Origin of the sequence: Sporosarcina sp. FSL K6-6792 (genome assembly GCF_038004885.1) — a bacterium.
Lineage (GTDB): Bacteria > Bacillota > Bacilli > Bacillales_A > Planococcaceae > Sporosarcina > Sporosarcina psychrophila.
In genome coordinates this window covers 922,744-980,414 of the sequence record NZ_JBBOSA010000001.1, presented here as the reverse complement: position 1 = coordinate 980,414, position 57,671 = coordinate 922,744, and the positions used below count along the sequence as shown (strand labels likewise).

Genomic DNA, 57,671 nt, shown 5'->3' with positions numbered 1-57,671 from the left:
AAAGAAGAAAAAACTAAAGGCGTTTTTCGTTTTAGACGCATGGTGAAGCAATATGAAAACAATTCATTACTCACGGGCGATTTATATGTATTATCGTCATTACTTGGGGAGCCTCAACGTATTCAAGTAAAACAAACGGCTCAAACTGTGATTCCAGTACATACGATTATTTTGATGGATTTTGGTGGAGGAACAATGGCGCATATTGAATATACAGTGACTAATCAGGAGCGAATAGAGCTTGAATGGAGCGGAATTAAAACGATCTTAGAATTTGATAGTGATCAGATGAGACCGATTCTGCAAGGAAGTAAGGCGTCTCTACCATTAGCCTATTCGGTCGATGCCATTTTAGCAACAGCTCAGAAAGTAGATCAGGTGCTCGTTAATCGATTGAATTATTTTAGTAAACTATTCAATGGAGGTGCTCATACATGAAGGTTGGCATGATGAGTTTTGCACATATGCATGCATACAGTTATGCGAATGGCGTAAAGAGATTACCGAACGTTGAGTTAGTGGGCATCTTTGATGAAGATATTGAAAGGGGCCAAGAAGTCGCCAAAACATATAATACGGACCACTACAGTGACCAAGCAGAATTTTTAGCATTGGAAATGGATGCTGTCATTATTTGCAGTGAAAACAATCGTCACAAAGAAATGGTTGTAAATGCCGCGAAAGCAAAGAAACATATCCTCTGTGAAAAACCAATTGCAACGAATCTTAGAGATGCTAAGGAAATGATTCAGGTATGTAAAGATCATGCTGTTATTTTGCAAATTGCTTACCCTGTACGCTTTAGCTCACCGATTCAACAAGTAAAAGAAATGATTGATAACGGAGAACTTGGTGATATTATAGCTTTCCGGACAACCAATCGGGGGCAGAATCCTGGTGACTGGTTTATTGATGAAGGACAATCTGGTGGTGGTGCTGTATTAGATCATACCGTACATATGGTCGATATCATGCGCTGGTATTTAAATGTAGAAGTAACGGAGGTCAATGCAATTATTGATTCCTATTTTCATGATATTGCTATTGATGATGCTGGTCTTCTCACACTAGAATTTGAAAACGGCGTGATTGCTTCTCATGATGCAAGTTGGTCCCGTTTTACAGAGTACCCAACATGGGGGGATGTAACGATTGAAGTGATTGGGACAAAGCAAACAGTGAAAGTAGATGCATTAAAAGAACATATTAGGATGTTCAGCAGTGGAGAAAAATCATTGCAACATGTTTTTTATGGTAACGATATGGACTTTGGATTAATAAATGATTTTATCAACTGTGTAAAAGAAGGAAGAGAACCTTCTATCACAGGTTATGACGGACTGAAATCATTAGAGGTTTCATTGGCGGCCTATGAATCAAGTAAATTTAAAAAGGCGATTAGGTTATAGACACTAATAAGGGCACTAGTTTTCGTCAATTATGATAGGAAGCTGTAGTGTCCTTTTGTTGTTTGATGGAAAAGGGGTAAAACCTTCCATTATATATTGAACAAATGAATAACTATATCAACTGAGTGAAGGCGCTTTACAAGGGGGAGTGCGGGAGACATCCCCTAGCGCCGTAGCGGATTTGAAGGAAATCTTTATTTCAACTTCTATATTTAAGAAAGGTGTTGTTAATCATAGACAAAATTATTTACTGGAATAATCACGAAACGGTTTTGTTCGCTGTTGAAGAGTTAAGAAGGTTAATGAGAGAAGCAGGACATGAAAGTACAATCGATGCGCAGGCGGAATTCACTGCACTTAATAAAAACATGAATAGAGTTATCCTGCTAACAACAAACGAATATCATTCTTTGAAGGATATGAGAAAAACAATCATACTAAATGATGATGGTTTTGCATTGATTAGATCAGAGCATGATATGTGGATTATTGGGAATGAGCCCCGTTCTATTCTCTATGGTGTTTATATGTATTGTAAAAAGCAGTTTGGTTACCAGTGGATTGATTTGGACAAAGAAACAATCGTTAACCCTCATTCACCAAAGAAAGAAGAACTATATATCCATGAACCGATGTTTGCTAGACGTGGAAATATTATTGAAACCATTAATGATCCCGGCTATATCAATACCCTCATAGATTGGGGAGTTAAAAACGGACAAAATGAATATTTCTTCACGTTCTTCTTATGGAATGAGGTTAAATCATACGTAACTTCTGCGTTACGTAAAAGAGATGTTCAAGTGACGTTAGGCGGTCATAGTTTAAGTTACTTGCTTAGAAAGATACAAAAGGATACGAACGAGAATATGCTCAAGCAAGAAGAGAAACTAAAGTTCTTTGCTGAAAATACATATCTTCAGGATAAAGTCATTCAAAAAATAGTCGCTATCTGTTTGGAAAACAAAGTGATTACTAGAATATCGTTGTGGCCTGAAGATATCGGAATTGACGAGAAAAACGCGAGTGGATTTTTACCGACATATATTCGATTTACTGAAAAAATGAAAGAAGTGCTTGATAAAGAAGGGTTACACGTAGAAGTAGAATATATTGTGTACAATGCTGGGTTGTCTTGGAACATGCTGGAAAGGGAAAAACAAACAGAAGCATCTGATCAAGTCGATGCGTTATATGCCTATTGGGGAAGGGATTATTCATCAGCCATAAATTCAAGTGATTATAGGCAAGTTAGAGCCTATCAAACATTGCAAGACTGGAATGAGCAAACGAAAAAATGCGGGAAATCGTTAACAGTTCTTGAGTACTATAGTGATCATTTTATGTTAACGGAGCTCTTCCCGCCACTTCTTATGAGAATACAGCAAGATTTACATGATTATAAACAATTGACTATAAACGGTGTATTAAATTTAATTGTACCAACGCATCAAAAACAACACTATCCAGAGCTAGAGGTTAACTACCCCTGGAAATGGATTCACCATTTTAATAATTACGTATACACAAGGATTGCCTGGGGTGAAAAATATGAAGTGATTGCAGAAGAATATTTCACTGTTTTTAATGAGGATAAAGCAGCATTTCATGAGATGCTGCTCGAATTAGAAAAACTTTTATCACAGCATACGAAGTGGAATGCACCACTTTTTCCTGCTCGAGTAGTGGATCCAGAAAAAGTCCGAGAGCCGATAAGTCAATTAAAGATACCTTCCTATTTACGCGATGTATATGAGCATTTGGCGAAGCTGGATATGACGGAGACTGAATTATTACTTGTCATTCAGACAAAGGATAATTTTAAATCATTTACAACAAAAGAAATGATGTCGATCTACTTCTATTATTTAAAAAAAGGAACCGAGATTTATTCAACTGCATGGGCATTAAAAGAAGAACAATAAAGCCTAACAGAATATACGGAGGTTTTACTTATGGATTTTAGTAAACTGCATTATTATGTACCAACAAAAAAAGTCAACAAGCCAACGTTAATTGAAAAAAACCTGATTATATACGGAGGAACACCAGCGGGAATAACGGCAGCTATTCAAGCGACAAGAATGGGTCTCACTGTAGCAATCATTGAGTTTAGCAGAAATATTGGTGGGATGACTGCGAGCGGATTAGGAGCTACAGATCTTGGCGCTGAAAATGCTGTTGGTGGTCTTTCAAGAGAATTTTATAATGAAATAGCGAAGTACTACCGAAAAGAGAAACAATGGAAATTCGAACCGAAGGCGGCTCAGTATGTATTTGATAAATGGATGAAAGATTGTGATATTCCGGTCTATTTAAACCAACATCTAGCAGAGGTAAGTAAAGAGAATGGGGCAATCATTGAAATTATAATGGAAAATGGGTCTCGCTATAAAGGGAAAGTCTTTATGGATTGTAGTTATGAAGGTGATTTATTAGCTAAATCAGATGTTAGTTATTTTGTTGGACGAGAATCAAATGCAACGTATCAAGAGATTTATAATGGCGTCCAATTTGGAGCACCGCATCATAAATTTGAAAAGTGGATTGATCCTTATGTTGTGGAGGGGGAGGCAGAGAGTGGTTTGTTGCCGGGAATTACAGAAGATGATCCCAAACAGTTAGGTTATCAAGGGCAAGGAGATCATCGAATTCAAGCGTATAATTTCCGGATTTGCTTGACGAAGGAACGAAAGAATCGTATTCCATTTCCAAAGCCATCACATTATGAATCAGATCGATATCAGCTTCTACTTCGTTATATTCAAGCGGGTGTTTGGGATGCGATGAACCTTCACACGATGTTGCCAAACGGAAAATCCGATTTAAATAATTATGGCGCCATTTCGACGGACAATCTTGGGATGAATTATGACTGGCCTGAAGGTAGTTATCATAGACGTGAGGAGATTTTTCAAGATCATTTGAATTATGATTTGGGGATGTTGTACTTTTTAGCTAATGATTTACGTGTACCAGTAGAAATCCGTGAGGAAGTAGCTGCCTGGGGATTACCGAAAGATGAATTTGAAAAAACGGGAAACTGGCCACATCAGTTGTATATCCGTGAAGGGAGAAGAATGATTTCTGATTATGTCATGACAGATCATAATTGTCTAAAGCAGACATTTGTTGATGATCCGATCGGTTTGGCATCATTCCATATGGATTCTCATAACTGCCGACGTGTCGTGATTGATGGCAGGTGTGTGAATGAGGGAGATGTTCAAGTACCAATTGCTCCTTATGCGATTTCGTATCGTTCCATTCGTCCAAAGTTTGAGGAATGTACGAATTTACTTGTTCCCGTTTGCTTGTCAAGTTCACATATTGCTTATGGTTCGATTCGAATGGAGCCGATATTTATGATTCTTGGGCAGGCAGCAGGAACGGCGGCAGCTCTTGCCTATAAACATGAAATAGCTGTCCAAAATGTAAATTATGAAGAATTGAAACAGGAACTTCTAAAGGCGGATCAAGTTGTCGAATGGGGAGAGGAGATGATGGATGATCCGATTAAACGAATGGAAGAAACGTTTGGAAAGGAATAACCATTACAGTAGTGGAGGGATCTAGATGAAAATCATTGCTTGGAAACGCGATAGATTAGAAGAGCTAGTAGAGTTATGGAATAAAGAATTGGCCATAGATTTTCCGATGCGTAAAGAGCTGTTTATACAGAATAGTTTCACTGACGTGAACGTTAGCTATGAAGGTTCTTATATCGCAGTAGATGATCAAGACCATGTGATTGGATTTGTAGTTGCTAAACGATGGCAAGAAACAATAGACGTGAAAATGGATCCTAAAAGGGGCTGGATCCAAGTGTTATTAATAGACAGTGCACACCGGGGGAAAGGGCTTGGAACAAAGCTTCTTAAACGTGCAGAAGAACAATTAAAAGGAAATGGTGTTGAAGAGATGCAATTGGGTGGTGACCCCTTTCACTATTTCTCGGGTATACCGGATCAATATAAGGATGCACAAAAGTTGGCGGAAAAACATGGCTACACTAAAAGAGTAGACACATATGACCTGATTAATCACCTGGATAAAAAATATGACTTACCTGTTGATAAATCAGTTGCATTTTCAATCCTTAAAAAGGAGGAAGAAGATGATCTAATTTCATTTCTAGAAAGATGTTTTCCCGGAAGATGGGTCTATGAAACGATGAAGTACTTTGAAATGAATGGGGATGGCCGAGAATTTGTTGTCGTCAAAAAGAAAGGTCAAATCATAGGTTTTTGTAGAATAAATGATAGCCACTCGCCATTCATTGCACAAAACATTTATTGGAGTCCCCTTTTTGAACAAGATGTCGGTGGGATTGGTCCATTAGGGATTGATGCGAATGAACAAAAGCAAGGGTACGGATTAGCGATTGTTCAAGCAGCAATAGCTTATTTACAAGAACGAAACACTGAAACTATAATTATTGATTGGACAATTTTAGTGGACTTTTATAAAAAACTAGACTTTAATCCATGGAAAATATATGGCGTTTATTTAAAGGATTTGAAGTGAAGATTTTAAAGAAGGTGTAGTGAGTAATGGGGGTCCGCCAACACGGAACCAAATTGTTTGAACAGGTGATCCAATTGGCTTATGAAACATTTCTTGAATAGGGCCAGACATCGATGGGGTGGCCTAAATAAGTCTTATCCCGCATTAACGGGCAGTAAGATCCCCACTTCAAACACGAGAAGAATAAGTGGAGAGTCAACTAATCGTAATAGCCCGAATGGTTATGCTAACAATCAGTGGAGGATGAAGAATCCCCACTGATTGAAGACTTTTTTAATTGCGGTGAAATTTCCGCAGTTTATACATAGCTTTGTTGCAGAAAAAATGAAAGCGATTAACATACATTCTTTATAGTTTACATTCAAGGTTTATGGTAAGATACTTTGAATGTAATTGGATAAAGAAGGGAAGGTGTAGTAATGGCATCAGCCGAAACTGCAAAAAGACCAGACAAAAAACTGAATTTATTTCATTTAACATGGCCAATTTTTTTAGAAGTCTTTCTTTTTATGTTGATGGGTATCGCGGATACATTCATGTTGAGTGCATTGTCAGATGATGCTGTGTCAGGTGTAGGGGCGGCAAATCAGTATGTTCATATTGCCATTCTCATCCTAGAAGTTGTTGGGAACGGGGCGGCAATTGTTGTATCACAATATCTCGGCTCGAAAAGGTATCTTGAAGCATCCAAAATTTCAGCATTAGCGGTTACATTAAATTTAATTGTCGGTCTTCTTATGAGTGTTATTTTCGTTATATTTTCAAAAAATATGATGATTGCTATGAATTTACAAGGCGATGTACTGGAGCATGCTTCAAAATATTTAATCATTGTTGGCGGAGCGATTTTCTTACAAGCTATTATTAATTCGTTATCAGCGATTATTCGTGTACATGGCTTTACAAAACAAACGATGTTTGTTTCATTAGGTATGAACATTGTTCACGTAGTCGGCAACTATGCACTAATTTTCGGGAATTTTGGTTTTCCAGAGTTAGGGGTACAGGGTGCAGCAATTTCTTCTGTTGTCAGTCGCTTGCTTGCATTGGTTGTTTTCTTTTGGATACTTTATCGAGTAATGGAATACCGTGTAGAGTTCCGCTATTATATTACATTGTCAAAAGAATATATTCGTAAAATATTACAGATAGGCATTCCATCCGCATTCGAACAGGTGATGTATCAAGGGTGTCAAATTGTCTTCTTATACTATGTAACTTACTTAGGAGCGGAATCATTAGCAGCAAGACAATATGCTGTGAACATATCAATGTTTACGTATTTATTCGCGATTGCGATTGGTATGGGAACGGCGATTATTGTTGGAAGGTTTGTTGGCGGAAACGAGCAAGACGAGGCATATACGAGTGTTTGGACAAGTGTCAAATGGGCATTTCTGTTTACGTTATGTATGGTGACACTCGTTATCATATTCCGCTATCCATTGATGAGGTTGTTTACTGATAACACTGAAATCATTGAAATAGGGGCATCCGTTTTACTTCTTAGTATTTTACTAGAAACCGGGCGTACGTTGAACATTGTTATTATCTCCTCATTGCGTGCAGCTGGAGATGCAAAATATCCGGTTATCATTGGTTCTTTTTCAATGGTAGCGATGAGTTTGCCATTAGGCTATTTTCTAGTGTTCGAATTAAACCTTGGGCTCTTTGGAGTATGGCTAGCGATAACTGTAGATGAATGGACGCGTGCTATTATTATGTATTATCGATGGAAGAGTAGGAAATGGGAAAGATACGCTCTTGTATCGCCGAAAAAGAGTCGTCAGTGAATACAGATAGTCAAACATAGAACTTGGAACAGTTGAATAATATATAAAGCGTGTCACTTAGAGCTTTACTCTCTAAGTGGCATTTATTCGTCTCGGTGTAAAGCGGATATGCAATTTTAACGAGGTAAATAACTAAAGACCCAGCAACTCAGGCGAAATTAATCGACAGAGTTACTGGGTTTTTTAGTTTAATACAATCATAATATCTTCTCTAAAAAGTCTTGTGCACGTTGACTTTTTGGTGCAGAAAAGAATGCGGCAGGGGGGGCGTCTTCAACTAATTGCCCATCGTCCAAAAATAACACGCGATCTGCGACTTCTCGCGCAAATCCCATTTCATGGGTTACAATCGCCATCGTCATACCGGTAAGTGCTAACGATTTAATAACTTCCAGTACTTCCTTCACCATTTCAGGATCAAGGGCAGAAGTTGGCTCATCGAACAACATCATTTCGGGTGACATTGCCAAAGCTCTTGCAATGGCTACACGTTGTTTTTGTCCGCCCGATAATCGAACTGGATGTTCGTTCTCTTTTTCAGCGAGTCCTACCTTTTTTAATAATTCTCGCCCCTGTTCTTCTGCTACATCCTTAGATGTTCCTTTGACCATCATCGGTGCATAGATAATGTTTTCAAGAACAGTCTTATGGGGGAAGAGGTTAAATTGTTGAAATACCATTCCAACTTGCTCTCTCACCTTCATAATATTGACCTTGGGATTTGTTACCTCAGCTTCATTCACCCATATATGTCCGCTTGTAGGTGTTTCAAGTAAATTAATGCAACGAAGAAATGTCGATTTTCCAGAACCTGAAGGACCAATAATTGCAATGATTTCCCCTTTTTGAATGGTGGTTGAAATCCCTTTTAACACTTCAACTTTTCCGAAGTTTTTACGAAGATCCTGAATTTTAATCACTTCGTCTCATCCTCCTTTCAACCGCTTTACCAATCAGTGTTAAAACAATTACCATCAGATAATAGATAACACCCGCGAAGATTAGCGATTCAAAATAACGATAAGTATTGCCGCCTACGATATACGATCTTCTCATAATATCTGTTACACCAATGACGGTGACAATCGCAGATTCCTTCGTTAAGGTAATAAATTCATTCATCAAAGCAGGTAAGATGTTTTTCAAAGCTTGCGGTAAAACAATATCCATCATCATTTTCTTATAAGGGATGCCGAGGGCCATTGAAGCTTCCAGTTGCCCTTTATCTACAGCTAAAATACCGGCTCTAATAATTTCAGAAATGTATGCGCCCGAATTAAAACCGAATGCCAAGACAGCTGCAGTATATGCAGTGACTTTAATATCGAATAACTGTGGGGTACCATAATAGATTAAAAGAAGTTGGAGAATCAATGGGGTTCCACGGAAAATGGACGTATAGATGTCCGCAAACCATTTTAGTCCTTTAAATCTCCCAATTTTACATAACGCTAAAAGAATTCCGATTACAAAACCTATAATTGCTGCAACGCCGACAATTTTCAGAGTGACCCCAATTCCTTGTAGAATATAAGGAATTGAGGGGGCAATTTGGGAAAAGTCTAAATTCATGGGCTAACATCCCTTTCTTTCCCGAATGAATTAGTTACTGAACCATTTCAAAACTAATTTCTCTACTTCACCTTTATCCTGTAATTCCTTGAGGACACGGTCAAATTCAGCAGTTAAATCGCTGTCTTTTTGGAAAGCCATTGATAAACCTAATTTGTGCTCCTCTGGAAGTTCAAAGCTAGACAGATCCTTATTTGACTCGATATAGCCATTTGCCACTACATCTGCAATGACGATTGCATCAAGATGCCCAGATTTGATTTCTTGGAAAAGATCTGGAACACGGTCACGGCTTTCAACAGAGTAACCATATTGTTCTTCAAGTGATTTTGCACCTTTTTCTTGAACAGATGCTGTTTGAGCACCAATTTTTTTGCCTTTTAGATCTTCCGCGCTATTGATGTTGCTGTCTTTCATCGTAATAACCAGATTTGTAGCTGTAAAATAAGCAGTTGAGAAATCAATTACTTTTTTACGTTCTTCATTGTTGCCATCCATACCCGCAACGACCATATCAATGCTTTTTGCCTGTAGTGCGGGAATTAAACCGTTGAAATCCATGTCTTCAATTTCTAGAGTGTAACCTAGTTCTTTGGCAACCATTTTTGCCAAATCAATATCAAAACCGATGATTTCATCACTTACTGCTGTGTCGACATATTCGAATGGGGGATAATCTGCCGAAGTTCCCATTTTAAGTATCTTCGTATCTGATGCACCTGTTTTCTCACCATCTGCTTCATCTTTGGTTCCACATGCCACAAGTACGCTCATCATTAGAACGAGTAGAAGTGCAATCCCTGACCACTTTTTCATAATAAATCACTCCATTTCTAATTTGTTTTATTTTCAAATTCCGTTAAAGCTTCATCCAATACAGTCAATCCGTCATCGATCTGCTCTTTTGTTATTGTAAGCGGGGGAATCATTCGAATAACTTCACCAGAGTTGCCGCACAAGTAGAACAGTACACCTTTGTGGAGACAACCATCCAGGACAGCCATTACTGCTTCGCCGTCAGGTTCACCCGTTTCTGGATTACCAAGCTCGATACCAATCATCAAACCAACACCTCTAACGTCATTTATGGTTGGATGTTGTAGTTTCATTTCAAGTAAGCGTTCCACTGCATAGGCGCCCATTGCTGTTGCGTTTTCCAATAGCTTTTCTTCTTTCATCACTTCAAGAGATGCGAGAGCAGCGGAACAAGCGATAGGATTGCCGCCAAAGGTCGTTCCATGTGTGCCGAGCGGCCATTGGTCCATTAGTTCTTTCGAGGCAACAGTAGCGCTAAGCGGAAGCCCTGCAGCAATCCCTTTAGCGATCGCCATGATATCCGGTTTGACATCGAATGTCTGTGCAGCGAACCAATTGCCTGTGCGGCCGAATCCAGTTTGAACTTCATCGAAAATAAGTAGAATACCATGGCGGTCACAAATTTCCCGAACTTTTTTCAGCCAAGCTTTTGGTGGAATGATGTATCCACCTTCGCCGAGAATCGGTTCGATAATCATACAAGCGACTTCTTCCGGATCTACTTGGTGGTTGAATAGTTTTTTCGCATCTTGCTCAAGTTTTTCAGGGAAGAAGACGTCAGGATCTGCTCCTTCAGGAAGGTATTCAGGCAGTGCATATGGCAACTGATAGGAAAGCCATGTGGGCTGCAAATGTTTCCGGTATTTACTTTTCGATGTTGTCACACTTAATGCGCCCATTGAACGTCCATGGAAACAGCCAGTGAAAGAAACGATATAAGGTCTTCTTGACGTATATTTTGCAAGTTTTAACGCACCTTCAATTGCTTCAGTGCCACTGTTCGCGAAAAAGAAGTTATCGAGTTTTGGTGGTAAAATCGTTTGCAGTTCGGCTGCAAGTTTTAAGATGGATTCGTAGATGATAACACCTGATGGACCATGAATAAGGTGGTCTGCACTATCTTTGATCGCCTGTACGACTTTAGGGTGCCGATGTCCTACGTTCTCGACAGCAATGCCAGAAGTGAAATCAAGGTACCTCTTACCATCAGCGCCGTAATAATAACATCCTTCTGCTTTTACAACAGGTAAGTTCGGGTGATCTTTTGCCATACTTGGTGCGAGAAAGTTTCCAATGTTGTCGACCATATGAAGCCAGTCTTGTTGTTCTCCTAATTTTTGCTGCACAGTAAATCCTCCTACTCAATATCGGTATATTTTTTCAGTTTGCGAACGACAGAAGGTTGGCTTATTCCAAGGAACTTAGCGATTTCAGTCGTTGTACGATAGCGCTCCTGCGCATCCCTTAACACTTTCATTTCAACATCATCTAAAATACTTGGTAGTGTTCGTCCTTCAAGATGAATAATAGACAAGTCATCGTCTGTTTTTTTACGGTATTCTGGAGGCAAGTCTTTTGCCGTGATAATAGGGGAAGTACTTTGGACAACCAACCGTTCGATAACATTTTTGAGTTCGCTATGGTTTCCATGCCAATCAAGAAGTAGTAACTGGTTAAAGACATCATCTGAGAGCTTCTTTGTAGTAGTGTGTGTAATTGAAAACTGACTTAAATAGATGGAAATCAAAGCACTCAAATCTTCTTTACGTTCACGAAGCGGTTTTAAATGAATTGGAACAATATGGAGCATGTAATACAAATCTTGATGGAACTTTTTATCAGCAACTGATTCTGTCAATGCATTTTCAGCTGAGCTAATTAGCCTCACATCAAGTGGAGAAAATGTAGTTGCATTTATAGGGGTAAATCTACGTTCTTTCAGTACATTGGCAACTTTTCCTTGAAGATGAACCGAAAGCTTATCAATTCCCTTTAAATAGAGGGTTCCTTCATGGGCTAACGTCAACAGACCCATTACCCTTTGGTCGAACTCACCACCGAACAGTTCGCGTTCAAACATCGCTTCCGGCATTGTTTCGCAGTCGATTTCAATGAAAGGTCCATTTTTTCGCTTACTTTCGTTATGAATGAACTTTGCCATTGTTGTTTTCCCAGTTCCTTGTTCTCCATAAAAGATGACAGAAACATCGAGTGCGGCCGCATTCCTAGCGGTTTCATAAGCAATTCGTGTCGTCCTGTTTTCCATCGTCAATCCATCGATTGTAAGATTCTCTTTTCGGAGTAGCGAGAGTTCCTCTTTTGCCAGGGACATTTCATTTTCAAGTTCTTTCATATATTCCTGAATGACGAGAAGTTCGGCTACTTCATAGGAATAACTAAGGACAAATTCAACTTCGCCTGACTCATTAAAGAATGGCATGCCTGTAATAAGTGCTTTTCGTCCAGAAGGGGTAGCTTGTATGACAACTACCTTCTTTTTTTGTAGAAGGACGAGTGGAGTAATAGCTGGAGAGAAAATACCCCTTTTTTCTAAATCATATACGGATTTTCCGAGGAGATCCTCAGCACGTATCCCGTAATAGCGTCCACTAATTTGTGAAGCTTTTACGATAATACCTGCGTGATTAGTAACAATGATATCTTCATCATACGAATCAATAATTTCTTCTTTTGAATTTGGATGTAAGAAAAATCCTGTCATACGACCACCTTTCCTATAGGTAACAGTATTCAATGATGAATAATTATTTGTTTGTAAATAAAATATACGTTATTATCGGAAGATTAGCAATATATTTTTAACTCATTGGTGAATGTACTAGATACTTGTATTGGCGATGTCGAAAATTATAACATGCATTCAAATGCATTTACAAGTATAATTATACAAATAGGAGATATAAGTACTGAGAAGTTCCTTTTTTCGCTTATCTATGATTAGATACAGGTCAAGTGACTCGTTTATTATTCAGAAATGAATTGAAGGAAAGGGGATTAGATGATGTTAAAAGAAATACTAATCAATAGTATAGAGGAATCTATTGAAGAAATGATTCAGGTGCGTCGTCATTTACATATGCACCCAGAATTATCACATCAGGAAATTGAAACACCAGCCTTCATCGCCAACTACTTGGATGACTTAGGAATCGAAGTGCGCCGGGGAGTTGGGGGGAGAGGTGTGGTAGGAATAATACGCGGAGGAAAGTCGGGGAAAACGATTGCTTTCCGAGCTGATTTCGATGCATTGCCAATCCAGGATGCAAAGGATATCCCGTACCAGTCAACCGTACCGGGAGTTATGCATGCCTGTGGACACGATGGTCATACTGCAGCATTATTAGGCTTTGCAAAAGCGGTAAATGCAGTGAAAGATCAATTGCAAGGAACCATTATCCTCATTCACCAGTTCGGGGAGGAATTGCCGCCAGGTGGGGCGAGAGCCATGATTGCGGATGGTTGTTTAGATGGAGTGGATGCGATTTACGGTGCCCATCTTCAGTCTACTATGGATTCAGGTCATGTTTATGTACGTGACGGTTATTTACAAGCTGGTGAAGATACCGTCAAGATTATTGTAAATGGTTCTGGAGCACATGGGGCAGAACCACAAAAAGGAGCAGATCCAATTTTAGCAGCCAGTCACATCATGGTTGCACTTCAATCCATTGTGAGCCGGAATACAGATCCAATGAAAGAGCTTGTTATTTCAATTGGGAAGTTTCATGCTGGGGATGCAGATAATGTCATTCCAGAAAAAGCGGTGATGGAAGGGACGATTCGTGTTTTTGATGAAGAGTTGCGTACCTTGGCTGGCGAACGTCTGACGGATCTTGCACGTTCTGTGGGTCGCGGACTCGGTTGTGAGGTGGATGTGCAAATTGAAAGAGGGTACGATGCACTTTGGAATCATGCCGAGCAGGTGGACATCGTTCGAAAAGCAGCTTCGGATACATTTGGCAGTGATGCTGTAATTGAAACACAACCGATTATGCCAGTTGAGGACTTTTCCTATTACCTGCAACAAGTTCCAGGTGCTTATTTTTTTGTCGGTGCAAAAATGGAGGATACTAAAAAGGTCTTCCCTCATCACCATGAAAAATTTGATTTTCATGAGCCGGCAATGGAAATGATTACTAAGACATTTGCAGGGATTTTGCTTGATTATCAAAAATAGTGGGGGCGTATCAGTTGGGTGCAAGACCCATTTAAGGTAATCCACAATTCCATGCTGGTTATGCAGTTCATTCAATAAGTTGGTTGCGAAATAGAGAACACAAAAAAACTATAAAAAGGGATTGTATAGCAATGGAAATCAAAACGGTTATTTTGTTTACAAAAGATTTAGTACAAATGAAAAATTTCTATATTAATATACTAGGTTTTTCTTTACTGAATGAAGATAAGAATAGCTTTCGAATTGCGATTGGTACAAGCGAATTAGCGTTTTCCTCAAAAGAAGTAGAAGGCGATCCCTATTACCACTTTGCATTTAACATACCAGCTAACAAATTTTTTGAAGCAAAATTATGGACGAAAGAAAGAGTAAATCTATTAGTTGAAGAGGGGAAAGATGAAGTTGAATTTGTTCATTTACCAGCTCATGCGTTGTACTTCTATGACCCAGCAGGTAATATAGTAGAGTTCATTTCGAGACAGTCAGTATCCAAAGATAGTAAGGAAGCATTTTCGATTAAAAGTATTTTAAATATTAGTGAAATCAGTATGACTGTAGATGATGCTATAAGTGTGGGCGAAAAACTTTCCGTTATTGGTGTGACTGAACGTGACAATAATGCAATAAGTACAAACATGCTTAATTTTTTGGGTGAAAGAAAGAATGGGGTATTCATTTTATTAACTCAACCAGGAAGGAAGTGGTTATTTTCTGATAAAAAAGCTGCCATCTATCCTCTTGAGATAACATTAACGGATAATAATAAAATAGTAGTCAGTCCTGATAATGAAGTACAAATTTTTCCGATTGAGCATGAAAAATCGTCTATAGAGTTGAAATAAAGAATTCTTTTCAATCATATAACCGTTTTGGAACTTTGGAGATGACTACGCCCACATCATAATTAAATAAGCTGCCAATTACGATAAGTATCAAAAACTGAAACGAATTTGAACTGTTTGGGTTCTTGTTACTTTTATTTAAATTCACGTCTGTTGATTACTTTTTATATGTATAAAATACTGGTGAATTGGGCTTGGGTAAATCCATTTTCACTGGATCATTTCCGGTTCGCTTTCGGCGAACTAATCAAGTCATATTTACCGTGAGCCACACTCATTTCCGTAATCCCGTTGCGAATAGTTGCCTGTCGTGGACCTACACTATTCAAGTAGAAAATGCAGTTCTGTGTACAATGTGTTCCTTTCTTACTTGTATCAAAGACTATGAATATAATCATATGATACCTTGCAGAAAGAGACACTCTTTACTAGTCAAAAAGAGAAAAGCCTAAAGAGAGTTTCAGCCGCCAAAATTGCATCTTTGGCGGGTTTAATCCAGGTAGATGCCCCACTATTCTTTCGTCCCAAAAGGCTTTAGCACTTCGTGTACTTATGCATATGGAGCGCGACGGATGAAGGCCCACCATGCGATTATCGGAAAAATATGTAGGGATGCGACAAAGTCGCATTCCTACATATCAAGACATCTCGGTAATCGTATAGAAGTCATTCTAGCCAAAGCAATCCAAAGTCAACTATACACGTAGCACCTAGATAGTAATCATGTTATTAACTGGTTACTTTTGGTTAATCAACAGGTGTGATTTAAATTAAGAATAGGGAAGTTCTTGATTTTCCAAATATGCGTTTAGATTTGCTAATGAATAGGCGAATCCTTCTTGGTTAAATTCTACTCTTGTTCCGTCAGGTTCAGAGCTTAATTCAATCGAAAAAAGTATTTGATTTGAATCCCAGTAATACGAAAATTTTTGATTTTGCACGACTTCTTTAATCGTAAATTTCATTGTCACGCTCTCTTCTTTTTTAAGATCATTGTATGAACTTGGCCTCAATGTGAAAGTGGCTTGCTCTCCAGCCTTAAAAATGGGTATGTTCCACTTAGAACCTGGAGCATACCAAATTGAAAAAATTTCATCATTGGCAATGGCATTCCAAACTGTTTCTAAATCTTTTTTGATTAATATGGACTTACTGTTAGTCTTCAATATAACAACCTCCGATACATAGTCTCTCAAGTATAAAAAAGGAATGATGGAAACACAAACATATGTCGATGGTCAGATGATCTAACAAAAGATATGATGACTCATGAAAGTAATTGGACAGTAATGGATATTGAAGAGGCGCTTGCAGACTATGATAATCAAACGTTACAGGTGGCATTCGCTTGTAATCCGAAAAAGTGGGTACTAAGCCGAGCTGTAGTTTAGCCCATGGTTACGGTAAATATTTTTAATTTCGAATAAAAACAAGAGCCTTCCGGAAAATATCCCGGAAGGCTCTAACGCATTTTTCATTCAAGTAGATAAGATGAGATTAATTCCATAATCCTGCTTTTTCAAGTTTCTTTTTACCTCTAAACGCTAAGATGATAAAGACTATATTGAAAACAAGCATTGCAACGATTGTATAAAGTACTAATGTGTAAGTACCAGTTAATTCAAATACAAATCCATATCCAGGTAAAGCTACGATACCCGCAAGAGCTAGTCCTAATGCAGCTGTAGAATAAATTTGACTGAATTCTTTATTGCCGAAAAGGGAAGTTGTAAGAATAGGTCCGAGTGTTCCAACCGATGCAGATACAACACCGAAAATCCCGATTGCAATCATGAAAATTGTTGAGTTATCTGCAATCGTAAGCAACATTCCGATTGAAACCAATCCCGTAATCATTGAGAAGATGGCTGTATTTCGTGCGCCAATCTTGTCGCTTAAGAAACCGAAAACGATAGATCCAACTAGCATACCAATCATCCAAATTCCTAATGCGTTACCGGCGAATTGAACGGAGTAACCGAGACCCATTGCGAATGTCGGAATATGTTGACCAAAGCTTGCAATTGCTGTTATGAAGAAGAAAAAGATAACTAATGCATAAAATGCAGTAGATTTTCTTGCTACAGTAGCTATTACACCTTTATTAGGCTCAACTATAGTTTCACTTGCACCTTTTTTAACTTCTTCCATGCCAATTGGTAACAGACCTTTTTGTTGAGGTGCCATTCTGATTGTTAAGATAATAATGGGAATAACGATTGCCATTACGACAAGTCCTAATGTAATGTAAGCGGATCTCCAACCGTTGTTAGCAATAAGGTTTCCAACGATTGGTGAGATGATAGCTCCACCTATTCCAACAAATGCCATCATGGTCCCCATTGCTAATCCATTATGTTTTTTAAACCAGTTATTGATCAATACTGGCCCAGCCATTGTTGCAACGAAAACCGAACCAATTGCCATTGGAATAGCGAATAAATACCATCCCCACACTGAATCCATTAAGCCAAACATAGCAAAAGAACCAGCTTGTAAAATTACACCGACAATAAGTAGTAATCTGATGTCATATTTCGCCATCATCTTACCGGCAATCGGTAAAAATAGCATTGTAGCAATTGAAGAAATACTAAAGTATAATGTCAAACTACCCATACCAATTCCTAAGTCCTGAGAAACGGGTGTTAAAAATAATGCACCTGAGCTATTAATTCCACCTCGTGTAAATGCCGCCATAAGTGACACACCGATGAGTAACCACCAGCCAAAGTGAATTTTTTTCTTGTTATTCATTAAGTTAAACCATCCTTTTTTCTTGTACTTTGATCGTTCCGTATATCGAAATGTTCATTACCTTTTTCCACGATAATACTTACAGCCATATTAATTTAACATTAAACTATCTTATGTGTCAATAAGGTGAATTTTTTTAGTTTGTTAGATTTGAACGCGAATAATTCTAAATAGTAATGTTGAAATAAAGAATTTCATTGAATTGATATGGCACTAGGGGATGCACTATGCCTAATTAGATCAGCTTCTGTGGCTTCATAACTCAGTAAATATTGCAATCCATCAGTTCAAAATCACATGTGTTGATTGGCCAAAATTAACCAGTAAATGACTGCTTACTCCTTCTTTATAGCATATCTTTTTCGAATTTAAGGCAGTTACATTTGCAACCTTTCTTGAAAAAAGTTGCATTTTTCACTTGAACAATATAGACATGCGGTAAAGACGTTGTGATCATTTCGTCCAAAGAAATCAAGAAATGTTCAAGTGAAAATGTAGACTTTTATGCTTATCTTACAAGTGCTTTATGTAAGAATGTAGTTAATCGACAGATGTGGTTCAATCTGTATGTACATTCGTAACACGATTATTCCGCGTCTACTTTCACCTTGTGCATTTACCGAGTAGATCTGTATTAAATTCGGGGAATATCCGTACTTGGGTAACAGATGAATCCTTTTCCATTTATAATTAGCATCCTTTCACTGAATAACATTTGTACAGAAATCTAAAGCATGATTTTGCTATTATCAATGAAAATGGAGACACTACTACTTGTGACATATAGTGGAATACCGATTTACGTTGTGGGCTAACCGAACAAGCGGTGTAGATACAATGATGCATTGGGTAACGAGGACATGGTTTTGAATGAATAGCTAAAAAGCACTAAGTACGGAATCTGAATCGATTCGGTGCTTAGTGCTGTTATTGTGAATTTATAGAAGGCGTGTATGCATTATTTAACCGCAGAAATCTCCTGCAAAATCCCATAGCCATTTTTCACTTTCAAGTGCGCCATCAATCGGCCTTTCGCTGATAAATCTTCAAGTTCTTTGCCGGTGTTTTCCGGTACGAAGTAGCGTTCCAAGCCAAAATCGATGGAATGGACGTTAACACCATCAACATTCTGGTAATCATAACTGCTCAGTTTCCCGGTTAAATAGACGCTACCTCTAGGCTTTTTATCAGATAAACTATCCAACACATAGATATCGTCTTGCTTAACAAGTTTTCCGTAAACAGTTAACCCTTTGGAATTCACCGACTTGTTGAGTTTGTCCAAAATCACAGTCGAAATTTCATTTTTCGGAACTTCCTCAATTTCATAACGGAGTGTGACATAATCACCGTACAGTAAATCTCTTGGATCTATTGGCACTGTCAGTAATGCTATATCATCTCCGTATGTCAATGTCCATAATGGTTTGACTGTCAGGCCGATTAATAGGAGAAGGGGGACAGTTAGTGCAACAATGAAACCAATACGCTTATTTTTCATCATGTTCATGTGCAATCACCGTTCCTCTCCGAGTTTTCTCGAACCAAAAACCAAAACCGATTAAAATCAAGCCTCCAACGATAAAGAATAACGATTTTGGCATAAAATTATATGACAAATCGGCGTAGAAGCGGAAGATCAATGTGCACACAATAAGAACCGCTGGCAAACTGCCAATCTTCAAGAAGTACAACAGTATTATTGAAAAAATGATTGTGAAAATAATCGCTGCTATTCCTGTATTGTTTGCCGGTATAAAATCCCCCCATGTACTTGGGAAAGTCAGAAACAGCCCCGCCATTCCATAGACTACTGAACCAAGCCATTCGGATGGCAACTGGTATCGGCCAAATGGATAGAAGGCAAGAAACAATCCAAGTGCAAAGAATGTACATAAAATTAGTACTTCATGCAGATCAAAATAAATGAATAAATTGAATGAAAATAGTAAAGTCAAAATGACATTGGAAATAAATAAAACTTTGGAATGCCCCATCCGTCTTTCATTCATCCAAAACAGTAGCGGAATAATTAGTAGAAGCAGATAAGGTAATTCAACCGTTCCATTCAACACTTTGAAACCGTAAATGATGAAGAATAAGCTAGCAGACGCAAAAATGAGTTTGTCTTTCAAGTGATAGGCGAGTGGTAAAATACCGAGGCCCCACATGAAGAAATCTGTATAAACACCTTCACCCAGATTAAACATTTGACCAATTAGAAAAATCCCGGCGCCAAACACAAATACACCAATATAATAGAGACTTCGCGAAGTTTTCGGGTAAATATCTTCCATCTTATGACCACCTGCATAAAAGCCGGCTGTCCCAAGGAATAATAGTAAGAACTTCGCAAGTTTCGGTATTTCTTGCCAATTACCTGCGATGAAGCTAAGAATGCCAACGCCGATTAAAATCGCTCCGATGACTAGCAATACCCGTACAAAACTTAGTCGCTCAGTAGGCAAATATTCTGCTAGAAGTTTGCGTGCCTGATTTGTTTCCAATTGTCCTGTTTGTTCCAAAAAGAGGAATTCCTTCTCAAGGATACGGTACTCTGATTTACTAATTTTCCTCTTCATCTCATTGACCTCCGTTTCTTTTAGACTCCCTTATGCTAAGTATACCCGCAATTATTGAGATGCAACAGTTTCCGTTTTTCGTAAATTAAGTACAATTTCCCTTGTCTACTCCTTCTTTTATCTATAATCATTCCTGCTTTTTTACAATTTCGATGGAATTTAACAAAATAAAAAGCACTCATATTGAGCGCTTTTTATCTTAATTTTTGTTTTCTCATCCATTGCGTTGCGACCCACTTTTCTCCGGCTATAACTGGTGCTCCACCATGTAAAGTTAGCTTGTTTAAATCATCATCACTATAGAAATACTCGAAATAAACTGCCATACCCTTGTGTGGGGTTACTGAGAGATTCAGTTTAGGGAAAAAGGTTTCCCCGCCTTGTTCTACATCATTTAAGTACATAATGAGCGTACTAATTCTATTATTGTTTGCTACTTTACTTGTTGATGAAAAAAAATCATAATGAGCTTTATATTCTTGACCGGGAGTATACTTAAGGATTTGAATTCCCTCTCCGTGTTCAATAGGTATATTCATAATAGCCGCAATTCTCTTTTCAACTCTAGCAACAGTTTCGTTTTCACTTTCACTTTCTTGAAAAAACATACTGCTACTTGTTCTCAGTTCATCTATTTCACGAGTCTTCCCAATTTTTGAACGTTGCATTTTGTCCTTTGATAATTTGATTAGTTCATCACATTCTTCGTTACTTAAAACATTACCTAAAATTACTATCAATGGCTCTTCGAATCTAGTGATTATATCAATTTCTCTGTCTGTTTTTATTTTATTTCCAGCGTGATCAAATATAGTTTGTTCTTTATTCTCCGTTATCATCTTCAAACGACCCCTTAAACTATCTAATTTTCAGAACGAGTACGTTTTATCCTGCATTAAGGGGCAGTAAGACCCCCACTTCAAGTCTTCAAGGACACAAGAAGAAATAGGCGGGGGATCAACTGCCCGTAAAAGCCCGAATGGTTAGGGCCAACGAGGAGGAATTGCAGTTCATTCCTCCTTGTTGGTTACTTAGGCTTTGCCACAGGACGTGGCGCACTTAGCCTAAGTTCTTTAAACAATCAGTGGGGGGATGAAGAAAACCCCCACTGATTGAAGATTAACTTTATTAGTAATGATTATACGTGTTAACGGTCTACTTTCACTTCAAATATTTGAGTATAAGAGCATGCTCTTATAGTTTCTTCTTTGAATGATTTTATTTTATCATAGAATTTTAACATATCGCAAATTTGGTAACCATTTTAATGTTGGGATCTTTTCGTTAATATTGTGGCTAATAGCGAGGGGATTTAGATGTGGAAAATGACACCGTAGTCGGCTCAATCTGTCGTAAAAGTAATAGTTGTAGTGATTTCAAATGGGGAGAATGGAAGATTGGAAGGGAACAAAAGAGAATCTTCCATTAGGTTTATTGCCTTTACAAACCGATCAATTTAGAAAACTGCCTTCATCGATTTATAGTGAATTTCATAAGTAAAAGAACCAAGTGTCGGATTAGAACAATTCCGACGCTTGGTTCTTTATTAAATCATCTTTATATGTCAAAAATAGAGATGCAATACTGATCACAGAGAAATGAATAAGTCTTATCAGACGCCACGCTTATTCCCCCATAGCAGTGTATGCAGTTGTGGCAACACTTTGGCATCATTCATGATAGGCGAATGGATTGTTAAATCGATTAGCCATTCATATCGCTGTAACAATGCCGAAACGAGTAGAGCATCGTCAGTTGTCGTCGTATCATCATTTCCTGTCTGCAGGAAGAAAGGAAACGCTGGATAACGAAGATGAACCTCTTCCGCAAAGTTGAAATCCTTTTCATCGAAAATGACGACTTTCAAACTAGCAGTTGTATCAATTAGTTTCTCCATGAATGTATCCAGTTTGCTGAAATCCGTTATCATTCCTGAACTCGGTGGTTTAGGAGAAAGCGTGATATCATCAATTTTCAATAACCAATCCTGCCAAAAAGAAGCTTGCGTTTCGACCGCGACTTTCCATCCTTGTTCATGGCATAGGTCAACAAGTTCCCCGATTCCTTTATGAAGGGCAGGGTTCCCACCTGAAATTGTGACATGTGAAAATGACTGTCCGCCTATTGCTTTAAGTTCATCTATGATTTCTATAGGCTGTTTCGAAGTGCTTTTTCCCGAACCGTCCCATGTAAAACTGGAATCGCACCAAGAACAAGAATAATCACATCCTGCTGTTCGAACAAACATGGTCTTTAACCCCATGACCATTCCTTCGCCTTGAATCGTCGGACCAAACACTTCCATTACAGGAATCTTCATAGGACTACCGCCTGTTCGGGACGATAGATGACATAGCTAGTCGGCGTTTCTCGGACAATGACTTGTAAACAGACTGGCTTATTGCTTCGCGTTTGCAGAACTTCCTGGATTGATTTGCAAACCTGTTCCGCCAATTTCTCCGTCGTTGGAAAATTATTGTTAAATTCAGGATGATCATTTAGCACAGAATGATCGTATTTATCATGAATGAGGTTTTTGAGTTCCTTGAAATCAATCAGGAAACCGATTGAATCCAGTTCATTTCCTCCAATTGTTATGTTTAAGTAATACGTATGACCGTGCATTACTTGGCATTTTCCAGCATCTTCGCTTGGAATGAAATGTGCCGCAGAAAAATGCATGTCTTTGTTTAATTCAAAACGATATGAATGCTGAACTTGCGGATAAAATTGCTGCATCATTCAGAGACACCTACAGACTTTTTAGATAAATAGGTAGCGAGACCGTCATTCCGTAACACACAGGAAGGACATTTCCCGCAGCCTGTACTCGGAACTCCGTTGTAGCAAGTAAGTGTCTTGTTCTGCACAAAGTCGAACGCACCAAGTTCGTCAGACAAAGCCCAAACTTCGGACTTATCGAGCCACATCAATGGCGTATGGATGACAAACCGTCCTTCCATCGCTAAATTCAGCGTCACATTCAACGATTTTATAAAGTTGTCACGGCAATCAGGATAACCGCTAAAATCCGTTTCACTGACACCCGTAATTAAGTGCCGAGCACCAATCGCATCTGCATAGACTGCGGCAAATGACAGGAACAAATGATTCCTACCTGGAACGAAAGTCGACGGCAATTCACCTTCTACTTCCTTCACTTCGATATCATCTCGCGTCAAGGCATTGGCCGACAGCTGGTTGATCAAATTCATATCCAACACTTTAAACGATACCCCAAGCTCATCTGCAATTTTTCGAGCACACTCGATTTCCTCCGAATGGCGCTGACCATAGTCAAACGTCACCGTAGCAACTTCACCGAAATTTTTCAATGCCCAAAACAGGCATGTCGTACTATCTTGGCCGCCGCTAAAGACGACAACCGCTTTTTCATTTTTCACTATAAAACATCTCCTTAGTTTTTTAGAGAGGGAGTTTTCGAACCTCTTTTTTTGAACAACGTTAATGATAACATAAATAGGGGATGGAAGGGATTAGAAGAGGGGTTTGGAAACAGTTGCGCACACAGTACTAATAATACAATCCGTGTATTATAAGTCTATCGTTTTATGAATTGTTTAATTAGGTGTATGATAACTATGCAAACAACCTAAGGAGATGAATTATCAATGAGAGCAGCAGTATGGTATAAAGCCAATGATATTCGTGTTGAAGAGCGTGAAGTGAAAGAAGTTCTTGCAAATGATGTAAAAGTGCGAGTGGCATGGACTGGTATTTGCGGCAGTGACTTGCATGAATACCATGAAGGCCCGGTATTAATTCCAGGTAATGGTCCGGATCCATTGACAAACCAGGAAGCGCCACTAACGTTAGGGCATGAATTTTCAGGTATTGTTGAGGAAGTTGGTTCTGATGTGACACGCTTTAAAGCAGGGGATCGTGTCGTTATCAATCCGTTGATTACATATGGCAATAAATCGTCTGAGTATGATATATATGATGGCTTCACGTTTGTTGGACTAGGTTCTGACGGTGGATTTGCAGACTTTGCAGTCGTATCTGAGAAAAACGTTTATGCACTTCCGAAAGGTTTATCTCTTGAAGAAGGCGCACTTGTAGAACCGATGGCAGTTACTGTACAGGCCGTGAAAGAAGGCGGATTGCAAGCTGGTCAAACGGTTGCTGTATTTGGTGCTGGCCCGATTGGATTATTGACAATCATTGCTGCAAAAGCACAGGGTGCTAATAAAATTGTTGTATTTGACTTGTCTGAAGAGCGCTTGGAAAAGGCGTTGGCAGTAGGAGCTACACATGTGTTCAACTCAGGTAAAGTGAATCCTTTGGAAGTTGGAAAAGAGATTGAACCTGAAGGCTTTGATGTCTCGTTCGAGGTAGCTGGCGTAGAAATTACGTTGAACCAGGCAATTAAAATCACAAAAACGAGGGGGGCGGTTGTTATTGTATCTATATTCCCGAAACCAGTTTCCTTCTCACCAATGGATTTAACGGCTTCCGGTATTAAAATTACATCAACACTAGCTTATGAGCCTGCAGTATTCCAGAAAACAATTGATATGATGGATTCAGGCGAAATTAACCCTAAAGAAATTATTACGAGCCGTATTGAGCTTGAAGAGCTTGTTGAAAAAGGTTTTGATGCGTTAACGAATGACAAAACGCAAGCGAAGATTCTTGTTAAATTGAGCGGCGAACAATAATACGATAGAATAGTTAAAAGTAAAGTACCCTGGTTGCATCTTTGGATGTTACTTAGGTACTTTTTTTAGGTGAATACCGTGGCGGACTAGGTTTATCTATCGCAAAAATAATCATTGATCTTCATGGCTAAAAAAACTATACAAAGCGAGAAGGGGAAGGGAACAATTTTTACGGTTACCATTACTCTCTAACTTTGTTCGGTAATTGATGTGATAAAGTGAGGGAAACAACAGATGTCATTTACAACTACTTTATTAATTTTGCTCGTCTTAGTGATCTATTTACTGTTATGTTTTTATATCGGATACAATGGCTGGGTATGGCTGAAAACAACGCAATTTGCTGCCTTCAAGAAAACCTATATAATGCTCATGATCTTACTTAGTTTGTCCTTTTTCATCGGACGGTTTTGGTCATGGGTACCTATCCAATTCATCGGCGGATTTTGGCTCGTGATTTTTGGTTATAGTTTACTATTATTACCTTTGATCAATCTCGCGGTCTACTTATTGAAAAAGAAATGGATTTTTCAAATCGGATTAGGGACGATATTATTCTTTGTTGTTGTGCTTATCTACGGTTCGTACAATGCTTGGAGTCCCGTTGTCACAACGTATGAGGTAGCTATTGATAAACCAGCTACAGAAAAAGAGTTAAAACTTGTCGTTGTATCCGATCTTCATCTCGGAAGCATTGTCGGTGAAAAGCATTTGGAACGTTTAGTTGCCGAAATTGAGGTATTACGCCCCGATCTAATCTTAATTCCTGGTGACATTATCGATGACTACATTGCTCCATACCTGGATAAAGAGATGGGGAAAATATTAGGAAAACTTCATGCACCACTTGGCGTTTACGCAGTACCTGGGAATCATGATTATTATGGCAATGATGTTGATCAATTAGTTATCGAAATGGATAAAATCGGCATCCATGTACTAGCAGACGAAACAGCACTCGTTTCCGATGACTTTTACATCATTGGTCGAAAAGATCTGGCGGCAAAGAGTAGGATTACAACAACTGCATTAGTTGCCGACTTAGACCAAAACAAACCAATGATTATGATGGACCATCAGCCCGTTGAATTTGACGAGGCAAGTGACAGTGGCATCGATTTACTGTTATCGGGACATACGCATAGAGGTCAACTATTTCCAGCTAATCTAATTACTCGATGGATTTTTGACAATCATTATGGCCACATGATGAAAGATCAGCTTCACTCAATCGTAACTTCTGGTTTTGGTACATGGGGCCCACCTCTTAGAATCGGTAGCCGTGCTGAAATCGTAGAAATCAATCTCAAATTCCAGAAATGAAACGCAAAATAATAAGAGACATTAAGACAATGAAAGCTGAAAGTCAGGGTTCTTTACAAAAAGGAAAAAACAGCTGAAAGAAAAGGATTTCCTTTTCTTTCAGCTGTTTTACTTATGGGTATTTGTTTTCAAAATCACAGTCTTTCAATGGAATCAATTTTGATTTATGTTCTACTTTATAGACTAGCCAAACGATTAAGAACAGTAGTAAACCGACGTAGGGAATGACTACGCTATTCCAATCAATTACGCCGCCCATGAAAGCTTGAAAGTTTTGACCTGAAATAATGAAAATACATAGAAATAGCAACAATAACTGACCGAGCAGGAACCATTTTGCACGATTTGGAAGCTCTCTTATGTCGTACGCCAAGTCCCAAAGAATGCGAGTGGACGTATACATGCCAGAGTTGCCTGCATATAATACAGCTGTTAGAATAATCGCGTTCATAACGGATTCCATTGGTTTTACGAGTTAGGCTTTCTTTTTACAGCCGTTTAAAACTATCAAATTTTGATTTCCAGTAGCTGTTACTTAAGCTTGTTACTTGCGACTGCTTGCCCCCAGCATGGACGAACTTATTATTGCCAATGTAAATGCCGACGTGTGAAATGCCTTTACGATATGTATTTTTGAAAAAGACCAAATCACCTGGTTCGGGCGAGGTTACTTTCTTGGATTGCGCAAATTGGCTAAGCGTGGTGCGTGAGATTTTTTTCCCTGATTGTTTGAAAGCATATTGTACGAAACCACTACAGTCAAAGCCGTTTTTTGTCGTCCCGCCAAATAGGTAGGGTATAAACCTTAGCTTCATTGCCTGATCAACAACATTTTGAGAAGCAGTGGATGATTTAGAAGTTGATTTGGTTGCACTTGTCAAAAGAGAACTAAGTATCCATCCGGATTTTTTATTGACTTTTACATGAAACCAGACATCATTCCCCATTTTTTTTTGCTGTGAAACTGTTAATGTAGTCCCTTTTTTCACCTTAGCAACGATCTTATTTGTTGTACCAGCAGCGGAACGCACATTGACATTGGATTTTGTCTTAAAGGTTCCCTTTTTTGCTGTAATGCCGTTAGACGCTGAATTGCTTTTCTTAGCTGATGTTTGTAAGACTTGATTTGGATAGAGTGAATCTGACGTTAAGTTATTCCATTTTTTTAGATTGGATATGGATACTTGGTTCGATTTTGAAATGTTCCATAGTGACTCCCCAGTTTTAACTGTATGCGTGCTCGCTTCTACATCACTATTTGCCATTCCGAATGCTAAAGAGCCTGCTAAAAGTAGTGAACATGCAATTTTTCTCATTATGTATTTTAGCCACCTTTTCTATTAATCATTGACTGGTCAATGCCTATACGTTTAATAGTAGAGAACTGAGTTTGCAAGTACAACAGCAATTTGATTACAGAATCATTACGCGTCCGTAAAAGTAACGGGATATCTTGGACTCGTATCCAATTTTAGTTAACAATTCCCCAGGCAGCTTAAATCATAGACTTCTCTCGGTTCACTGATTGAACTGGGGAGAGGTTTTTTTAATGAATATGGCATAAAACAAACATTCTTTTGTGGATTTCTCATTATAGTGCTTAACTGGAACGAAATTCCTGAAAATAAAAATGAATAATCTGTCCTAATTCTTGTTTCTAATCAATATACATATACAAAGGCTTGTACTTCAATTAAGAAGAATGGGGGGTCAACATGAAGGTCAAAAAATCTTTAGCTTTATTGTTAGCGGGAGTTTTGGTGGTAGGTATGTTAGCGGCCTGTGGTTCAAAGCCCAAAACGGCTGGGGGAAAAGATTTACCGATTATTAAAATCGCTACACAGACACCACTATCAGGAGGTAGTGCTGCAATTGGAGAAGTAATTAAGCTAGGTGCACAGCTTGCATTAGACGACCAAAAGGAAAAGTTTAAAAAATTAGGATTTGAGTTGCAACTCGTCCCTTTCGATGACCAAGCCGATCCCAAAAAAGGAGTGGCAAATGCTCAATTAATAGGCGCAGATAAATCTATATTCGCGGTTGTCGGTCACTTCAACTCAGGTGTTGCTATCCCATCTTCAGAAGTATATGAAAAATACAGTATTCCAATGGTTTCACCAGCCAACTCGGCAACAGAAGTTACAGATAGAGGATTAAAAACAGTGAATCGTATCGTTGCTCGAGATGATTCTCAAGGTCCAGCAGGGGCTGATTATGCAGTTAACACTTTAAAAGCAAAGAAAATCTTTATCGTTCAAGATAAAACAGCATACGGTACGGGGCTTGCGAAAGCCTTCGAAAAAGGTGCTGAAGATGCAGGAGCTGAAATTCTTGGGTTTGAAGGGATTACGCTTGGAGAGAAAGATTTTAATGGAGTTCTAAACCAAATCCTTTCTAAGAAACCAGATCTAGTATACTTCGGGGGAATCTACGCAGAAGGCGGGCTATTAATAAAACAAGCGAGAGAAAAAGGTATTGATATCCCGATTATGGGTGGAGACGGATTAGATTCTTCTACACTCGTTGAAATTGCTGGAGATGCAATTAAAAATACGTACATTACTACTCTAGCAGGAGATCCTGCTGAATCAGAAGCTGGAAAAGAGTTTATGGAAAGGTACAAAAAAATTAACAATCGTGATGCAGAAGCATACTCAGTATACGGCTATGACACTATGGGAGTGGTATTAAAAGGTATCGAGAATGCAATTACAGCAAATAATAATAAATTGCCGACACGCGAACAAGTAAGAGATGCTGTTCGTGGAATAAAAGATTATCAAGGTGTGTTGACAACAGTAAGCTTTGATGACATTGGCGACAATGAGTATGCGAAAGTATTTATTTTTAATTATAAAGAAGCTAGTTATCCACCGCAATTAGAAGGTGAAGTCGAAAATAAGTAGCTTGAAGGGTAAGATTCATTTTAACTGTCTAGCTCCAGGTGCCAGCTCTTCGGGTCATAAGTCAGACCGGCTTATGCCTGTGCGGCGCCTTGCGCTTTTCTTTTATACACCTTTGACAAGGAGGTAGCTTATGCTGAACGAAATAATACAAACGATCCCGCAAGTCTTGATTGACGGTCTTGCCCTAGGAACTGTGTATGCTGTAATTGCTTTAGGGTACACAATGGTTTATGGGATATTAGAATTAATTAACTTTGCACACGGGGAAATCTTCATGACAGGTGCTTTTATCGGGACAGCCCTATTAATCTTTATGACAGGAACTGGATGGGGTTCGGCGCTACCTGCCATTGTTATGCTAATTATTGTACTCATTGTGACTGCTTTCCTAACAGGTTTTTTGGGGATGGGTATTGAAAGATTGGCATATAGACCATTACGCAATGCACCTAGATTAATTCCGCTTATTACAGCGATTGGCATTTCATTTTTATTACAAGATATTGTAAGATTCATAGCAGAATTAACAAAAGGAAACTATATTGTAACGGGACCTAGTCTTTTTACAGAACAAGTTTTGATTAAAACTTCTTCCATAAGTTCCATTTTTAACGATGCATCTATAAAAACATCATTTATTATTGTGCTAGTTACGGCGGTAATTATGATGATTGCTCTAGATATATTTGTGAATAGGACAAGATGGGGAATGGCGATGCGGGCTGTAGCACAAGATCGAGAAACAGCGTCCTTGATGACAGTAAATGTGAATAAAGTTATTTCAATAACCTTTTTTGTAGGATCTGCTCTTGGCGGCGCAACTGGGGTATTATTTGCTGTACAATACGGAACCATAGATCCTTATATTGGGTTTATTCTCGGATTGAAGGCATTTACCGCGGCAGTAATAGGCGGCATAGGAAATATTCGTGGCGCAATGATTGGCGGTTTACTACTTGGGGTATTAGAAATGTTTGCATCTGCTAATTTAACACTTTTAACTGGTGGAGTATTTGGTGCCGAATACAAAGATGTGTTTGCATTTGCGATATTGATCATCGTGTTACTTTTTAAACCGGAGGGCTTATTAGGCAAACCGGTCACTGAGAAAGTGTAGGTGAGAAGATTGAAAACTCTATGGAAAAAATATGAACAAAACAAACTTGCGCATGGAATCTTTCTTCTAATTTACATCGGAGTTACATCACTAAGTTTATATACGGCACAGAAGTCAGTTGCCGCGTTTCTACTTCTATTAACTTCGTTATTACTATTATATTTTACAAAGTTTACTAATCTCACAAAATGGTTGATAGCGGGTTTTGTACTAGTGTTTTTACTGCCGTTTACAGCTAGTAATGGTGATGCTTATCAATCTTACATGGAAGTTTCGACACTTGTTGGTATCTATATTGCTATGGCATTAGGGTTAAATATTGTAGTTGGTATGGCTGGGCTTCTCGATTTGGGTTTTGTAGCATTTTTCGCAGTTGGGGCATACACATATGGTATTTTTGCTACAGCGCAAGCATCTAATTTTATGCCATTTGGAACTTTCCCTTTATCGGGAGAAAGCTTTTGGCTATTTATTATCATAGGTGGATTGGTAGCTGCATTGTTTGGAATTCTCCTTGGAATACCAGTTCTCCGGGTTAAGGGAGATTATCTAGCTATTGTTACGTTAGGTTTTGGAGAGATCATTAGAATTATATTTAATAATCTAGATCGCCCCATTAATATAACAAACGGCGCAATGGGAATTTCTTCCGTAACTCCACCTAGATTGTTTGGGATCGATTTCCTTTATCCTAGCCAATTTTATTACATTGTACTTGTTCTCCTATTTTTCACGATTTTTACAGTTCGTCGTTTTGAATACTCTAAAATAGGGCGCTCGTGGAAGGCTGTTAGGGAAAATGAAATAGCTGCTCAAGCTATGGGTGTCCCTTTAGTTCGGACAAAACTAATGGCGTTTGCGATTGGTGCTACCTTCTCAGGGATGATGGGTGTCGTCTTTGCTGCTAAACAAGCATTTGTAGACCCTACAAGCTTTACACTACTTGAGTCAATTACGATATTAGTAATGGTGGTTTTGGGAGGTATGGGAAGTGTCCCGGGCGTTATTCTTGGGGCGGCCGTTATGACGATTCTGAATCTCCAAGTATTGACGGAAATGACAAATTGGTTAAATCAACTAAGCTTGTCGGGGATAATTTCGATTCCATACGCATTATCACCAGCTAAAATGCAACGGTTCATATTTGGAGCACTATTAATCCTGTTTGCTTTATATAGACCAAAGGGACTCTTGCCAGCAAAAAACCGTATATTTATCGAAAAGGATTTACAAGGAGTAAATAGGAAAGCTAAGTTAGTAACAACGCAGGAACAATCGGAAAATGAGAAGCTGTAGCAGAAGGAGGTGCAGTAATTGTCTATTTTAGAAGTTCGAAATTTAACTAAAAAATTTGGTGGTCTAACAGCAAATCAAGATGTATCAATGACAGTGGAGAAAAACTCAATTACAGCAGTTATTGGACCGAATGGTGCAGGAAAAACAACATTTTTTAATATGATAACCGGTATTTATCAGCCAACGTCGGGCATAATCCTCCTTGAAAATGAAAAAATAAACGGATTAAAACCGCATGACGTTTCAAAAAAAGGGATTTCGAGGACATTTCAAAATATCCGCTTGTTTAATGAAATGTCAGTACTTGAAAATGTCCTTGTTGGTATGCATACCCATTTAAAAGCAGGTCTAATGGGTATTTTATTAAATCTTCCTGCAATTCGGAAGGAAGAGAAGGCTTCAGAAATGAATGCATATAACTTATTGGAATATGTAGGACTAGCTCATCTTTTAAATGAAAAAGCATGTAATCTAAGCTATGGCGCACAAAGAAGACTGGAAATTGCAAGAGCCCTTGCTGCTAATCCAAAGGTTTTATTATTAGATGAACCTGCGGCAGGCATGAATCCAAAAGAAACAAAAAATCTAACTCAGCTTATACAGAGCATGAAACATGAATTCAATCTAACTGTTATCTTAATTGAGCACGATATGAAGCTCGTCATGGAAATCTCTGAACATATTGTTGTATTGGATCATGGCGAAAAAATTGCGGAAGGTATGCCTGAGAACATCAGAAATAATCCAAAGGTTATAGAAGCATACCTAGGATCGGGAGCTATTCAAACGGGATAGGGGGACACTATATGCTTCAATTAGTAAATGTTGAATCCTATTATGGTGGTATACATGCCTTAAAGGGTATAGACGTGTTAGTGAAAAAGGGAGAAATTGTAACACTTATAGGTAGTAATGGAGCTGGAAAATCAACCACACTAAAAACCATAAGCGGATTGGTGAAAGTAAAGACTGGCAACATTATATATAATGGACAGGAAATCTCAAACAAGCCCGCCCATGAAACGACTTTATTAGGAATTGCTCATGTTCCCGAAGGTAGAAGGATTTTTTCGAAACTGTCGGTTAAGGAGAATTTGCTAATGGGAGCATTTTCTGTGAAAAATAAAAATGTGATTAATGAAAGAATGGAAAGAGTATTTCACTATTTCCCGAAATTAAAAGATCGTATCGAGCAAAAGGGCGGTACGATGAGCGGAGGGGAACAGCAAATGCTTGCCATCGGGAGAGCGCTCATGATGGAACCGGATTTATTAATGCTAGACGAACCTTCAATGGGGCTTGCCCCAATAATTGTGGAACAAATTTTTGAAATCATAAAAGAATTAAATCGAGAAGGTATAACCATTTTACTTGTGGAACAAAATGCTTATCAAGCGCTGCAAATTGCGCATAGAGGTTATGTTATTCAAACAGGAGAAATTAAACTTCAAGGAAACGGCTCTGATTTAATTACTAATGAAGAAGTCCGAGAAGCGTATTTGGCATAGTAGTAAGTCAGATTATAAGTTTAGGATTTTTTAACCAATCTATTCAAAAACGCTTAGATATTAAATATCCAAGCGTTTTTTTTAGGTGTTGTAACAGGTGTATTAGGTACGTCCTAGCGTTGCGTTTGTTAAGAAGGCCGGGTTCTCGTTGACTTCGGAATTTCTTTATACCCCACTCGCATGATTCTGAATTGAGTCATAATTAAATGCCTAATTTAGTATATAAATACTTTCACTTTGGGAAAGAACTATCTTCTGTAAATAGTTGCAGAAAATTTCTTAGCGCAAATGAATTATACGCATCTTTTTTCGTTATAATACCTAATTTCCATAGAAGAGATGGTTTTTGCAGTGGAATTGTTTTAATTACTGGATTATTTTGTTTTTCGTAAATTGATGCAGGTAATAAAGTAATTCCAAGCTTTGAAGCAACTAGTTCTACAATTAAATCCCATTGTGAGCTCTCATATGAAATAGATGGGTTAAAGCCCGCTATCTTGCATGTGCTAATAATATAATCATGTAAAGCAAAATCCTTCGAGAAAATAATGAATTGTTGATCTTTTAATTCAGACAAACTAACAGATTCGCGTTTCGCGAGCGGATGATCCTGATGAATATATACTAAAAATTCATCATTGATAAAGGGGTAAATATTGAAAATTGACTGATCAACTGGAAGTACAATTAAACCAACGTCAATCTGGCTTTCTGCAACAAGCTGTTCAATCAAAATTGCTCCATGTTCGACGAGTTTGAGTTTTACGTTTGGATACTGCTTGTGGAATGTACGAGCAATTTGCGGGAAAAAAAGTGTGCCTATAAGTGGCGGAATCCCAATTTTAATTTCTCCGGCTGCCCCGTCACTTAACTCCTCTAGCAAAATAGGTAACTCATTCAGCGAAGCGAGAGCCTGTTGCCCTTGTCTATATACAATTTTACCGGCATCAGTCAATAGAAGGCGACGCGTTGAACGGTCAAAAAGTTTAATATTTAATTTCCCTTCAAGTTTTTTTACGGCCTTGCTTAATGAAGGCTGTGAGAGATACGAATGTTCTGCGGCTTTTGTAAAGCTATGGTGATTAGCTACTTCTATAAAAGACTTAATGTCGCGAAGCTCAAAGATAACAAACCCTCCCAATTATTCGATATTGGAATAAAGATTATTCTAATTATGAATTTTACTTATATTCAAATAAATTGTAAACTCAATCATTAGGGAATGCAAGAGGAGGTAATGAATTCATTCTTTGGAAGCGGGTTCTTATTTTCCATAATAGTGAAATAATTATTATGGATGGCATTCAAAGTTTTATTGAAAGGATGAATGGTGGAACATAGAGGGAGTGAAAAAGAAAACAGAAGTAAATTTTATGATGTAACAATTTTGAGTGAGGGGTGTGTGTCGATTGAATAAAAAGAAAAAAGATGTTGAACAAGAAGGCGCTATGGAACGCTTGGGGATTTCACTAGCGAATTGGAGTGAAAAGTGGTTCCCGGATGCGTATATTTTTGCTGCGATTGCAGTCGTTTTAATTGCAGTTGTTGCCTTAATTATGGGACGGACTCCAGTCGAAATTGGTGTCGATTTTGGTACTCATTACTGGGATTTAATACCTTTCACAATGCAAATGGCCTTTATCATCATTACTGGTTACGTAGTAGCTTCTTCTAAACCCGTTCATAAACTAATTGCAAGACTTGCTGAAATTCCTAATACACCGAAGAAGGCAGTAGCTTTTGTAGCCTTCTTTTCTATGTTTACATCGCTCATAAGCTGGGGATTTAGTTTGGTTTTTAGTGGGATTCTAATTAAAGAAATTAGCAGACGTGTGGATGGTGTCGATTATCGTGCGATGGGCGCGGCGGGATTCCTGGGACTCGGGAGCGTTTGGGCATTAGGTCTTTCTTCTTCAGCAGCATTGTTAATGGCAACGAAAGCTTCAATTCCACCCGCTTTGTACGAAATCAGTGGGACGATTTCGATGTCGCAAACGATTTTTACTTGGCAAAACTTAGTCATGATTGTTGTTCTTATCACTTTGTCAGTTTGGATTGCTTATGTCTCTGCCCCGAGTAAAGAGAAAGCGAAGACTGCCGAAATGGCTGGTATTGATTATAGTAGAATTGGTACGCTTGAGAAGGAGAAAATGAAGGCTGAAAGGCCCGGAGAATGGCTAGAATACAGCCCGATTTTAACGCTCTTATTAGTGGGTATCGGTTCGATTTATATTATAAATGTGATTTCGCAAACAGGACCAATCGCTGCTCTTAATCTGAATAACTATAACTTTATGTTATTAATGTTAGGATTGCTTTTGCATTGGACACCAAGAAACTTCTTGAATTCAGTTTCCAATTCGGTACCTGCTATTGGTGGTGTGCTCATTCAGTTTCCCCTCTATGCAGGGATTTTCGGGATCTTAATGAACTCCGGACTCAATGATATGGCAGTGAAGTTCTTTCTATCCATTTCGACTGAAAATACATTTCCGCTTATTGCTGGGATATATTCAGCCATTTTAGGGTTATTTCTCCCTTCAGGCGGTGGCAAGTGGATTGTGGAAGCGCCGTACTTGCTAGCAGCCGCAAAAGAATTAAATGTTAGTATGGCCTGGATTGTACAAGTATACAATGCTTCAGAAGCCCTTCCCAACATGATAAATCCATTCTTTATGTTACCTTTATTGGGTGTCTTGGGTGTCAAAGCAAAAGACCTTGCCGGATATTCCATTTTACAATTGATTTTCCACGCACCCGTTGTCCTTTTCTTAGTGTGGATCTTGGCAAAAACAATGCCATATATAGCTCCTATATTTGAATAATACCTTTAATTGATTTTGAGCCCTTGGGAACTCCAGTAGGAGTTTCCAAGGGCCTTTTTGTAGTAGGTTATTGGATATTCTCTAGTAACTTTTATGTGAGTTTCCTTAGTGAAGATTATTTGGTTCTGAGCGAATTGGAATTATTAGTACCATTCACTTGCAATGACTTTATTAGTGCTGAGTATAGAGTTAGTTATTGTGCTATGGATTATAAAATGACTGAAAGTGTATTGGCATTGAATAGGTTGGAAATAAGGCGTGAAATTCTTCCGTTTTCTTTGATTAAAGGGAAACGTTTTTTGGAATGAACGATCAACAGGACATTTTAATACTATAAAACTAGCGAGGTAGCAGAATGTGGGAATATTTAGAATCCAATTTGTAATCTAAATCTAATAACTTTGTTAGAATAGAAAGAGATATCGAGAAAATGAGGGATTACATTGTTAGACAATCGCGTGGTGGATTATCTTGAAAGTGCAATATTAAAAAGTGGTGAACAATTGGAATTCGGTCCGGCTATTGAAATGGATGCATCACTAATTGATATAAACATTATTAAACAAAGCAAAAGGAGATACCGCATCGTTGGACTACTCACGCTGGCACCCCAATTTCTATTTAAGAATGGAGATATTCCTCCAGATTACATACAGCAGCTTGCATTAACAATAAGAAAAAAACTTGAATTGCCAGATCGTAGCCTTTCAACATTAAATTGGCTAGAGGAAGGATGGATTCTGAAGGAAATACGATTTCATAAAGATGAAAAAACGGTACAATCCATCCATTTCCGAATGGGCCAACGATTATATGAATATGAAACAGCACGTAGTGTTCAACAAGATCAGGCAATGATACAAGCGTATCGCGCTTGGCAAAGTGATGCTCAACAATTCATAGAGTCAGTCGACAGGAAGATGATTCATTCGAAAAGTAGAATGTCTGCGATTGAAAAAATGCTAGAAAAGATTCGGTATTGTGCTGGCCAAGAGTTAAGTGAAGTGACGCACTTTCCGGATAAATGGAGAATAGCTAAGCAGTTCAAATTTCTTCATTTCATATTGGCGACCTTACAGGTAAGTATGGAAAAAGAACATTTTGACTGGAAAGAAATTGGGGCGCGCTACTACCAAATAATTGGTGGGTCAAAACAATTTGATGCAGAAAAAGAAGATTTTATCGAATTATGGGAAGAGTGGTCGAGCCACCCAGTCAACATAATTGGTTTAACAAGTCTTGGGAAAATCACACCTATTTTTTTCTCTGGGCAATTGACGGGATTATTGTCTTCTTATGAAGCGGGTCCAATCCATGCATTGACAGACTCATCCATAGGGGAAGACTTTTATTCTACTGAGGCGACTACTTTATGGCTTGTTGAAAATCGAGCAATTCTAACACGAATGGCTATGGAAAAAGATTTCGTTAAAAACACGAAGTCCCTCATTATTTGTGTAGATGGTCAGCTACGTTCAGCACACAAAACATGTATTCAACAACTTTTGACAAATAGTCAAATTATGCAGGTACTACTCTGGACTGACTACGATCAGGCGGGGCTTTATATCGCCAATGAAATGTATCGTACGGTTTTAATAGACTCAACAATCGATATAAAATGGATTACGCATGACCATCAAGTCATTCAACAACAGCAGGCATATGACGAGTACATGCAGTCATTTATTAAACTACAACAAGCTGAACAAGAGCAGTTTTTAGGAGGGGCTTCCCAGTGGGAAATGTGGATCGATCGTTAATTTCAATTTTTAAATCGAGTGAAACTGCGCCAGAAATGTTGCAATCGATGCGAGATATCGCGTCTTTAGCGGGTGTATTAAGTGATCTAGGCTCACATATCGCCTATGAATCACCTATTGAAAATTTACGTCTTCTGCGTATTATCCAATTGATTAATGAAGAAGCGCTTGGCATGGATGATCCAATTGAAAATGCCGATATGCTTTATTACCGCTATAGTAATCGTTACGACGATTCAAATCCTCCGACTAAAAAGAAAGTGGAGCAAATCGTCAATGTCCTTGTCAAATTTAATTGGATATCCAAGCAATCAAGGCAACTGAAAATGCGAGATGCCGGAAAACGTATGATGGAAGCATTGATTCGCTTAGCAAATGACTCACTTGCTTATTATATGAATGATGAAATTGGGCGTTCTTTATTTCAGGCAAGACGTGATGCGGAAATAAGTGAGGCTTACGATGATCGTGGTATATCGGGTGGGAATGCTATCGCAAGCATGATTCGCAACGTGGAGGATGCGACTCGTTTGCTGAAAGAGCGGGAATTGGAGATGCTAGCGGATCGCAATGCGCTTTCACAACTTGAGATAGCTCACGAATTAATGGAAGAGCTTGAAGTGAAATTAGACGAACGTTTTCGACAATTTCAAACGTTTGAAGATAGTTTAGTGTTGTCATATCTCATGCAAAAAGGGACGAGTGCTCTTGCAGAAGGAACCAATTTAAGCCTCGGTATGATTAAGAAATTTGTTCGATTCACTCATATGCAGCACACACCACTTTCTCAAACCATTCACCCCGAAAAAGTGCGTAAATTTATCATCGATATGTATGATCCACCACTCGATTCAGATGTTCCGAACGCCTACCAACTTTTCAGCTTTTTAGAACAAAATCAGTATGAAGATGAGGCGTTAGATGGCATATGGGTGCCTGTGAAATTTGCATCTCCACTGTCTTATGCTGCGATTGATGAAGCCATTGACTATATTGAAACCTACGAACCGAAAGTTATGCCGCTAGAAGAGCAAGAGGAAGCCATTCACTATCAATCAGAGGAAATTACTATCGCTGAATTGGAGGATATGATGGGTGAATCCAGCTGGTTATTGACTAAGTCAATGATTGAAACCGAAATGATTGAACAGTACCTAATGGAACATAAAGAAGCCCCGATGGAGCAGCTTGTGATAGAAGCTACATCTGCCAAATGGAGCGATGCGGTCAACGCACTTACCGCTGTATCCGCATTGGTTGGCAATAAAAAAGTGACACTGAGCCAACCAACTGAACAAATGGAACAGCAAGCTTATGAAAAAGAATGGGAGTGGATGGATCATGAAGATGCCGCAACAATCGTCAGACAACGAAAACCTAGCCAACAAAGCGAGGGAGAGCAATGAACAAACTTCTGAGAAAACATCTAATGTCAATCCATTAAATGTTTTGCAATCTCTCAAAGGTGTTTTATCACAAGAAGAGGAACTAGCTTTTACAACTATTTTATTTTCTTCTTCCGCTACAGTGCGTTCCAATAACTTCGGACTTTCCAGAAAAGAAGTTGAAAAGCTTTTAAATATACAAGAAAATGATCAACAATTCCATTCCTTTCTACAACGGCTTAATCAAGCGATTAGTCGTTATTTCCAAGTCATTTATGACGAACGTCGCGATCAAGTGATCGCCATGATGAGAGTACCATCCCGTGCAGCCAGAAATACATTGCCAAGCGAAAGCCTAGCCATTTTACTATTTATGTTTTATCAACAGGAGGTGTTGCAGCACGAATTCACGCTGTTTGATCAACTGTTACATGCATTTGGTCATGAAACAACAAAAGCAAATACAAAAATACAAAACAATATTGCTACATTGAAAAAAATCGGTGCGCTTGAAGAATATGATGGAGAGTCGAAAGAGAAAGCTTATCAACTAACGGCAATCGGCGTTCATATGTTTTCGGATTCCTTTTTACGACGAGTCACGGAATTTAGCCAGTCCAATCAATTGAATAAAGAAGAAGTATTGAAGTTTTTTAATCGTTATAACCTCTATAAGGAGACAAGCGATGCAGCCGAACAGGAAGGGGAGTTCAAATGATTCCATGGAGACTTCATTATTCGGGGATACGTGACTTTGCGCCGACGATGATTGATATGGCGGGAAATGATAGTCACATTATGATTACAGGTCCGAATGGTGCAGGAAAATCAACCATTTCATTTTGCATGGGTGCGGTACTTTATTCATCAAAAGTGGACGTAGAAGGTTTGAAATCCCGTAACTTACCACCAGATCGAACGTGGAAATCAATCATATCTCTATTATTTAAAAATGATGGTTTGATGAAAATTGATGCACCTACTTATATCGAATTTTCATTAAAAATTGAACAAGAGCCTGGGCAACCCATCAAGCAAGAATTTTCCATTCACAGTGGAGAAGAAGTGGATGAATGGATTGAAACGATTACCTACCGGTCGGGGCATCGGCAATATAGTTTTACGAACTATAAGGAAGACTTGCAGTACAAATACAAAATAGATCCGGATCTTTTCTATCTTATTTGGTATCAGCAGGAAGTCAACCAATTTGCAGTTATGAATCCAAAGGAACGTTTTCGGATATTTAGCGAAATGCACGGCATCGACAAGGCACATAAAGATTGGGAAGCCAGTATAGAGAAGGCAAAAGAGACGCAAGAAGAGCTTCAGGGAGCTGAAATAAATGTTAAGTTCAAGAAGTCCGACCTTACCTTCAGGCAAATAGCATTAGATCGTTTTCTTGGCAATCAAAAGCGCCTTCATGAAGGTGCAAAAATGTATATTGAATCGTTAGTAAAGCTAGAAGCCTACTACAAAAATGAAATTAAGATTCAGGAGCGCCTTTTAATAGATTTAGATAGCAGTCGTTTAGATAAAGTTGATGAGCTTGCAGTAAAACAAGGGGAGCTTAAAAAGAAAGAAATAGAATTAAAAGGTTATAAAACCGACTATGAACTGTCGGATAAAGAATTAGGTGAAAAGCAAGAAGAGTTAGAGGGAATAAAAGAAAAAGTCAGTCAATTGGATGTTGAAATTAATCAGTTGAAAGAGGAATTAGACCTCATTATACAGAGAAAAAGCAGAATAGACAGAACGGAGCAAGAAGTAAGGACAGAACTTCAACAGTTGTTAGCCAAACAAAATGGAACACAACAAAATATAGAAAGCCTAACCATAGAACTTTTTCAATTGAAAGAAGACTGGGAAAAAAGAAAGGGGACCGCAATTCGTTTGCAACTCCAAATCGAGGAGGATGCGCGACGAGGAATCCAGTGTAAAGAAATACTTCAGGAATACAAAAGTAGTCATGCTGTTACCGAAAAAATACAGGGGTTTACTGACAGGGATAGTGTTGTAAAGGATGTACTTTTTAGTAAGGGGAAGGAATTGAGGGAATACGAAGCGGAACTTTCTATGCTGACCAGTAATCGTAATCTGTCTGCACGTCAAATGGAATCATTGGCGTATCTCCGGAACAAGCAGATTTCAGCCTATGCTTTACAAGAATTGATTGAGCTAACGGATGCCGCTAAATTAAAGGAAGAGCAGCTATTTGATGCGATTAAATACACGATTTTTTTCAATGGAAAACACATTACACCTCCGAATGATTTGTATCATGTCTCACTAGTGGAAACCGTACCCAATCGTTCCATCACTCATCTGCCAGACCTTCATTTGCAAATTAAAAAAGGGATAGATGAACTGATGGAGCCTTATGCGATGAAAGCTCTCTGGTGGATTGAGAAAATCGTGAAGGAAGATTCCCTTTTTAGCCTCACACATGGCGTGTTGACAGATCCGCTTGGCGTTCGTGGGCTACAAGAAAAAGAACGCTATATATTAAGTGAAAAATCATTGCTGGCACGCAAGCAAGTTGTAGAAGAACAAATCGCTAAGCTTATACAATTACTAGCAGATAATGAACAAGAACATGTGGAAAACAACAACCAAATCCAAGTGCTTAATGGAATAATCTATACAGTTCGCGATGCAGAGGCATTTATGACAAAAGAGCACGAACGTCAACTTGAGAAAAAGAAATTGTCGGAAGAACAGACATGTATTATAGAAGTTGAAGCACAGCAAATTCACTTGGCGATAAAGAAAGATGAGTGGCTGCATTTGAAAATCGAACAAGAAAATGCAATAAGCAAGCTTCGAGAAGAAGAAGCCATCTATACTGAATTTGCAAAAATGAAGGATCAAATTGAACGTTTAAGTGCACTTAAAACGGAGCGGGTGGGTTACCAGACAGCTATCCAAAAATTAAATACATCTATCCAAGAATCGGAAAATATACTTGATCAATTGGAAGGGTATCAAAGAACAATAAAGAGAAAGATGGGTCAGCGTGAAGACAACATCGAAGACTTAGGAAGAGAAATTGAATCCATAAAAAAACAGTTGGTCAATGCCCGCAGTTATAAAGAAGTCGCCCAATCAGAAGCGATTAAAATGGCAGGTGAACTGACGGATTTACAAAAACTAGTTATTGACTTGTATTTGGAAGTTGTGGGTACGATGAACGAAGATGATTCAAAGTCGATTCCGCAGCTGAAAATCGATTATGACAATGGAAAAACAATGTTCCAGAATGCTCGAATAGAATCGGACATCGATCCAGCCGCTCAGGAAAATTATGATACGGTGAAATCTGAATATGAGCGAATGGATGATGAATATAAACGGACAGTAATTTTATTGGAAGAAAACATTGACCGAGCGGAAAAACTGAAAGACCGTCTGCAAACAACTATCAATATGCGTGTTCTTGAAATTGAGCAACGTTTTAAAATGTATATGAGTCAATTCCAATTCGAAGGTGAAATTAGTTGGCATTCCTACGAAGATAAGCGCGGGCGAACACACTTTGATTTGTATATCAAGGCTCGAAAAGAAGGTCACCGCGGCGCCATGGAAGATGTCAGCATAAAAGCACGTGCGGGAAAAGTAGGGAAAGGGGTCTCAGGAGGAGAAGAGTCACTAACGTCTTTATTATTTGCCTTGGCTCTTTTGCAAAACCTACAAACTTCACCAGGATTTATCGTTCTGGACGAGTTCGACAGTGCATTAGACGAACAACGCAAGTTAAAAGTATTTGATCTCTATGAACAAGTGCTGAAACGAAAGTTAATCATCTTAACACCAAAATCGCATGAGCAAGCTTATGTCAATCGATTTAATAAAGCCTTCGTAGTCCAACATGACCCTTCAATTCCGAGGAGTAAAGTAGTTGGAATTGTGAAAACATAAGTTTTTTTCGACTAAGCTGAAAAATGGACGTTCTTATGAGCTGAAAATGACTTATGAGAATGTTCTTGTTGATTTTCGGGCAATTATCTCACCGTACTATCAATAGTGGTGATTTTATCTTTAATGGCAGCGTTATCTTTGTAAAAGTTCCAAACAAATTCAGGAATTTGTTTAGTATTGCTGTAATTAATCGCAAGGACATTGATCGGCCCCCGAAGTCTAATCCTATGTCATATAAGTAGCCAGTTTACCGTTTATAAATGTTTTGTGCACGGTCTTCGACAATAAGCATTGATTTTGTGGAAGGGCTGAGCAATTGGCTAAAAAGGTGCCTGGCACTAATTAGATTTTGAACTATGCGAGAACAATTCATCGAAAGTTAATAAAGACTAACTTTTCGTTACGAAAAGCATCCAAGTGTCGACAATTCCTCAACAGTTGGAGGGCTGAAGAAGAGACTTTGACGACTTCTTGAATGTTGTTCTTGTAAGCTCTTTTCTTTATCTCTAAAACTCAAAATAATTCCGCAGTAAATAAGCCACCCATTTACAATGAGGATGAGTACGAATATTTTCGAGTAACCCTTTCACAAGAGCAGGACTTAAAGTTGGTTTAAGTAGCTGTTGCTTAAGCAGAATTAACGATTCTTTTTCAATAGACTCCTCAATTTCTTTTATATTTTGTTCAATGATTTCAAGGATTTGCTCCTTTGTTGTTTCTTCCTGCATTGGTTGTTTAAACAGTTGAACCAGCTCGTTTGAAATAAATGGAAGGGTAATATGCTTGGCTAGTATATTCGTTTTCTCAACCAGCGATTGAGCAAGTAATTTCGAATCTAATGGTAAGTTATAGAATAAAAATAACTCGGAATAGTTTTTCATAAAGCCTTTAATGCAGTAAATTAAATCGTGCTTTATCTGTTCAATTTCTTCGCCGTATAATCGTTCAACCATCGATAAAATTACTTTCTCCATCAATTGATCGTATGCACGAATTTTTAAGATGAACTCTTCGTTAAATGATTGCATTTGTTCTTTAATAAGAATTTTGCCAAAGTCAGAGTGCTTATGAAAAGAATCGAAAGTCGTGTAATAAAAATTGAATAACAAATCTTCATCATTTTGCGTGGTATTGACTTCATAGTCAATACTGGTTATAAATTGGATCATAAAATGATCAATCAATGCTAAAATCAATTCGTCCTTTGACTTGAAAGATAGGTAGAAGGCGCCTTTAGAAATACCGCAATGTGCTGTTATCTGCTGTACAGAGGTAGCTTCGAAACCTTGTTCCGCAAAAAGTTCTAATGCCTTATCCATAATTAGTTGTTTTTTTATCATTATGATTGTATCGCTCCTAGTGGTTATCGTTGACAACTGACTCATTAGTCATTAGTATAAATATTTGAGTTCGTAAAGTCAATTTGGGGAAGGTGTAAGAATGAAAGGTTTAGTCAATTTTGTCCTGAAGAATAAATTAGCAGTATGGTTACTAACAATTATCATTGTTGTATCCGGTATATATTCAAGTACACAAATGAAAACGGAGACGTTGCCAGATATATCAATTCCTTACTTAATGGTAATGGGTGTCTATCCTGGAGCTACTCCAGAGCAAGTGATGAAAGATGTCTCCATTCCATTAGAGAAAGCGCTAGACAATCTTGAACATGTGAAAGCCGTTTTTTCAAATTCCTATTCTAATATGTCAAGTATTCAAGTGGAATACGAATATGGTATAGATATGGATGAGGCGAAACGTGCCTTAACATCCGCACTAGATGCGGTGTCTTTACCTGAAGGAGCACAAGCGCCAACGATTACAGCAATTAGCATGAATATGATGCCGGTTGTCGCACTAAGTGTAAGTAGTCAAACAGAAGATATTGTTGAATTAACGTCAACAGTAGAGGAAATACTACTTCCGAAAATCGAGAAAATCGATGGAATTGCATCTGCAACGATTGCAGGTCAGCATATTGAAGAAGTGCAACTTACGTATAAAGATGAAAAGATGGCTGAACTGGGCATAACGCCAGATACAGTCAAGCAAATGATCGAAGCAAGTGATTTAGCTGTGTCACTGGGTCTTTATGAGTTTGAAGAAGGTGAGCAAGCTGTTTCAGTAGACGGCAAGTTCATGACTACTGATGAATTAAAGGAAATGCTTATTCCTGTAACACCATCCGCAACAAACACTGCACCATTTGTGAAGCTTAGCGATATTGCTACAATTGATGTCGTAGGTAGAGAAGAGTCGGTTTCACGTACAAACGGTGAAAATGCCATTGCCATTCAAATTATTAAAGGGCAACAAGCAAACACAGTTGATGTTGTAAACGCTGTGAAGGACTTAATTAAAGAAGAACAGAAAACAATAGACGGTCTTGTCATCGATGTATCACTTGACCAAGGTGCGCCAATTGAAGCTTCAGTATCAACGATGATTGAAAAAGCGTTATTTGGTGGTTTGATCGCCATTTTAATCATTCTTCTGTTCCTTCGTGATTTCAAATCAACAATTATTTCGATCATATCCATTCCAGTTTCGATTTTCATGGCTTTACTGTTACTAAACTGGTTGGGTATCACGTTAAATATTATGACGCTTGGTGCGATTACGGTTGCCATCGGACGTGTAATCGATGACTCGATTGTCGTCGTTGAAAATATTTATCGTCGTTTGCATTTAAAAACAGAAAAATTATCAGGTCGGGCACTTGTGCGTGAAGCGACGATTGAAATGTTCAAACCAATCATGTCTTCAACATTAGTGACAGTTGCGGTATTTGCGCCACTTATTTTCGTTGGTGGTATGGTCGGTGAGCTATTCTTACCATTTGCATTAACAATGACGTTTGCGCTTGTTGCTTCGTTAATTGTTGCCATTACAATTGTACCTGCATTATCTCACTTCTTATTTAAGAAAAAGTTATATAGTGAGAAGACAGAAAGCCGCCATAAAGAGGTCGGTAAATTAGCTACATGGTACAAAGGTGTTCTGGGCTGGACATTAAACCATAAAGTCATTACTTCACTAATTGCTGTCGTTATGTTGGCAGGCAGTGTGGCATTAACGCCATTAATTGGTTTTAGTTTTATGGGTAGTGAAGAAGAAAAAGTGATGTACTTAACGTACACGCCGGAAACAGGCGAGCTAATGGAAGATACGTTAGCAAATATTGAAATTGTAGAACAAAAGTTATTAAAAAGTAAAGATATTGACATTGTTCAATTATCTGTTACTGATTCCGGCGATGCAATGTCCGCGATGATGGGCGGAGGATCTGGTGGCGCTTTAATGTACCTCATTTTCGACCCGGATATGAAGAACTTTGCGGAAGCTCGTACGGAAATTGAAGACTATGTGTTCGACATTGGTCAATCAGGCGAATGGAAGAGCCAAGACTTCACTTCAATGTCAATGCCTACGGGTGGGGTTAGCTACACATTCTACAGTGAAAATTTAGATAAACTAAATGAAGCTGTAAAAATGGTAGAAGGTGTTATAAATGAAAACGATCGCTTAGAAGATGTTTCTTCAAGTGCAAAAGATGCTTACGTTGAATACAAATTCAAAGTAGAGCAAGATGAATTACTGCAGTATGGCTTAACAACGGGGCAAATCGTCATGATGCTAAACCCGATGCGTACAAACGATGTATTAACGACGGTTGAAAAAGATAAAAATACATTAGAAGTAATCGTGCAGAAAGAAGAAGCTGTACAACCAAAATCAATCGATGATCTTTTGGCGACAGAGATACCGACAGCACTCGGTACGACAATGAAACTTTCTGAGCTGGTAACAGTTGAGGAAGGGACAACGTTAAATGCACTTGCTCGAAGCCAAGGTGAATATTACGCAACAGTTTCAGGAACAATCATTGATGCTGATATTTCAAAAGCGACATCTGAAGTAGATAAAGCAATTGATAAATTGGATTTACCTAAAGGTGTTACGGTCGGTGTTGCTGGTGTGGCAGCGGATATGACGGAGACATTTACACAACTTATTGTGGCAATGCTTGCGGCAGTCGCAATTGTCTTCTTCATCCTGGTTGTAACATTCCGTGAGGGCGTCGCACCATTCGCGATTCTCGTCTCGTTACCATTTGCAGTCATTGGTTCATTTGTTGGTTTATTAATCGCGGGTGAAACAATCTCTGTATCGGTCATGATGGGGCTATTAATGTTAATCGGAATCGTTGTTACGAACGCGATTGTACTAGTAGACCGTATTATCCGTATGGAACGTAGCGGTTTGAAAATGCGTGAAGCAGTTCTTGAAGCGGGTGTGACGCGTTTACGTCCAATTCTTATGACTGCGATTGCTACGATCGGTGCACTAATTCCATTAGCAATTGGATCAGGCGGTGGTGGTGGTTTGATCTCCAAAGGTCTTGGTATTACAGTAATCGGTGGTTTAATCAGTTCAACGTTATTGACACTGATTGTTGTTCCGATCGCTTACGAACTATTATCCAAGCTTTTCAAGAAAAACCGTAAAGAAATAGAAGAAGATTAATTGATCTAACTAACAAAAACGACCTCATCTATTTATAGATGAGGTCGTTTTTGTTAGTGGATGCTACCTACGGATGCCAAACAAAATCACTTTCACATGGGGCACTCTATATTAAGGAATAAAATCAATTCACCTTTCTGAATTTCTCAATTGCTTCCTTTGAAAGTTAGTTTCAAGTTCTTTAAACCAATGATCCCCGCTCAATCTATTCGATTATTATGACGATGTGTCACGTGGATTAATCGACAAAGCCATATTTTTCGATGTTTTTATGAAGTTTGATATGTCAGTGGAGTTAAAGCTTCCTTGGTGAATTAAAGTGAAATCGAGGTATAATTGGGGCAGCAGTACTGTGTTTTTGCGGTGAAAATTGGGTCAGGTTGAATTGCAAGTGTATGCTAAATGCCACAAGCAGCTAGCTGAAAACTTCGAACAGTTTCAAGAGCGTTGTATATCGATCGAATAGATTGATGAATACATGGTATTTGCAGTCCCTTTAGCGGATGAAGAGCTAGAGCCTGTTTATGCTTGGAGAGGATTTGGAACTTATAGTACGAGTGTGGAATACCCTGTCTGATCGACCAGAGGATTTCGTATCGTCCATTGAAAAGGGCATACTATTTTCTGGGGATGGAAGACGAAAGTCTACTTACTTTGGTCTCAATTCATGTATTCATGTATTAATGTATTAATAAAGGAGTTTTGACTGAAGTATTTTAAGAGTACTTGAGAGTTTATATGGACTAATTATTGTTATCAAATGGCTCGCTGTGAAGGGTGACTGGGACTAACGTATTAGTACTATATATGTTGAATTAAAGAATCCATTGAATTTACTGTGGCGCTCAATAAGGAGAGAGTTATATTTCGGGGTGTGGATTGTAGAACACTCGGCGCTTTGGAGATGTCTTTTCTGCGCCTGCTCTAGGGTATTCATTATCGAGAGAAATGTGATTACTAGTTGCTACTAATTCTATTCAAGAAAGACGCACTCCAGGTTGTAGATATCATTACAAATGATGGAATGCTCTTTCTCGCATGGACCATCCAGCGAAGGCGCGTCTTCGTGGTAGCCGGAGCGATAAGACTGAAAGTAGTCTTCTTTCTGGCTTATCGCGGGAGGCATCCACAAAGCGTCGAAGCGGTATTGGCGGGAATTCTAATTAGTTCTAAGTATTGGGGCTTTTTTTAGTGACCTCCCAAAAGCCCTTGTTAAGCGCATACACCGTATTCATTTGTTCAACATATGGAGATCCCTTAAATGAAGTGGAAAAGCCCAAAGTTAAAGACGATAGAAAAGTGAATACCAATAGAACACGAACACTCAGACAACTTTTGTGACCAAATGTAATATTAAGTGAAAGCGTTTTCGAGTATAGTTTTTGTAAGGGGGAGCTAGTTATGTTGGAGAGCAGAAGCTTGAATACATATTTCCAATTAATGAAATTGAAGCCAGTACAGCTATCCTGGTTTATTGACATGCTGAACTTATCCGGACGTCAGTTTCAATATGATGTAGAAAAAATAAATAACTACTTAATTGGCGAGGGAATGTCACCGATTCGCATTTCAAATGACCGAATTCTCATCCCACCTGAGGTTATTAATTATTGGGAAGATAACAACACAGATTTTACAACAAATCAATTTTCTTTTGACCAGGAAGAACGCGTGATCATTATCTTGTTATATACCTTTATCAGGCGCGAACCCCTTTCTAATTTTCACTTTCAAAATACTTTTGGAATTAGTAAAAATACTGTCAGTGCAGATGTAAAACGAGTCAATCGGTTTTGTATCGATTTCCGAGTTGAGATGCGCTATACACGTGAGCAAGGATATCATTTAAAAGGATCAGAAGAAGATAAGCGGAATTTGATGCTCAAGGCGATTTCAAAATTGAAAGTTAAGCCACATGCACATGAGAAATTCACTTTTATATTTCAGCAGCAACAGTTTGAGAATCAATATGATCTTTATCAGCAAATTTTGAAGGATTTTGAACAGCAATATTCATTTACATTCATTGAAGAAAGATTGGATGAATTTATTTACTTACTCCAAATGATCCATATTCGCCAACAGCAACAAAAAAAGGTGTTGATTTATCCGGATACGGTGAGTTTTCTAGAAAAGAAAAAAGCTTTCATAGTTTCGGGATTGATTCAGCAACGTTTAGGATATACGACTCACCCTGAAGAAGTTTCCTTTCTAACAATCCAGCTGCTCGGTATATGCCAAGGAGAAGTTAGCCCTACTAGGACTGATACTCTGCTTGAAATCACGGAACAAATTGTTGTTAGTTTTGAACGTTATGCATGTATCCAATTGCTAGATAGAAACAAAGCAATTGAAACGTTATATTTGCATTTTAAACCGGCTTATTACCGAATGCTCTTTAAAATACCAATTACAAATGCGTTGCTTGCTGATATTAAGGAAGAGCATCATGATTTGTTTACAGTTGTAAAGGAAGTACTAAAACCTATTGAAGAAATGCTGAATATTAAAATACCTGAAGATGAGGTTGGCTTCCTCACCCTTCATTTTGGTGGGTTACTTAAGCTGGATAGTGAGAGTCAAAGTAAAGTATTCAGGGCTCTAATTGTTTGTCCAAATGGGATTAGTTCCAGCATAATGCTAGAAAACCAATTAAAATCGCTTTTTCCGCAATTTCATTGGACTTCATCGCTTTCATCCTATGACTTTCAGCATCTCGATGAAGCGAAGTATGATTTAGTATTTTCCACTGTTTTACTTAAAACAAAAAAACCGTTGTATATGATTAGACCGATCATGAGTGAAATGGAAAAGAATGAACTCGTCCAAACGGTAAAAGGGATGACGCTTCAACAGCCTTACCATAATCCAACTTCGGATGAATTAATGAAAATCGTTCGCCAATATGCAGACATCAAACAGCCAGAGTTGTTAAAAAGTGCATTGCAGCACGCGTTATTTCAAAAGGATAGCTTGAATACGAGGAGGAAACAACCGGTGCTAAAAGATTTATTAATCGAAGAAAATATTCAATTTATGGATGAAATCGAAAATTGGAAAGATGCAATCAAGAAAGCAGCAGAACCGCTACTGTTAAACGATTCAATTACAAATCAATATATTGACGTAATGATTGAGAACGTTGAGACTATGGGACCGTACATTATCATTGGAGAGCAAATTGCAATCCCACATGCACGCCCAGAATTCGGTGTAAAAAAATTAGGAATGAGCTTGTTGAAACTAAAAAAATCTGCACACTTATTAAACAGTGAAGCCAATCAAGTTGAAATATTTATTTGTTTAGCTGCGATTGATAATCAAACACACCTAAAGGCGTTGGCTCAATTGACAAAGTTGTTAAGTGATCCTATTAAATTGCAACATTTAAAGGAGGCGGAGACAAAACAGGATATTCTTGACTTGGTTTCAGAGTTCTCAGTTCAGTAGGTTTGTAACGTTCTATATAAGAAATTGAAAAGTACGATTAAAACAAGCAATCAATCATAGGAGGAATATAAGATGAAAATTTTAGCAGTGTGTGGGAACGGATTAGGAACGAGTTTTATTCTGTCAATGAACGTAAATAAAGCACTAAAAGAATTGAACATTGATGCCGAATGCAAAAATATGGACTTAGCGAGTGCAAAATCAGAGGCAGCTGATTACTACATTGGTACTCCTGAAATTATGGAACAATTGCAAGATGGTAATAGAAAAACAATTGGTATCATTAATATGGTCAGTGCGGTTGAAATCCAGAAAGCGTTGACTTCTCATATCTTAGGAGAGCAATAATATGTTTGATTTGATAATGAAGGATATTTTAGGAACGCCTGCCATTTTGGTCGGTTTGTTCGCTTTATTTGGTTTACTATTGCAGAAGAAAGCAATTACTGATGTTGTTTCTGGAACATTAAAAACCATAATGGGCTTCATTATTCTTGGAGCAGGTGCGGCTGTATTAGTAGGTTCTCTTGACATCTTTGGAAAAATGTTTGAAAAAGCATTCAATATTCAAGGTGTTATCCCGAACAATGAAGCAATTGTAGCTATGGCACAAACTGCTTTCGGTGCTGAAACAGCTATGATTATGTTAATTGGTATGCTGGTTAACATAGTCATAGCAAGATACACGAAATTTAAATACATCTTCTTAACTGGGCATCACACAATGTTCATGGCCTGTTTACTTGCTGCTGTTCTGTCAACTTCGGGCATGGGTAGTGTAATGATAGTAATCGTAGGCTCACTTATTTTAGGTGCATTAATGGTTCTACTACCTGCAATGCTACAACCTACAGTAAGAGAAATTACGGGCTCGGATGATATTGCTGTAGGACACTTCGGTTCATTCGGTTATTTTGTAGCAGCTAAAGTTGCTAAATTGACTGGAGACAAAACGAAATCGACTGAAGATGTAAAAGTGCCAAAATCACTTGGGTTCTTACGTGATTCTTCTGTAGCATTGGCATTAACAATGGCAATTATGTTCTTTGTGGTTGCTTTGGTTGTTGGTCCTACTTACATTGAAGAAAACCTGAGCGATGGTGCAAACTTCTTAGTGTTCTCATTGTTACAGGCAATTACGTTCGCCGCGGGTGTATTCATTATCTTGGCAGGTGTTCGTATGTTAATAGCTGAAATCGTTCCCGCATTTAAGGGAATCGCAGATAAAATTGTTCCAAATGCGAAACCTGCATTAGACGTTCCTATCGTATTCCCATTTGCACCAAACGCAGTTATCATTGGATTTTTATCAAGCTTTGCAGCAGGACTGTTAAGTATGTTTTTACTACCACTTGCAGGGTTAGCTGTTATCGTGCCCGGACTCGTTCCACACTTCTTTTGTGGAGCTGCTTCCGGAGTATTCGGCAACGCAGTGGGTGGGCGTAGAGGTGCTATAATTGGTGCTTTCGTACAAGGATTGTTAATCAGTTTCCTTCCAGCAATGTTGATGCCCGTTCTAGGTTCACTTGGATTTGAAGGTACAACTTTTGGTGATTCTGATTTCGGTGTTATAGGTATTCTAATAGGATATATAATCAACTTCTTCAACTAATTCAACTAATAACCCTAAGGACTCCTTTTATGGAGTGCTTAGGGTTATTTTCATTTCTGTATATAGGGGTTTGAATCTCGGAAAACTCCTTGTAATTGGAATGAATTAGGATTCCCCTAATACCGCTTCGACGCTTTCTGGATGCCTCCCGCGATAAGCTAGAAAGGAAACCACTTTCAGTCTTATCGCTCCGGCTACCGCGAAGACGCGCCTGCGCTGGATGGTCTATGTGAGAAAGAGCTTTTCATTATCTGCGATGAAAACTGCAATCTGGAATTTATCTTTCTTGAATAGAATTAGTAGCAACTAGTAATCACATTATAAACTCTGCATATACATCTCAAAATTACATTTCTCTCGATAATAAACACCCTAGCGAAGGCGCGGTGAAGGCATCCCCAATGCGCCAAGTGATTTACAATCCACACCCCGAAATACGACTCTTTCCTTATTGAGCGCCACAGTAGGTTCAATGGGATTCTATAATTCAACATATATAATCAATTTCTTTTCAAAAGAGTATCCTTTTGCGGATTCTAACCTAAATAAAGTGTGACAACGCAATGATCAGTCGGTCTTTGCGTGTAGGGAGCGATTATTTAGTGAAGTTCCAGCCGATTAAAACAAAAGAAATATTAAATGAAGCTGTATCATTAGGTCGACGATTCTATATGGGGATGAAAGTGCTTAAGGAATCATTTGCTCAGTGAATCGTCGGAACAGGTCCAACTTTAAACGTGGCGACCGACAATGGCCTTGCGCGTGCAGCGAAACTATTCGGTGTTACGGTCTAGGCTCCATAGAAATCGGTCGTCATCCGGGTGTGATTACAGTCACTTTGCAGGTACGGAAGTCATATCTTGCTCAAGCAAAGCTATGGGATATTGTTGATTAAGATGAAAAACAGAGTGGGCTACCAATTTTGGTAGTTCACTCTGTTTTTTGCGAAGAACTATAGGTAGAAACTGTTCGCCTTAATTTAAACATCAATATTATACTGTTTAATTTTATTATAAAGACTGACTCTCGAAATACCTAATTTTTTTGCTGCGGCACTTTTGTTTCCGTATGTTTCAATAAGTACTTCTTTGATACGCTCATGTTCCAATTGAGCTTTCTCTTGGGCTAATCCTTTTTTGTTTACAAGGTTGTCAGTTGTGACGGGGAATATAGACATAATGTCTTCTGCATGAATCGTTGAATTATCAATAATGATAATCATTCGTTCAACAACATTTCGTAGTTCTCGAATATTACCTGGCCACTGGTAGTTTATGAACATCTCCATGGCGCTGTTCAGAAGTGTGGGGATTTCTTTTTGATATTTTGCGCAATACTCTTGAACGAAACTAGTGACTAAAATTGGGATATCCTCGATTCGTTCTCGGAGTGGGGAGATTTTCAAAGTAACAACATTTAAGCGGTAATATAAATCTTCGCGGAATAGCCCTTTTTTAATCATGTCTTCTAAATTACTATTAGTTGCAGCGACGATTCGGCTATTTACTTTTATTGATACGTTGCCTCCTATTCGAGAAACTTCTCTTTCTTGTAAGACACGAAGTAACTTTACTTGCATATCAAGAGGTAACATCCCAATTTCGTCTAGAAATAATGTACCGCCGTCAGCCATCTCCACTTTTCCAGCTTTTCCGTCCTTGTGAGCGCCTGTAAAAGATCCTTTTTCATACCCAAAGAACTCGCTTTCAAAAAGAGCTTCGGGAATTGCACCACAATTTATGGGGATAAAAGGTTGATCTTTACGTAAGCTTGCTTCGTGTACGCCTTGTGCAAAAAGTTCTTTACCTACACCACTTTCCCCTTGAATTAACACCGTCGCATCTGTCTTCGCAACTTTTAACGCTAATTCCTTTGTGGATTGTATGGTACTACTATGTCCTTTAATTTCAGAGAAAGGACCTATTTGTCCCTGTAAATTATATTGTTGTTTGACCTTTTGTAATTCTGTAGTTGTTAATGATAACTTTTCATTTAATTTTACAATGCTTGTTATGTCTTGATCGATTGAAATGGCTCCGATTAAGTTCCCATCACTATCTAGAATAGGGGATGAGCTTATGAGGACATGCTTATCCGGGAGGGGTTGATGATAGACATTATAAACGGGTTTTTTCGTTTCAAGAATCTCTAATAACTTTAAATCTTCCTTTTTAAAAAAGGTACTAATCTTTTTGTTTTTTATAGCTGCCAGCGGTATTCCGTAAATTTGTTCAGCTTGAGAATTCCAATATTCTACTACTCCTAAGGCGTTAATAATGGCAATTGCATCAGAACTCGTTTCGATTAATGTGTTCAAATAATAGTGCGAATGTTTGATGGGGATAGTATTCATTGCTTACAACATCCTCCCTGAGTAAAGTTGTTAGTGTTAATTTTGTATTTACAATACTGTAAACTTAATGAACAGTTCCTATTGTAATGAATTATACGAACGATTGCAATATGGTGATTAGATATACTTTTGTGAGTTGGCACGCTTCTTGCAATTATAGTAGTGAGCAAGAAATAACTATGTACTTGGGAGGTATAAACACTTTATGGTGATGATAGGGAATAGTATACGGACGATTGATGCTCATACTATGGGTGAAGCAGCCAGAATAGTGATTGATGGGATCCCATCAATCCAAGGGAATAGCATGATGCAAAAGAAAAACTATATGCAAACTGAAATGGATCATATACGGAAGCTGCTAATGCATGAACCAAGAGGTCATTTGAATATGTTTGGTGCAATTTTAACCGAACCTTGCAATGTGGAATGTGATCTTGGTGTATTATTTATGGATAGTGGCGGCTATCTAAATATGTGTGGGCATGGAACGATTGCGGCTGTAACAATAGCAATCGATCAAGGGCTGATTGAAAAACAGGACAAGGTATTATTGGATACACCCTCTGGAGTTGTTGAATGTTATATCGTGTACGACAATGACAAAGTTAAAGAAGTGTCTTTTATTAACGTACCCGCATTTTTGTTGAAAAAGAATGTAAGCGTTTTAGTAGATGACGTAGGGCATGTCAATTTGGATATAGCATTCGGCGGTAGTTTCTTTGCGATTGTGGATGCCAAGCAATTCAATTTGGAATTAAATATTGAAGAACAAGATAAAATTGCGGCACTTGGAATTGCGATTAGGAAAGCTGTAAATGAGCAACTAACAATAGTACATCCTGAAATTCCAGAAATTAATACAGTTGACCTTGTGGAATTTAGTTTAGAAGTAGAAAAGAATCATTATAAAAATACAGTTGTTTTTGGAGACGGACAAATTGACAGATCGCCTTGTGGAACAGGGACATGCGCGAAACTTGCAACATTAGATCTTAACAAAGGTGAAGAAATCATCCAAGAAAGTATCATTGGATCACGATTTAAAGGGGCAGTCGTTGATTATACGGAAGTCCAAAATATTAAAGCAATTATACCGAAGATTACTGGATCTGCATGGATGACAGGGATTCATCAGTTTTCATTAGATGCAACAGACCCATATGTAGAAGGTTTTTTATTAAAATAATTAATAGTAATCACACAAAATGGAGGTATTGATCATGGGATTAACAAGAGATTTCTTTATATTACTGTCACAAAACAAAGTTTTGAATAGCGGTGCAAAACGATGGGGGTTAAAACTAGGGGCACAGTCCGTTGTTGCAGGAACGAGCGTTGAACAAATGGTAGAAAGCGTAAAGCAATTAAATGCAAAAGGTATTGCTGCAACAGTCGATAACCTTGGGGAATTTGTTTTCGAGAAGCAAGAGGCGATTGAGGCAAAAACACAAATCCTAGCAGTCATCGAAGCGATTCATGAACATGCATTGGACGCGCATATTTCTTTGAAGCCTACACAGCTTGGCTTAGATATTGACTATGATTTCTGCTTAGATAATCTAAAAGAAATTGTTGCGAAAGCAAACGACTATGCTATATTTATCAATTTTGATATGGAGGATTATGGACATTTACAGCCATCCTTTGACATCATCGATGAGCTTTCAAATGACTACACGAATATCGGAACAGTTATCCAAGCCTATTTTTATGAGGCGGATGAAAACCTTCAGAAATACAAAGACTACCGCATGCGAATCGTTAAAGGTGCTTACAAAGAGCCAGAAAACTTAGCGTATCAAGATAAAAAAGATATTGATCAGAATTATATTCGATTGATTGAATATCATTTGCTGAATGGTAAATTTTCGTCTATCGCAACACATGATCATCATGTTATCAATCATGTTAAAAAGTTTGCGAAAGATAATAATATCTCCAAGGACAAGTTTGAATTCCAAATGCTATATGGCTTTCGGAATGAATTACAACTGGAGCTTGCGAATGAGGGGTATAAGTTCTGTACATATGTACCATTTGGAGTAGATTGGTATGGCTATTTCATGCGGCGACTGGCGGAGCGTCCACAAAACCTTAATCTTGTTGCGAAGCAGATGTTCAATAAAAAGACGAATACAATGATTGGTATTGGGGCTAGCGCATTTTTATTAGGTAGAGTCAGTAAAAAGAAAAGGATCTAAGCATATCAGCTAGCTATTTTTGGGGATGTACTAAACGATCTTATATGAAAATATGCATTTTTAGATGCGAAATTTAGGGGGAATTTACATGGAGAAAAAAATGCCGTTTTCACAATTAATAGCGATTGGTTTTATGCTTTTTGCTATGTTCTTAGGTGCTGGAAACGTTATTTTTGCGCCAATGTTAGGTCAAGAGGCAGGGACAAATACATGGATTGCGATGGGTGGATTCTTAATAACAGGTGTTGGAATGGTTCTTCTTGCAATTATTGCATTAACACGTGGGGGAGGAACTGTTGAAAAACT

The 57,671-nt window shown here is 38.3% G+C and carries 45 protein-coding genes and 1 riboswitch (2 of these 46 only partly in view); of the genes, 27 read left to right on the top strand and 18 right to left on the bottom strand.

Translation table 11 applies throughout. The features are described 5' to 3' along the window. The 6 genes from MKZ26_RS04725 to MKZ26_RS04700 form a co-directional block, all read left to right on the top strand. On the top strand, positions 1 to 438 hold the 3' portion of the coding sequence (locus MKZ26_RS04725; protein ID WP_340764738.1) for a hypothetical protein. Its footprint begins 282 nt before the window's first position; 438 of the gene's 720 nt are visible here — the last part of the coding sequence; its start codon lies off the left edge, out of view; the stop codon is at positions 436 to 438. Beyond that, positions 435 to 1,409, top strand: a complete 975-nt coding sequence (locus tag MKZ26_RS04720) for a Gfo/Idh/MocA family protein (RefSeq protein WP_340764736.1) — start codon at positions 435 to 437, stop codon at positions 1,407 to 1,409. Before MKZ26_RS04725 ends, MKZ26_RS04720 begins: the two co-directional genes overlap by 4 nt. A gap of 221 nt (positions 1,410 to 1,630) precedes the next feature. Continuing rightward, a complete protein-coding gene (locus tag MKZ26_RS04715) occupies positions 1,631 to 3,334 on the top strand; it encodes an alpha-glucuronidase family glycosyl hydrolase (protein WP_340764734.1) in 1,704 nt (567 codons plus the stop codon). Between the two features lie 30 nt (positions 3,335 to 3,364). After that, on the top strand, positions 3,365 to 4,960 hold the full coding sequence (locus MKZ26_RS04710) for an FAD-dependent oxidoreductase (RefSeq protein WP_340764733.1): 1,596 nt from the start codon (positions 3,365 to 3,367) through the stop codon (positions 4,958 to 4,960). A gap of 25 nt (positions 4,961 to 4,985) precedes the next feature. Then, the gene (locus MKZ26_RS04705) at positions 4,986 to 5,936 is read left to right on the top strand and encodes a GNAT family N-acetyltransferase (RefSeq protein WP_340764731.1); all 951 of its coding nucleotides are present in this window, start codon (positions 4,986 to 4,988) and stop codon (positions 5,934 to 5,936) included. Positions 5,937 to 6,355: 419 nt separating this feature from the next. Then, positions 6,356 to 7,729, top strand: a complete 1,374-nt coding sequence (locus MKZ26_RS04700; RefSeq protein WP_340764729.1) for an MATE family efflux transporter — start codon at positions 6,356 to 6,358, stop codon at positions 7,727 to 7,729. Between the two features lie 197 nt (positions 7,730 to 7,926). Here MKZ26_RS04700 and MKZ26_RS04695 read toward each other — a convergent pair whose 3' ends face one another. From MKZ26_RS04695 to MKZ26_RS04675, 5 genes are read right to left on the bottom strand one after another with little or no spacing between them, the layout of a single operon-like run. After that, on the bottom strand, positions 7,927 to 8,649 hold the full coding sequence (locus MKZ26_RS04695; protein ID WP_067208515.1) for an amino acid ABC transporter ATP-binding protein: 723 nt from the start codon (positions 8,647 to 8,649) through the stop codon (positions 7,927 to 7,929). Further along, positions 8,642 to 9,301 (bottom strand): amino acid ABC transporter permease, encoded by a 660-nt coding sequence (locus MKZ26_RS04690; RefSeq protein WP_187047547.1) that lies wholly within the window; start codon positions 9,299 to 9,301, stop codon positions 8,642 to 8,644. The genes MKZ26_RS04695 and MKZ26_RS04690 overlap by 8 nt, the downstream gene beginning before the upstream one ends. Before the next feature lie 30 nt (positions 9,302 to 9,331). After that, on the bottom strand, positions 9,332 to 10,117 hold the full coding sequence (locus MKZ26_RS04685) for a transporter substrate-binding domain-containing protein (protein WP_340764728.1): 786 nt from the start codon (positions 10,115 to 10,117) through the stop codon (positions 9,332 to 9,334). A 17-nt stretch (positions 10,118 to 10,134) separates the two neighbouring features. After that, positions 10,135 to 11,463 carry an aspartate aminotransferase family protein gene (locus tag MKZ26_RS04680; protein WP_340764725.1) on the bottom strand — a complete coding sequence of 443 codons (1,329 nt, stop codon included), beginning with the start codon at positions 11,461 to 11,463 and terminating at the stop codon, positions 10,135 to 10,137. Between the two features lie 11 nt (positions 11,464 to 11,474). After that, on the bottom strand, positions 11,475 to 12,839 hold the full coding sequence (locus MKZ26_RS04675; RefSeq protein WP_340764723.1) for a sigma 54-interacting transcriptional regulator: 1,365 nt from the start codon (positions 12,837 to 12,839) through the stop codon (positions 11,475 to 11,477). Between the two features lie 300 nt (positions 12,840 to 13,139). Between MKZ26_RS04675 and MKZ26_RS04670 the strand changes: the two genes are divergently transcribed. Together MKZ26_RS04670 and MKZ26_RS04665 are read left to right on the top strand one after the other, a co-directional pair. Then, positions 13,140 to 14,315 carry a M20 metallopeptidase family protein gene (locus MKZ26_RS04670; protein WP_340741979.1) on the top strand — a complete coding sequence of 392 codons (1,176 nt, stop codon included), beginning with the start codon at positions 13,140 to 13,142 and terminating at the stop codon, positions 14,313 to 14,315. Positions 14,316 to 14,446: 131 nt separating this feature from the next. Beyond that, the gene (locus MKZ26_RS04665; protein ID WP_340764721.1) at positions 14,447 to 15,157 is read left to right on the top strand and encodes a VOC family protein; all 711 of its coding nucleotides are present in this window, start codon (positions 14,447 to 14,449) and stop codon (positions 15,155 to 15,157) included. A 770-nt stretch (positions 15,158 to 15,927) separates the two neighbouring features. Here MKZ26_RS04665 and MKZ26_RS04660 read toward each other — a convergent pair. The 8 genes from MKZ26_RS04660 to queC all read right to left on the bottom strand — a co-directional run bounded on the left by MKZ26_RS04660 (position 15,928) and on the right by queC (position 23,903). Further along, on the bottom strand, positions 15,928 to 16,323 hold the full coding sequence (locus MKZ26_RS04660; RefSeq protein WP_340764719.1) for an SRPBCC family protein: 396 nt from the start codon (positions 16,321 to 16,323) through the stop codon (positions 15,928 to 15,930). Positions 16,324 to 16,654: 331 nt separating this feature from the next. Next, entirely contained in the window at positions 16,655 to 17,914 is a 1,260-nt protein-coding gene (locus tag MKZ26_RS04655; protein ID WP_340764718.1) for an MFS transporter, read from the bottom strand. A gap of 958 nt (positions 17,915 to 18,872) precedes the next feature. Further along, on the bottom strand, positions 18,873 to 19,424 hold the full coding sequence (locus tag MKZ26_RS04650) for a GDYXXLXY domain-containing protein (protein WP_340767607.1): 552 nt from the start codon (positions 19,422 to 19,424) through the stop codon (positions 18,873 to 18,875). Beyond that, positions 19,405 to 20,496, bottom strand: a complete 1,092-nt coding sequence (locus tag MKZ26_RS04645) for a DUF2157 domain-containing protein (protein ID WP_187047555.1) — start codon at positions 20,494 to 20,496, stop codon at positions 19,405 to 19,407. The genes MKZ26_RS04650 and MKZ26_RS04645 overlap by 20 nt, the downstream gene beginning before the upstream one ends. A gap of 194 nt (positions 20,497 to 20,690) precedes the next feature. Further along, positions 20,691 to 21,335, bottom strand: a complete 645-nt coding sequence (locus MKZ26_RS04640) for a 2OG-Fe(II) oxygenase (RefSeq protein WP_340764714.1) — start codon at positions 21,333 to 21,335, stop codon at positions 20,691 to 20,693. Positions 21,336 to 22,108: 773 nt separating this feature from the next. Next, on the bottom strand, positions 22,109 to 22,816 hold the full coding sequence (gene queE / locus MKZ26_RS04635) for a 7-carboxy-7-deazaguanine synthase QueE (protein ID WP_340764712.1): 708 nt from the start codon (positions 22,814 to 22,816) through the stop codon (positions 22,109 to 22,111). Then, a complete protein-coding gene (gene queD / locus MKZ26_RS04630) occupies positions 22,813 to 23,238 on the bottom strand; it encodes a 6-carboxytetrahydropterin synthase QueD (protein WP_340764710.1) in 426 nt (141 codons plus the stop codon). The genes queE and queD overlap by 4 nt, the downstream gene beginning before the upstream one ends. Next, positions 23,235 to 23,903 (bottom strand): 7-cyano-7-deazaguanine synthase QueC, encoded by a 669-nt coding sequence (queC, locus tag MKZ26_RS04625; RefSeq protein WP_340767606.1) that lies wholly within the window; start codon positions 23,901 to 23,903, stop codon positions 23,235 to 23,237. Before queC ends, queD begins: the two co-directional genes overlap by 4 nt. 5 nt (positions 23,904 to 23,908) lie before the next feature. Then, a riboswitch (PreQ1 riboswitch) is annotated at positions 23,909 to 23,952 on the bottom strand. 176 nt (positions 23,953 to 24,128) lie between these two features. Here queC and MKZ26_RS04620 point away from each other — a divergent pair. Both MKZ26_RS04620 and MKZ26_RS04615 read left to right on the top strand, forming a co-directional pair. Beyond that, complete coding sequence (locus MKZ26_RS04620; protein ID WP_340764708.1) at positions 24,129 to 25,178, top strand: 2,3-butanediol dehydrogenase; 1,050 nt, start codon at positions 24,129 to 24,131, stop codon at positions 25,176 to 25,178. Between the two features lie 234 nt (positions 25,179 to 25,412). Then, positions 25,413 to 26,501, top strand: a complete 1,089-nt coding sequence (locus MKZ26_RS04615; RefSeq protein ID WP_340764706.1) for a metallophosphoesterase — start codon at positions 25,413 to 25,415, stop codon at positions 26,499 to 26,501. A gap of 112 nt (positions 26,502 to 26,613) precedes the next feature. Here the strand turns inward: MKZ26_RS04615 and MKZ26_RS04610 are convergent, their stop codons facing one another. Both MKZ26_RS04610 and MKZ26_RS04605 read right to left on the bottom strand, forming a co-directional pair. Then, entirely contained in the window at positions 26,614 to 26,952 is a 339-nt protein-coding gene (locus MKZ26_RS04610) for a hypothetical protein (protein ID WP_340764704.1), read from the bottom strand. 37 nt (positions 26,953 to 26,989) lie between these two features. Next, positions 26,990 to 27,817, bottom strand: coding sequence for a C40 family peptidase (locus tag MKZ26_RS04605; protein WP_340764702.1), 828 nt, complete (start codon positions 27,815 to 27,817; stop codon positions 26,990 to 26,992). 399 nt (positions 27,818 to 28,216) lie between these two features. Between MKZ26_RS04605 and MKZ26_RS04600 the strand changes: the two genes are divergently transcribed. From MKZ26_RS04600 to MKZ26_RS04580, 5 genes are all read left to right on the top strand, one after another. Then, positions 28,217 to 29,407 carry a branched-chain amino acid ABC transporter substrate-binding protein gene (locus MKZ26_RS04600; RefSeq protein WP_340764700.1) on the top strand — a complete coding sequence of 397 codons (1,191 nt, stop codon included), beginning with the start codon at positions 28,217 to 28,219 and terminating at the stop codon, positions 29,405 to 29,407. A 130-nt stretch (positions 29,408 to 29,537) separates the two neighbouring features. Further along, the gene (locus MKZ26_RS04595; protein ID WP_340764697.1) at positions 29,538 to 30,524 is read left to right on the top strand and encodes a branched-chain amino acid ABC transporter permease; all 987 of its coding nucleotides are present in this window, start codon (positions 29,538 to 29,540) and stop codon (positions 30,522 to 30,524) included. Between the two features lie 9 nt (positions 30,525 to 30,533). Beyond that, entirely contained in the window at positions 30,534 to 31,820 is a 1,287-nt protein-coding gene (locus MKZ26_RS04590; RefSeq protein WP_340764696.1) for a branched-chain amino acid ABC transporter permease, read from the top strand. Between the two features lie 18 nt (positions 31,821 to 31,838). Continuing rightward, positions 31,839 to 32,615 (top strand): ABC transporter ATP-binding protein, encoded by a 777-nt coding sequence (locus tag MKZ26_RS04585; protein ID WP_340764693.1) that lies wholly within the window; start codon positions 31,839 to 31,841, stop codon positions 32,613 to 32,615. 11 nt (positions 32,616 to 32,626) lie between these two features. Beyond that, positions 32,627 to 33,328: an ABC transporter ATP-binding protein gene (locus MKZ26_RS04580; RefSeq protein WP_340764689.1), complete on the top strand. Its 702-nt coding sequence runs from the start codon at positions 32,627 to 32,629 to the stop codon at positions 33,326 to 33,328. A 232-nt stretch (positions 33,329 to 33,560) separates the two neighbouring features. On the opposite strand, the gene MKZ26_RS04575 is transcribed toward MKZ26_RS04580, so the two are convergent. After that, on the bottom strand, positions 33,561 to 34,469 hold the full coding sequence (locus MKZ26_RS04575; protein WP_340764687.1) for a LysR family transcriptional regulator: 909 nt from the start codon (positions 34,467 to 34,469) through the stop codon (positions 33,561 to 33,563). Positions 34,470 to 34,737: 268 nt separating this feature from the next. Between MKZ26_RS04575 and MKZ26_RS04570 the strand changes: the two genes are divergently transcribed. The 5 genes from MKZ26_RS04570 to MKZ26_RS04550 all read left to right on the top strand — a co-directional run bounded on the left by MKZ26_RS04570 (position 34,738) and on the right by MKZ26_RS04550 (position 43,219). After that, positions 34,738 to 36,153, top strand: a complete 1,416-nt coding sequence (locus tag MKZ26_RS04570) for a short-chain fatty acid transporter (RefSeq protein ID WP_340764685.1) — start codon at positions 34,738 to 34,740, stop codon at positions 36,151 to 36,153. Positions 36,154 to 36,596: 443 nt separating this feature from the next. Beyond that, positions 36,597 to 37,916: a DUF2399 domain-containing protein gene (locus tag MKZ26_RS04565; RefSeq protein ID WP_340764683.1), complete on the top strand. Its 1,320-nt coding sequence runs from the start codon at positions 36,597 to 36,599 to the stop codon at positions 37,914 to 37,916. Next, positions 37,892 to 39,322: a hypothetical protein gene (locus MKZ26_RS04560; RefSeq protein ID WP_340764681.1), complete on the top strand. Its 1,431-nt coding sequence runs from the start codon at positions 37,892 to 37,894 to the stop codon at positions 39,320 to 39,322. The genes MKZ26_RS04565 and MKZ26_RS04560 overlap by 25 nt, the downstream gene beginning before the upstream one ends. Beyond that, positions 39,264 to 40,019, top strand: coding sequence for a hypothetical protein (locus MKZ26_RS04555; RefSeq protein ID WP_445683452.1), 756 nt, complete (start codon positions 39,264 to 39,266; stop codon positions 40,017 to 40,019). Before MKZ26_RS04560 ends, MKZ26_RS04555 begins: the two co-directional genes overlap by 59 nt. Beyond that, a complete protein-coding gene (locus MKZ26_RS04550) occupies positions 40,016 to 43,219 on the top strand; it encodes an AAA family ATPase (RefSeq protein WP_340764677.1) in 3,204 nt (1,067 codons plus the stop codon). Before MKZ26_RS04555 ends, MKZ26_RS04550 begins: the two co-directional genes overlap by 4 nt. A 506-nt stretch (positions 43,220 to 43,725) precedes the next feature. Here MKZ26_RS04550 and MKZ26_RS04545 read toward each other — a convergent pair. After that, a complete protein-coding gene (locus tag MKZ26_RS04545; RefSeq protein ID WP_340764676.1) occupies positions 43,726 to 44,559 on the bottom strand; it encodes a TetR/AcrR family transcriptional regulator in 834 nt (277 codons plus the stop codon). A 100-nt stretch (positions 44,560 to 44,659) separates the two neighbouring features. On the opposite strand from MKZ26_RS04545, the gene MKZ26_RS04540 reads away from it, so the two are divergent. From MKZ26_RS04540 to MKZ26_RS04525, 4 genes are all read left to right on the top strand, one after another. Next, positions 44,660 to 47,746 (top strand): efflux RND transporter permease subunit, encoded by a 3,087-nt coding sequence (locus MKZ26_RS04540; RefSeq protein ID WP_340764674.1) that lies wholly within the window; start codon positions 44,660 to 44,662, stop codon positions 47,744 to 47,746. 1,401 nt (positions 47,747 to 49,147) lie between these two features. Then, a complete protein-coding gene (locus tag MKZ26_RS04535; protein ID WP_340764672.1) occupies positions 49,148 to 51,196 on the top strand; it encodes a BglG family transcription antiterminator in 2,049 nt (682 codons plus the stop codon). 72 nt (positions 51,197 to 51,268) lie between these two features. Then, positions 51,269 to 51,544: a PTS sugar transporter subunit IIB gene (locus MKZ26_RS04530; RefSeq protein ID WP_067208583.1), complete on the top strand. Its 276-nt coding sequence runs from the start codon at positions 51,269 to 51,271 to the stop codon at positions 51,542 to 51,544. 1 nt (position 51,545) lies between these two features. Then, entirely contained in the window at positions 51,546 to 52,808 is a 1,263-nt protein-coding gene (locus MKZ26_RS04525; protein WP_340764671.1) for a PTS ascorbate transporter subunit IIC, read from the top strand. A gap of 979 nt (positions 52,809 to 53,787) precedes the next feature. Here MKZ26_RS04525 and MKZ26_RS04520 read toward each other — a convergent pair. Further along, positions 53,788 to 55,161, bottom strand: coding sequence for a sigma-54 interaction domain-containing protein (locus MKZ26_RS04520; RefSeq protein ID WP_340764669.1), 1,374 nt, complete (start codon positions 55,159 to 55,161; stop codon positions 53,788 to 53,790). A gap of 205 nt (positions 55,162 to 55,366) precedes the next feature. Here MKZ26_RS04520 and MKZ26_RS04515 point away from each other — a divergent pair, with 205 nt between their 5' ends. The 3 genes from MKZ26_RS04515 to brnQ all read left to right on the top strand — a co-directional run. Further along, positions 55,367 to 56,350 carry a proline racemase family protein gene (locus MKZ26_RS04515; protein WP_340764667.1) on the top strand — a complete coding sequence of 328 codons (984 nt, stop codon included), beginning with the start codon at positions 55,367 to 55,369 and terminating at the stop codon, positions 56,348 to 56,350. A 34-nt stretch (positions 56,351 to 56,384) separates the two neighbouring features. Next, on the top strand, positions 56,385 to 57,365 hold the full coding sequence (locus tag MKZ26_RS04510; protein ID WP_340764665.1) for a proline dehydrogenase family protein: 981 nt from the start codon (positions 56,385 to 56,387) through the stop codon (positions 57,363 to 57,365). A gap of 88 nt (positions 57,366 to 57,453) precedes the next feature. After that, on the top strand, positions 57,454 to 57,671 hold the 5' end (the start) of the coding sequence (brnQ, locus tag MKZ26_RS04505) for a branched-chain amino acid transport system II carrier protein (RefSeq protein ID WP_340764663.1). 1,135 nt of this gene lie beyond the right edge of the window; 218 of the gene's 1,353 nt are visible here — the first part of the coding sequence; the start codon lies at positions 57,454 to 57,456; the stop codon falls past the right edge of the window.

Excerpts from the sequence above, each read along its gene's own strand:
- MKZ26_RS04720 (WP_340764736.1), top strand. The coding sequence starts at position 435 with ATGAAGGTTGGCATGATGAGTTTTGCACATATGCATGCATACAGTTAT.
- MKZ26_RS04710 (WP_340764733.1), top strand. The coding sequence starts at position 3,365 with ATGGATTTTAGTAAACTGCATTATTATGTACCAACAAAAAAAGTCAAC.
- MKZ26_RS04705 (WP_340764731.1), top strand. The coding sequence starts at position 4,986 with ATGAAAATCATTGCTTGGAAACGCGATAGATTAGAAGAGCTAGTAGAG.
- MKZ26_RS04700 (WP_340764729.1), top strand. The coding sequence starts at position 6,356 with ATGGCATCAGCCGAAACTGCAAAAAGACCAGACAAAAAACTGAATTTA.
- MKZ26_RS04690 (WP_187047547.1), bottom strand. The coding sequence starts at position 9,301 with ATGAATTTAGACTTTTCCCAAATTGCCCCCTCAATTCCTTATATTCTA.
- MKZ26_RS04685 (WP_340764728.1), bottom strand. The coding sequence starts at position 10,117 with ATGAAAAAGTGGTCAGGGATTGCACTTCTACTCGTTCTAATGATGAGC.
- MKZ26_RS04675 (WP_340764723.1), bottom strand. The coding sequence starts at position 12,839 with ATGACAGGATTTTTCTTACATCCAAATTCAAAAGAAGAAATTATTGAT.
- MKZ26_RS04670 (WP_340741979.1), top strand. The coding sequence starts at position 13,140 with ATGTTAAAAGAAATACTAATCAATAGTATAGAGGAATCTATTGAAGAA.
- MKZ26_RS04665 (WP_340764721.1), top strand. The coding sequence starts at position 14,447 with ATGGAAATCAAAACGGTTATTTTGTTTACAAAAGATTTAGTACAAATG.
- MKZ26_RS04655 (WP_340764718.1), bottom strand. The coding sequence starts at position 17,914 with ATGAATAACAAGAAAAAAATTCACTTTGGCTGGTGGTTACTCATCGGT.
- MKZ26_RS04650 (WP_340767607.1), bottom strand. The coding sequence starts at position 19,424 with ATGAACATGATGAAAAATAAGCGTATTGGTTTCATTGTTGCACTAACT.
- MKZ26_RS04645 (WP_187047555.1), bottom strand. The coding sequence starts at position 20,496 with ATGAAGAGGAAAATTAGTAAATCAGAGTACCGTATCCTTGAGAAGGAA.
- MKZ26_RS04640 (WP_340764714.1), bottom strand. The coding sequence starts at position 21,335 with ATGATAACGGAGAATAAAGAACAAACTATATTTGATCACGCTGGAAAT.
- queE (WP_340764712.1), bottom strand. The coding sequence starts at position 22,816 with ATGAAGATTCCTGTAATGGAAGTGTTTGGTCCGACGATTCAAGGCGAA.
- queD (WP_340764710.1), bottom strand. The coding sequence starts at position 23,238 with ATGATGCAGCAATTTTATCCGCAAGTTCAGCATTCATATCGTTTTGAA.
- MKZ26_RS04620 (WP_340764708.1), top strand. The coding sequence starts at position 24,129 with ATGAGAGCAGCAGTATGGTATAAAGCCAATGATATTCGTGTTGAAGAG.
- MKZ26_RS04615 (WP_340764706.1), top strand. The coding sequence starts at position 25,413 with ATGTCATTTACAACTACTTTATTAATTTTGCTCGTCTTAGTGATCTAT.
- MKZ26_RS04610 (WP_340764704.1), bottom strand. The coding sequence starts at position 26,952 with ATGAACGCGATTATTCTAACAGCTGTATTATATGCAGGCAACTCTGGC.
- MKZ26_RS04605 (WP_340764702.1), bottom strand. The coding sequence starts at position 27,817 with ATGAGAAAAATTGCATGTTCACTACTTTTAGCAGGCTCTTTAGCATTC.
- MKZ26_RS04600 (WP_340764700.1), top strand. The coding sequence starts at position 28,217 with ATGAAGGTCAAAAAATCTTTAGCTTTATTGTTAGCGGGAGTTTTGGTG.
- MKZ26_RS04595 (WP_340764697.1), top strand. The coding sequence starts at position 29,538 with ATGCTGAACGAAATAATACAAACGATCCCGCAAGTCTTGATTGACGGT.
- MKZ26_RS04580 (WP_340764689.1), top strand. The coding sequence starts at position 32,627 with ATGCTTCAATTAGTAAATGTTGAATCCTATTATGGTGGTATACATGCC.
- MKZ26_RS04555 (WP_445683452.1), top strand. The coding sequence starts at position 39,264 with ATGCCGCAACAATCGTCAGACAACGAAAACCTAGCCAACAAAGCGAGG.
- MKZ26_RS04550 (WP_340764677.1), top strand. The coding sequence starts at position 40,016 with ATGATTCCATGGAGACTTCATTATTCGGGGATACGTGACTTTGCGCCG.
- MKZ26_RS04545 (WP_340764676.1), bottom strand. The coding sequence starts at position 44,559 with ATGATAAAAAAACAACTAATTATGGATAAGGCATTAGAACTTTTTGCG.
- MKZ26_RS04540 (WP_340764674.1), top strand. The coding sequence starts at position 44,660 with ATGAAAGGTTTAGTCAATTTTGTCCTGAAGAATAAATTAGCAGTATGG.
- MKZ26_RS04535 (WP_340764672.1), top strand. The coding sequence starts at position 49,148 with ATGTTGGAGAGCAGAAGCTTGAATACATATTTCCAATTAATGAAATTG.
- MKZ26_RS04530 (WP_067208583.1), top strand. The coding sequence starts at position 51,269 with ATGAAAATTTTAGCAGTGTGTGGGAACGGATTAGGAACGAGTTTTATT.
- MKZ26_RS04525 (WP_340764671.1), top strand. The coding sequence starts at position 51,546 with ATGTTTGATTTGATAATGAAGGATATTTTAGGAACGCCTGCCATTTTG.
- MKZ26_RS04520 (WP_340764669.1), bottom strand. The coding sequence starts at position 55,161 with ATGAATACTATCCCCATCAAACATTCGCACTATTATTTGAACACATTA.
- MKZ26_RS04515 (WP_340764667.1), top strand. The coding sequence starts at position 55,367 with ATGGTGATGATAGGGAATAGTATACGGACGATTGATGCTCATACTATG.
- MKZ26_RS04510 (WP_340764665.1), top strand. The coding sequence starts at position 56,385 with ATGGGATTAACAAGAGATTTCTTTATATTACTGTCACAAAACAAAGTT.